The sequence below is a fragment of the Photobacterium sp. S4TG1 genome (genome assembly GCF_036040035.1).
Classification (GTDB): Bacteria; Pseudomonadota; Gammaproteobacteria; order Enterobacterales; family Vibrionaceae; genus Photobacterium.
Map to the genome: position 1 here is coordinate 57,132 of NZ_JAYXUH010000001.1, position 57,671 is coordinate 114,802.

Sequence of the window (57,671 nt, forward strand, 5' to 3'; positions counted from 1 at the left end):
CTTGAAAAACGTGGTATTGCCGCAGAAGCAATCCATAGTGGTCGTAGTCAAGGTGCCCGTGCGCAAGTATTAGAAGATTTTAAAGCAGGCAAAGTAAAATACTTAATCGCGACAGGCGTTGCTGCTCGTGGTCTTGATATTGATGAGCTAACCCGTGTTGTTAACTATGATCTTCCCTTTCCACCTGAAGAATATGTCCACCGTATCGGTCGTACAGGTCGTGCGGGCTCTAAAGGTGAAGCGATTTCATTTGTATCACGCGATAACTTCAAAAACTTATGCATGATTGAACGTCTGTTAGGGCACTTAATCGTACGTAAAGAAATTGAAGGCTTTGTACCAACTAAAGAAGTGCCTATTTCTATTTTAAACTTCAAGCCTAAATACCAAAAGCCTGAAAACGATAATAGCAACGGTGACAAGCCACGTCGCAATAGTAAACCGCGAAGCAATACACCAAGCACTGATAAACCAAAGGCAAAGAAGCCGAAAAACCGCAAGCCAATCACTGATCGTGATACGGGCATTCCACGTGGAACGCGTAAGCCTAAATCAGTGTAATTGATATAAATCGCCATAAGATCTGATACACAGTTTTATGGCGATATCACCCTCTTAAGCAGGACAGGCATATCTTTTCCAAATCCAAGCAATAACAATTCAACAAGATCACTTTGATATTGGACAGCCATAACTAAAATGGGACAGCCATATCTTTCTAACATCAAAACCACCACACACAGAGACAATAACAACCAAATACCATTTACTTCGGTTTTGAATGTAAAAAATCCAGTCTCACAACAATAAAATACCTCATTTCCTGTTTAACAAGATCACAAAATTCCACAATAAACGATTATTGCGGTGATAAGCTTCTTTATCAAAAATAGGGGTTCAATTAGGGTGTAATCTTTGACTCGCAACCTTACCTTTACACCAACGACCACCAAAATGCTGTTGAAACAAACACATTCGCGACCATTTACCACTCACATTGGTATAGTGCTCCATAAAGACATGGCTATTATCTAACCATGCATCTCCATTAACCCCCATTTGTTGTAATAATTTAGGTTGAGATGCTGAAACATTAATATTGGACAGCCATATCTTTCTATCAAGACCACCACACACAGAGACAATAACAACCAAATACCATTTACTTCGGTTTTGAATGTAAAAAATCCAGTCTCACAACAATAAAATACCTCATTTCCTGTTTAACAAGATCACAAAATTCCACAATAAACGATTATTGCGGCGACAATCTTCTTTATCAAAAATAGGTTTTAATTAGGGTGTAATCTTTGACTCGCAACCTTACCTTTACACCAACGACCACCAAAATGCTGTTGAAACAAACACATTCGCGACCATTTACCACTCACATTGGTATAGTGCTCCATAAAGACATGGCTATTATCTAACCATACATCTCCATTAACCCCCATTTGTTGTAATAATTTAGGTTGAGATGCTGAAATAAAGCCTTTTTTATCATCGCGAATACTACGTCCGGTCCAATCAATCAGCTCTAAATAATCTTTAAAATCAAATTGTATCCCTACCTGTTTAGCCTGATGATCAGCACCAACAAAAGGTAATAATTCAATTTTAGAGCGCTTGGATGATAAGACATTTAAAGGTGTATTTTTTGTCATATTTGTATGATTGTATTCAGTAATTCGCTGTTGAATTGAAGTAAAATCAGAATCTTGTAACGATGTTGTGAGCCCTGCTCGAATAGGATTTAAATCAACATACATCATGCAAGAGAGCAAGGCTTGTTCGTCAAGTAGTGCTTGAGATTTAAAACGTCCTTCCCAAAAAGCACCAGTACAATCATCTTCTTTGTTGGCTTTACGCGCGATTTCTTCATTTAAACACCGCATAAACCAGCTAATACTACCTAATCGCGACTGCCATTCTGCAACCAATATTGATAACGCTTGTTTCTTATCTGAACCGACATCACCATTATTAACAAAATCTACCGCAATCGGATGGCCATTAAATAACTGTAACCAACGCGAAATAACTTCTTGAGGTGATAATGCCTGTTGCCGCTGTGTATCAATTTTCAAGACTAAATGATAGTGATTATTCATGACTGCATAAGCGCAAACATCAATACAAAACACTTCGGACAATTGCTTGATTTTATTAACAATCCAACCACGTCGATGTTGATAATTCTTACCACTGTAAGGATCATCACCACACAAATAAGCCCGCCTAACACAACGATTAATAATATGATAATACGGAGTAATTTGAGGTTCGATCAATTTACGTCTTGAGACAGTCATTTGTTCCACCATAAGTAACTTGATGCTTAAGTGTAGTCGCTTATTGAGAGTCTGCAATGATTTGGCTGTCCTCGTTTTATTACGTTGTTCACTCTCTTTATAAGTTATGGCTGTCCCATGTTTTTTCTGTTGTGTGTTTACTTTTAGACCAACAATACTATAAGTGCTTTGTATTTTTGTGTATTTGAGTTGTTACTTTTACTTTCATATCTATAACTGACACGCAGTTTCATTGTGAATTTTATAAATGATTAATTAAATGCATGCTAACTCTTCATAATAACCATCAAATTATTGTCTATTTATAAAGGATGCAATATGACAACGTTTAAAATTCCAGAAACGATCCATTTTGGTGAGAATTCATTGGCAACATTAGCCTCACTTTCAGGAACAAAAGCGATTATCGTTACTGGTGGTAATTCCATGAAGAAGTTTGGATTTATTTCTCAGGTGCAGCAATTACTCAATGAAGCAAAAATAGATTCAATAGTATTTGATGGTGTAGAGCCAAATCCTTCGGTACAAACAGTGATAAAAGGAGCACAAGTTATGTGTGACTTTACACCAGACTGGATCATTGCTGTTGGCGGTGGCTCTGCTATCGATGCTGCTAAAATCATGTGGTGCTTCTATGAACATCCACATCTAAGCTTTGCAGATATTGTTCCAGTCGGATCTATGCCCGCATTACGCAATAAAGCCAAATTTATCGCTATTCCATCAACAAGTGGAACCGCATCTGAAATTACCGCTTTTTCCGTTATTACAGATCTTGAAAATCATATTAAATATCCAATCGTTTCAACGCATATAGTTCCAGATATCGCCATTATCGACCCTGCACTACCTGCCACAATGCCAGCTTACATTACAGCAAATACAGGAATGGATGTAATGGCTCATGCACTTGAAGCCTTTGTTTCTATTGCTGCTAATGATTATTCAGATCCATTGGCGATGCGCGCTATTAAACTAGTTTTTGAGAACATAGAAACAGCTTACCAACAAGGGGATGATCTACAAGCCCGTACAAATATGCATAATGCCTCGGCACTTGCAGGCATGGCCTTCTCTAATGTCTCTCTAGGGCTTGTTCATTCACTAGCACATAAAATAGGTGGAGAATTCGGTATAACCCATGGGCTCGCCAACGCAATTTTACTGCCATATATTATTAGTTATAATAAAAAATCGACAAATAAATATACTGAAATCGAACAATATCTCAATATTATTTCACTTGAAGATGAATTACGAATATTAAACCAAAAACTTAATATTCCCCTGACCTTTAATAAAATTGATGAAGTAAAAATCAGCGAAGATCAATTTATCGCAGTATTAGATCGAATGAGTGAAAACGCATTTAATGATCCATGCACACTTACTAATCCTGGCACACCCACAGCTTTGGATATTAAAGACATTTATCTACAATCATTTTTTGGTCAGAAGTAAAATAAAACTATAATACAACAAAGGTTATTACAGCCTTTGTTGTATTCATTTCGATATACTACCAACCTAATGTTCGACTGTATTAAAGGTATGCCTGTCCTTACTATTTTGCTATTTTGAGAGCGCTAACTGGACAGCTTCGAGCGCATGAATTTCAGTGGTGTCATATAACGGAATACCGGTATGTTGTTGCTGAATCAATAACGCTATTTCTGTGCATCCTAAAATCACAGCCTCAGCACCACTTTTATATAATTCATTGATAATATTTAAATATTTCTCTCTAGATGCAGCACTGATAATTCCTTTGCAGAGCTCATCGTAAATAACATTATGAACAATAGCTCGACTCTCAGCACTTGGAACAATAACATCAATTTCAAACTTATCCGTTAATCGACTTTTATAAAAATCTTGTTCCATTGTAAATCGAGTACCTAATAACCCAACTTTTTTAACGCCATCGTTTACTAGTTTTGTCGCCGTTGCATCTGCTATATGAAGGATAGGAATTGAGATTTCAGCTTCAATTTCTGCCGCGACTTTATGCATTGTATTAGTACAGATTATTAAAAAATCTGCACCTCCCGCCTCTACTGCTTTTGCCGCTTGCGTAAGAATAACAGCAGTATCACTCCACCGTCCTTGGTGCTGTAATTTTTCAATTTCCTCAAAATTCACACTGTATAAACAAATCTTTGCCGAATTAAGCCCACCGAGTTCAGCTTTAACGCCTTCATTAATCGCTTTATAGTAACTTGCCGTCGATTCCCAACTCATACCACCTAACATTCCGATTGTTTTCATGCTGCACTCCATGCTTTAAAAAATGATATAGAACTGTTATGGCTGTCCTACCTTTATGCCGACGTATACTCATATACATTGTTTTGAGAACCGTACAACGCCATTGTTCCTTTAAGCTCAAACCCTATTTTTTGTAATAACCGATTAGAGCCTGCATTATCAAGTAATGTAACCGCTAAGACTGTGTTTAAAGAGTGATCTTTCATTCCGATATTAAGCACAAAAGAAGCCGCCTCAGTTGCGTATCCTTTTTTACAAAACTCGGCCAAAAATGCATAGCCTAAGTCAGGATAATCTAGTTCTTCTCTTTTTAATAAACCACAGATCCCAATCGGCGTTGCTGTCTCTTTCAGTAACACTAAATTCAATCCAAATCCATAATCACGATAGCTGGCTAATGGTCCATTCGTTAAATAATTCACAGCATCAGCATGAGTTCTAACATTCTTATCTGCTATATAACGAATAAAGGCTTCTTCATTTAATAACTGTATAATAAATTCAGCATCATCTAGCGTTAATTGTCTTATTATTAGTTGTTCTGTTTCAGATATTAATTTCATAAAATGGGCACCTAAAATAGTAATAATGTATAAACAGCTTATTTACTCACTTGTTATTTTTTATTTAATTGTAATAAATCCCACTTCGTACCATATAAATCTTTAAACACCACAACTGTACCGTATTCTTCGACGCGAGGCTCTTCTGTGAATTCAACACCTTGCGCTTGCATAAACTCATAGTCACGCCAGAAATCATTCGTTTGCAGAAACAGAAATACACGGCCACCCGCTTGATGACCAACAGACTTTAATTGCTCATCATTACTTGCTTGTGCGAGAAGTAAATTAGTCCCAGTTGAATTAGGTGGTGAAATTTGAACCCAACGTTTACCACCACCTAAATCTGTATCTTCGATAAGCTCAAACTGAAGTTTTTTAGTATAAAAATCAATCGCATCATCATAGTTTTCAACGACTAATGCAATATTACCGATTTTTTGTTCAATAGGCTTATTCATAATACTCTCACTACTATCTAAAAATAGAATTTTACCTGATCTCAGCAGTAAACTCATTGTTGATCTAAAAATATGCGTAGCAATTAAAAAATAATATTATTAAGAGCAATATCACCCGCACTCAAACCTAGCACCTTCTAAAGCCAATAAAGCAAAATGCTATTCCAAAGAGAAATCCCCCTGCTTAGCATGTAGAAAATAACTACAGGTTTAATACAATGAAAAAAATCAGATACCCATTTGATTTACAGGGTAAAATATCAATAAATTTCAAAAAGCATATAAAGCCAATCTTTATCGATACTTATAAAAAAAATAGTGCTGAGATATCAATTGATGAGTTTGCAGTGCATTCATTTCACTATGATTCAGAGTCTCGACTATTAAGTGTATCATTACAAAAAGCTATTAATGCGATATCAAACAATGAAGACGATGAGTTAACAAATGGAGATGAATTAGATTACAATATAATAAAAGTGGATTTAATTTATTGTTTATATAATGCAGCAATAATAAGTTCTCACATATCTTATCCTTTAGATACTAATTCCTTCATTGATTCCATTTCTGTTTCTAAATATTTAACATTACATTTAAATTAATAGAAAAATAAGAAAAGATACTCGGCAAAAGAAATAATACCGAGTGTCATAAATTATAAAATAAACACCGTGCCTATAAAAATAACAACAATGGTTTTACCACTGAAGTCAGTTGGCGAACCCGTCGTTAATTTAAGCATCATCCATACTTAAGGATGTACTAATAACTCAGGGGACGGTGTTTTTTTATCTGTAAACACGAAGCTATATTGTGGATAATACTCTGGTTAATTAGCTCCTTACCTACCCATTGTCATTGGTAAGTAATCATGACACCAAGAGGAGCTAAAAAATACATAATCAACGTAATGCCGTCTATTTCAGAGAGCATTATTTGACTACTAGCAACGCTGTACTTAACAAATAAATCGATTCAATCACATCATGCATTAACTTAAATCTATCCTCAAATTAAATCAATACAACACCTATGGTTATCGATTACTTTAGTTTAAGCGTTTCAATTCAGCTTGAAGCTTATCCAATTTGATATTTTCTTCAGCAATTTTATTGTTATATTTTATGATCTTGTCAGGTTTATTTTCTAATTTCGCCTCTTTTAAATCATTTTCGTATTCAAGTATTTCTTCATTAACATCTGAAATATCTGATGCTAGTTCGTCTTTAAGCATTCCAACATCACAATGCGATTTCGACTCTCTTAATGCTATTTTTAACCCATCAACCTTGTCACTATTACCTTTGCTTTCAGCTATAGTAATTTGCTTTTCAATTTCACAAAACTTTCTTTGGCAGCCAGTATATTCTCCACATTCAAGAGTCGATGCTGAAGCTGTCTGAATATATCCAAGTAACACACTTGCAATGAATAAAGATGATATGTTAAATGTTTTTCCCATGTGAAATCTCCAATGTTTCATGTATAAAAGCAACATAGAAATAACATATTTCCCACCATTAAAAAACACTTAGTGCCGTATTAATATAAGAACTAAAGAAATCTGTAGTAATCAATAAGTTTATAACGCTAAAAACCAAAAATCGTCGTACTACTATTTTTAGTTATGACAGCAATACGTTAATACATTGGATCACATCTTGTGAGCTTCATCTGTTTTCTTTAACATACAACCTAAATAGAATGACACTCCATAACCATCGTATGGTGATAAATGAAACTTTTAGCGGATATAACAGGCGAGATATTTTTAGAGATTATTGAAGAATCTGGTGATGCCGTAGTGGTTCAATTCATCACTAATGAAGGTAAGCCTAAAGGAAAACCCTTTAAAGATTCGATGTACGGTTTATCCCTAACAGGCTGGAAAGAGCGTACTACATCAACAGCAATTGGATTGAAAAGCTTTAAACAAGGCAATATTCAAGACCCACAAGTGAGCTTTGCCTTACATCAGCTATACCCTTTAGGACGAAAAGTAAAATTACCCTCTGGTGATATTGCGACTATTGCAAGTTATGCCAATACTCATATTGACGGCTATTATATACACCTAAAACATCACGGAGAATTAAAGCGTTTTAAGATCACTCCAGAATGGGAACTGTTACCTTCTGAAAAGTTACTGGCACTCCCCTATTATCCTGCCCCAAAAACGCAAAAAGAGATCGCTAATATTGATGAATTTGATAAATGGGCTGCAGGATTTTAAAGCTAACTAATACTATATAATAGTTTTATCTACGTTATATACTCAGTCAATACTCAATCACAAATATAGGAATAATAATGTTTTCTATCGATTCTTTTGTTCTTTACGTTGAAAATATAAATCGCAGTATGGATTTTTATGCTAAAGCCTTTGATTGCGAACCAAAATTACTGTCACCTACATTTGCAGCTTTAGATTTTGCTACTAACGTAACTATTACCCTAAAACAAGCCAATACTCTGACGCCTAAAAGTGAGGTTAGGGGTGGTGGAACAGAACTTTCAATTCCAGTTTCAGACAAAACGGTATTTGATGAGCTTTATAATAACTGGAAAGAAAAAGGCATTCATTTTGAACAAGAACCAGAGCAATCTGTCTTTGGCTTTAATTTGGTCGTATTAGATCCCGATGGGCATCGTATCCGTATTTTTACGCATTAATCAAAACACCACCAATGTATCTAAGCATTGGTGGTTAACAATGGACCTAGCCAGCTCGACTGCCATTAGGCATTAAAACTTCTGGCATTGCCAAGCAAGGTGTTAACTTATCGGCATAACCAATATCAAACAACATCCCTTGTGAAATCTCACCTGCCATTTTCTGGTCAGGTAAATTAACAACAAATAAAGCCTGTTTACCTTCAATTTCAGATGGATTTTCACGTTCTTGTTTAATACCCGCAAGAATTGAACGCTCATGGTCACCAAAATCCACCGTTAATTTCATCAGTTTGTTAGATTTAGCAACCTCAGAAACAGCAATAATCGTCCCCACTCGAATGTCTAACTTTTCAAAATCATCGAATGTAATAAGTTCTTTAATTGGGGCATATTTCATATTAACTCTCTTTATTTTTGACTTTTATACCAAGCATCAAGTAATTCTTTACCGTATACGATTTCTATATTCATATGTAAAATCAATAATATTATACCTAATAAAGCACAAACAATACTAAACCAAATAGTAATTTTATTACGATGACTGGGCAGGTAAATAACAAAATTAATCGCAACCAATAAGAATGGGTAGATAAATATCAATAGAAGTAATAAACCAAGGTAATTTGATATGGCTAATGGAGCCATCATAACTACACCACTAATTAATGGAATATAATCTAAGCTAACATACACTATTGTTAACTTATAATTGTTATATTAATATTCGCATTTTCTTAGGATGATATCTCACTTTAACGACAATAAATCAGCTATTGGCATTGCCATATAATAGATTTAAAGAAATTTTAATCGCCTTTATTCTTAACGATAAACAACATGAAATCGTTCCAACACCAGTACCATATCTTCGCTTGGAACAATATTAAGCACTGAGCATTCACTCGTGAAATAGTGCCAATGCGCTTCACGCCACCATTTTAATGATCGATCACCTTCACCTTCTGCATAAGCAAACTCTGCTGATACTTCGTTATATTTACACGTTTCTACTGAATCAATTTCAATAATACAAATAGGCTCACCGTTCCAATCAACAACCACTTGTAAATGGCCATTAACTGGCATTAACTCTTTTTCTGACATATACCAATAATTAAGGCTACATGTTGCTGTCTTTTGCCCACTTCGAATTAATTCTGCGCACAAATTAGCATTATGCTCATCAGCACAAAAATAGTCTGAACTGAATGATTGGTATTTTTTACGCTCAATTTCAGACAGTGAATTGAGGTATTTATTTAAGTAGATTTGAGATTTTTCTTCCATGAGATTCTCTTCATTAATAAGAACGGAAATAAATGATAAACAAGGCTTATTGAAAAGTGAGGTTGTTATATATTTTCTATGTTTACTTTTAGGACTTTGAACTCAAAAGAATCCCACTCCCCATTCCTATAAACAAGCTACCTGATACCTTTGCCAATCTACTCTCGATTTTTTTTGTACTCAGCTTTTTTCCTAAACAGCAAGTTGCTAATGCGTAACTCAAATGAATGCTCAATACAATAATGCAAATTGATAGATACATTATGACAAATTGCGTTGTATGAGAATGAGTTGTATCTAAAAACTGAGGCAAAAATGCAGATAGAAAAATCATTGTTTTAGGATTGCTCGCTGAAACAAAGAATGACTCTCGAAAAAAGGATATAGCACTCCTTTTCGGTAGCTTAAAATCCAACGGCGCTAATTTAAAGCTTTCTTTTCTTACTTGTTTGAAGCTTCTAATTCCAACATAAATCAAATACAAACCACCCACAGATTTCATGATAAAAAACCATGCAGGTAAACGAACAAGAACTTCTCCAACCCCGATAGCAACCAAGCCAACAATAAGAAATTGACAAAACAAATTGCCAAAAACTGTAGCGAAAGCAGACCAAATACCGTATTGGATACTATTTTTAATAACTAACAATACATTAGGACCTGACGATAATGTAATAACCAAATATGCAAGAAAAAACATAATCCAAGTATCTAAATTCATCGAACACTCCTTTGTTCAAAAACATAAGACCTAATTAAAATATCACGCTTAAACATCATAAACACCAACTAAAAACAATCTACAGAGACTGAAAAACAAAATACGGCCAAACCATCGTTAATGTTAATAAAGCATTTATAATAAATAAGGGATAACAGTTTTTATTTAAGCATGTACTTCAACATAATTGGGAATAATAATTACCACCGCCAATAATTGCATTAGTTATTAGCTATTTTTTTGAAATGGAAAGTTATGAATGTTCTGTATCATAGTCACCCTAGCTTAAAATCATAGTGTATTCCATGTGCCCTGTGTGTTCGCACATTTGTTCACTGGCAATAGTAAAACCTTGAGATAAATAGAACTGATAACTCGCTACATTTTCAGTGTATACATTTAAAGTAAGTGATGGACATTGATCTTTTGCATGGGTAATTAGTTGTTTACCAATCCCCTTCCCTTGACACTCTGGTAATATAAAAATTGCAGCTAGCATATTTTCATACAAAGAATAGAAACCAACAACTTTTGATTCTAACTCAAACACATAAGTTTTAGATATCGGAATATAAATATCCCGCATATTATTAACTTGTGATTCCCAAAATTCAGCAGCCACAAAATCATGTGCTTTAATTGAAGATGTCAGCCAAATATTTAAAACTGCATTGATATCTTGCGAAGTATATTGTCGAATCATTTTACTCTCAGCTATTTGTTTAATTTGTTAATAAATCTAATGATGGTTTATTTAACAATAAGTGTATTGTAGATTTACGACAGGATTATACTTATTTTTTATAATAGCAAGAAAGAATAACGGAAATTAATTTAAACGTAACGACAGAGTATGATACTAATTATTATCCGCTTTTTAACATGGAAAGTTATGGGTGTCCTATGCTTTTCGTTTGATGCCAGATCGTCATCTCAAGCGTCATCAGTCCACGGCAGTAAACATTGACTACTACTCATCAATTAATTCCCGTACTGTTATTTTACCAGCCCGATATTGTTCAATCGAACGGTTTAGGTGTTCAGCATTGTATCTGCATCATTGACGATACCGTCCAAAACAGCTTTGAGGCTATTTCTAGCGTAAGTAAAAGATACGATTCTCATAATAACCTCCCTATGTACATTAAATGGAACAAGTATAGTCTTCACCAATCTACTTAAACACTAAATTGAATATATAATACAAATCTCAACAGATAAAAAACATTAGTGGTGGATCATCAGAATTGATCGAAATGGATTACGAAAGTTATAGGTATCCTATATCTGATAGCGTGCCAAAATGGCACAAAGCTTGTCGGTGTATAATAATTAAACTACAATTCACCTGTGCCACTTTGACACTGAATGGAGATTATTATGGCTACTACATTACCTCGTATTACAGCACGTGTAGATATTGATACACAAGAACTACTATCTCAAGCTGCGGCTATTGCCGGTATGTCTAGCATTAACTCATTTGTGCTTAGTGCAGCTGTAGAAAAAGCAAAAACTATTATGGAACGTGAACGTACCCTACAACTAAGCCAGCAAGATGCTATGACTTTAATGACTGCGTTAGACCAACCAGCTAAACCAAATAGCAAATTACAAAAAGCCGCTGCACGTTATATGGATAAAACTCAATAATGAATACTGTCCAATTAGAAAAAGCTAAACATGACCGAAATCGTTTTGATTGTGGTATTACCGCACTCAATAATTACTTAAAAGTTATGGCAAGCCAACAAGCTAAGAAAGACAATACTCGCACTTTTGTTCTTGAAGATAAGCAATGTCCTGAGCACATTATTGGTTATTACACATTAACAATGACACCGATTGATATTCAGGATTTACCTCCTAAATTACAGAAGAAACATCACAGTGTAACTTCTGGTGGTTTGATTGCCCGCTTAGCCGTTGACTATAGATATAAAGGCCAAGGTTTTGGTGAGTGGCTTTTGATTGATGCGCTTAGAAAGCTATTAATGGCAAGTGAAACGGTCGCCTTCCCTGTCGTCATTGTTGATGCAAAAGATGGTGCTGAGGATTTCTATGAAAAATACGGTTTTACCGCATTTAAAGACGCTGATAACAAACTGTTTATTACAATTGCAGACATTAGAGCTAGTATCGGTGAATTAATTTAAACCAAGAAGCAGTTAACGCCACCATAACACGTGCTGACGATCAACTTTCAAAACCAATTATACTTTAAACCAAAAACGCCGAATGTTATAAGTATCGTGTTAATAGTTTTGTTGAACGAAGCCGCTACGCGGCAGAATAAAGCAAACAGTAATTAAGCTACCTTTAATACTCCTTTTAATGAGGTATTAATGATGAATAACGAACAACAACAACGTTAACTTTTATTTATAAACAACATGTTACCCGCCTAACTTTACAAGGTAAACGTCCAACTACTATTGATGGTTATAGTCGTGCACTTCGTCACATTACTCACCATTTAGATAAATCGCCTGATACGTTAACCACTAATGATCTCAAGCGATACTTTGCTCAACTGATTAAAACCCATTCATGGAGCATCGTCAGAATTGATTGTAGTGGTTTACGAAAGTTGTGGTGTCCTATGTTATTCGCGTATAGCAGCAAAGAATTCACTGCCTATTATCCGTCATCTCGGAAGCGAAGCATGAGCTATCCGTGATCTATTAATAGCGTGATCGAGCCTAAAAGACACCAATGAAATAGTAATTCTACGACACGCTAATGGTAGATTCCCTATCGCCCTCACGGACATTCACTGTAGGGAATGACAGGTATTTTTCGACTCAGATAAACGTAAATAATAAATATAATGGCATTAACGCGTAATAATTAAAGAGGATCTAATTATAAATCAATGAATTAAATTGATTGGTTCACGCTAAGGATAACGCTCGACTTCTTTTCAGTATCACCTTTCATGACATTCCCAATATTTACTTATATAAAGCCGCTCGGGCTTGTCCAACACTTTGGATAGTGTCGGCTGCGCGACACATATCCTTATTTGTTATGTTCTTGACTAGATTTCACTATGAAACTAAGCCTTGGTTAACAGCAAACTGTTTGCCTTTTTCCTTCAGAGATACATACCCACTACTTAACCCAACCAAGCCTTCCTCGATCAATTTCTTTAAATGCATGTCGTATATTATTCGCGAGCATTTTAAATGTTGGGGAATAAGTATGCTTTCCGTGAGGTTTTCGCCTTTTTCATATTGAGAAACAATAATTTTAAAAATATCCATTGTTAAATCATTGTTTTTTTCAGGCGAGGTTTCCTCAATAGGCTTAAACGGGTTATTCCCTATTTCAGGTTTTTTGAACAAAGGAGCCCCATGAATCGATCTTACTAGATCGTCATAACTTAACTCATAGTCTTCTACTTTCGAGAAATCAATATAGAGCTTACTTTTTAAAAAAGTAGGAACCTCGTTTGAAGAATCCTGCTTTACCACTGGAATAACTTTATTGGAGTCAATTTTAGATAGAAGATCTGAGGTTATTATCATTTTTTCATAACCAACACCACCGGATCCTGAATTAGCCTTTTCAACATACCGACTTGTACAAATCATAAGCACTCTGTCTGCCGAAGCAAGGTGTGTCTCCATAAAATGTGGAAGGTCATCGCCTGGGCCCAGTTCCCACTGATCAATAATTGCATCAATACCAGAGTTTCTTAACCGAGTAGCAAGATCAAGAACCCACTTTTTGTGTTCCTGTGTGTCGTGAGAGTAAGAAATAAAAACTTTAGGTACCGTCATTAATGATTTTTCCTTTTTGTAGATCCTTGGTTGAACGCATTGTGAACATAACAACTTATTATATTAACAACTTGCCCGAATTTGTTCTTTGAACCTGCGCCCGTATTTCATTCGTCATTATACAAAAAACATTATAAATCAAAAACATTATTACATTGGTTGCCCGATAGAAGTCACAAAATCGGGCACCTGCCTTTTAGTTTCCACTTTTTTTACTAATACTAATTGCTGTATGTATTAACAGTATAAAAGGTGCGCAATGGCTTCTCTCTTTCTAACTTACATAAAAGAATACATGTATCAAAAAAACTACGCAAAACGTACTGTTGAAAGTTACTTATATTGGATAAAAAACTATATTTTATTCCATGATAAAAAACATCCTGATAAATTAGACAATGATGATGTTGAACAATTTCTGTCTTATTTAAATAACCAATCACCACATTAAAAAAATAATAATTAATAACACTACAACACGCTATAAGTAGATTCCCTATCGCGTTCGTAACCTCACTGTAGGGAATAACGAGGTGAGTTTTGTATTCATTATCAGAATTTTCAGTGAACGTTTAAAAATATCAAAATATAATAACACTACAACGCGCTGCAAATAGATTCCCTATCGCGTTCGTAACCTCACTGTAGGGAATGACGGGGTGGGTTTTATATTTATTCTTGGAATTTTCAGTGAGCGTTTAAAAATATCAAAAAATAATAACACTTCAACACGCTGTAAGTAGATTCCCTATCCCGTTCGTAACCTCACTGTAGGGAATGACGGGGTGGGTTTTATATTTATAATTGGATTTTTCAGTGAGCATTTAAAAATATCAAAAAATAATAACACTTCAACACGCTATAAATAGATTCCCTATCGCGTTCGTAACCTCACTGTAGGGAATGACGGGGTGGGTTTTATATTTATAATTGGAATTTTCAGTGAGCGTTTAAAAAATAATAACACTACAACACGCTATAAATAGATTCCCTATCGGCGTTCGTAACCTCACTGTAGGGAATGACGGATTGTTGTTTTGTGGCTTTAATATAACAACATGCGCTGTTCCTAAACCCTCGCCCCTAATAACCTATTTCCTATAACCTTTCTTCCACAAAAAAGCCGACAATTAAGTCGGCTTTAAATAAATAATCTATTCGCTATTAATTACGCGTTAGCTTGTGCCGCTTCAGCCGCAACTGAACCTTCTTCTGGGCGCTTTAAGAATGCGTACATCACGCCTGTTACTACCGTACCCGCTGCAATTGCGACTAAGTAAAGTAACGCTGGTGATATTGCGTTTGGAATTAACAGAACAAACAAGCCACCATGTGGAGCCATTAGTTTTGCACCAAACAACATTGATAATGCACCTGTTAACGCGCCACCAGCCATACAGCTTGGAATAACACGCATTGGATCGCGCGCTGCAAATGGAATTGCACCTTCAGAGATAAAGCACATACCTAATACAAACGAGGCTTTACCTGCTTCATTTTCACTGGCTGAGAACTTACGTTTTGCAAGGAATGTCGCTAACCCCATGCCCATTGCAGGTACCATACCCGCAGCCATTACCGCTGCCATTGGTGCGTAGGTTTGTGACGCTAACAAACCAACACCAAAGGTATAAGCGGCTTTGTTTACAGGGCCACCGAGGTCGAAACACATCATACAACCAAGGATAATACCCAGTAATACCGCGTTCGCTGAACCCATGTTATTTAAGAATGTGGTTAAACCTGCCATTGCTGCTGATACTGGACCACCAACAATGTAGATCATTACCAAGCCAGTAATTAAGCTGGCTAATAATGGCACAATCAAAATCGGTTTTAGCGCTTCCATTGATTGTGGCAATTTGATTTTTTCAACCAAGAATTTAGCACTGTAACCCGCAAGGAAACCGGCAACGATACCACCTAAGAAACCAGCACCCGTGGTACTGGCTAACATACCGCCAATTAAACCCGGCGCTAAACCTGGGCGATCCGCAATTGAGAATGCAATGAAACCTGCCAATACTGGTACCATTAACGCAAATGCTGAACCACCACCGATGGTCATTAAGGCTGCGGCTAATGTACCTTCTTGTTTAAAGGCTTCGATACCAAACACAAATGATAAGGCAATGGATAAACCACCAGCCACCACTAATGGCAACATGTAAGATACACCCGTCATTAGGTGCTTATACGGCCCTGCTTTTTCAGCTTTAGTGTCCGCCGCTTGCGCATTGGTATTGCCAGTGTGTTGATATACTGTAGCGGTTGCAAAGGCTTTTTCTAGCTCTGGTTTAGTTTTCTTAAGTGCTAAACCTGTGCTGGTTTTATACAGCTTTTTGCCATTAAATCGAGCTAAGTCTACTTCAATATCTGCGGCGATAATGACTAAATCTGCGGCTGCAATTTCAGCATCTGTTAATTGGTTTTTAGCACCCACTGAGCCACGGGTTTCAACTTTAATCTCATATCCCTGACGCTGCCCTTCTTCTGTCAACGCTTCTGCTGCCATAAAGGTGTGCGCAACACCTGTTGGACAAGCAGTAATAGCGACAATTTTCTTAACCACATTATCCGTTTCATCAGCGACAGATTGAGTGCTAGCTGCTGTTAATAGTTGTGCTTGCTCAACTGCCTCGGTTAACCATGCTTTAGGATCTTCAAAACAGGCTGTGATGTCGGCTTGATAAACTTTTTTACCCACAAAACGGGAGTTATCAATCGCTTTACCTGTTGCGATAATGACCACTTCAGCATCATCAATTTGCTGTTGGGTCAGTACGTTAGTTGGCTTAAACGCAGTTTGGCATTCAATATTTGCTTGCCATTGAAGCTCTGCCGCAGCTTTTTCTAATAAACCCGCTGCGATAATGGTGGTTGCGATGCCGCTAGGACAAGCTGTTACTAATGCTATTTTCATATTTACACCTTGGTCAATGTTGCTTCACATGTTCTTATTTTGTTGTTAAGCAATGATGTGATTAATGTAATTAAGCTATTGAGTTAAAATGACATGTTGAGCGATATCATTAACTTTATTAATATTATCAACACCGACACCGACTTGTGTCACTGCTACTGCTGATAATGCCGTCGCAAATTGTAATGACTGCGCTTTTGAGTGTTGATTAAGTTCACCCCAACATAAACCAGCGACTAAAGTATCGCCTGCGCCAACGGTACTCACGACGTCCATTTTAGGCGGTTGAGCATGTAGCCAGCCTTCATGGTTAAGCCACATCACCCCTTTTGCGCCAAGTGATACCACCACATTAGCAATACCTTTCGCGGCGATTTGTTCAGCAACGTCCATGCATTGCTGTTGAGTCTCTAATGCTTTCCCTGCCCATTCAGCCAGTTCTTCATCATTTGGTTTAACCAACCATGGATGGGCATCTAAGCCTGCGGCAAGGGCTGATTTACTGCTATCAAACAACACTTTTTTGCCTAATTGATGTAATTTTTCTAACCAATTAGCACACATATCAGGGGTGATCCCTTGTGGTAAGCTACCAGCAATAACAAACACATCATGAGTCGTTGCTAATTCAAATAATGTCTTTTCAAAGGCTAAAATATTGGCCGCAGTAACCGCAACACCAGGGAAGTTAATGTCACTTACCTGACCATTTTTCTCAACTAATTTAACGTTAATTCGGCTAGCACCCGCCACGCGGATAAACTTATCTGTTGCACCGATTTGCTCAAATAATTGACAGAAAGGCTCTTGGTTATCAGCCCCTAATAAACCGGTGACGGTTACATCAGCCCCCAGCTCGGCTAATACTTTAGCAACGTTCACGCCTTTACCTGCGGGATGAAGACTACCAGTATCAACCACATTGACACTGCCAAGGGAAATAGTTGCTAAACTTCCAGTAAGATCAAGTGCAGGATTGAGTGTTACCGCAACAACTTTAGGTTTAACAACATGGGGCATAGTTTGTGTCTCTGTCTGTAAGGTTGAAATTGTCATTGCTGCGATCCTTATAGTTTTTCGCCTAAGCCATCAGCAATAGCTTGACCTATGGCAGTTAATGCCGCTTCTGCATCACTGCCTTGCGCGGTAAATTGCAGTTCATTGCCGCATTTCACACCCAGACCGATCACTTTCATTAAACTTTTCGCATTCACTGGCTTACTATCGCTGGTGATATTAACCACTTGAATATCCGCATCGAATTTCTTAGTGGTATTAACTAACATTGCACCAGGGCGAGCATGTAAACCATGAGGATTACGAATCTTAAAGGTTGCTTGATTACCTTCTAAGGCAACTTGCGTCAGTGCGGTTACCATTTCTTGTGCTGATGATGCTAACCATTGCGCAATCTTGCCTTGATAAATTAATGACGCTAAGTACGCAAGATTGGCTTTATGGGCGGTGTTATTCGCTGCAACCATAATCATACCCGCAACCGGATGGCCTAATTCTTCAAAAGGCTCTTGAGGTGTAACAACAGCAATCGCAGTACGTTGTACTTGTTTATTACTTTTAACTAACCATAGCCCTTGACCTAAATATGTCGGACCTTGGTTAATGGCATCAGTCACCGTCGCGGTTTCTGCAAACCCTTGATATTTAATTAAGCCTGCTGCAACAGCAGTTAACTGTAATAAATCCTGTGCTGGAAATTGCTTTAAAATAAGCTCGGCATTACATTCTGCTTCTTGTTGCTCGTCACCATTAAGTAACGCAATCACTGCTTGCTCAGATTCACAATGGCGTAATTTGTCTTCGATGCCGTCAGCGGATAACACTTTGGTTAACAGCTTTAAAATGCCTAAATGCTCATCCGATTTAGCCGCAATTCCTATCGCAATATAAGCAGTATGATCATCACCCCATGGCACACCTTGTGGAAAGTGATGAATTTTGACCCCTGTATGGTTAACTAAATCACGGGTTTCAGTCGTACCATGTGGAATTGCAATGCCATTTCCTAAATAAGTCGAATTCTGTTGTTCACGGGCAAGCATGCCATTGACATACCCTGTCTGTACTAATCCTGTCGCTTCAAGATCAGCCGCCAACGCTTTAATCGCGTCTTGTTTGTTCGATGCTGTTTGTTGCATCGTAATATCATTTTTAGACAGTGATAACATGTAACTCTCCGATTCAATGCTCTGTGAGATCATCGCTATTTATAGTGCTGTTCATTAAGCTATTGATAAGCCCTATTCGCTTGATAACGAGCTATTCTTATCGATAGCTGAATCGTTTCAGCAAAAGAAAAAATAAAAATGTTCACAACAAACGCTTGTTACTAATCAAACTCTGCTGAAACCTTTCAGCTTGCATACTGAATCGTTTCAGCTAGAATTGCAAACGCTGATAAGTATGCATTAAGTGAATATATGATCAAGCGCACAAACTTATATTTAAAAAATAATAATGAGCACGATTTGATCGCGATGCTTTCCTGATATGAATTCACAACGGATAACGACTATGACATTGGATGAAATCGCAAAACTAGCGGGCGTGTCTCGAACTACGGCAAGTTATGTTATTAACGGTAAAGCAAAACAATATCGTATTAGTGAAAAAACTCAGCTCAAAGTAATGGCTGTTGTTGAAGAGCATAACTATCGCCCAGATCATGCTGCAACCTCACTTCGTATTGGCAACAGCCATTCACTTGGATTGATCATTCCTGATTTAGAAAACACCAGTTATGCCAAAATTGCCAAGTTATTAGAGCGCAATGCACGTAAAGCCGGTTATCAGATGATCATCTCTTGCTCTGATGATGATCCTGCAACCGAAATGAAAGTGGCCGATATGCTATTAAGCCGTCGAACTGACGCATTAATTGTCGCGAGTGCCCTTGCTTCTGACAACGCGTTTTATCGAAATATTCAAGCCAATGGTGTGCCTGTAATTGCCATTGACCGTGCCTTAGACGATGAGTTTTTCGCTTCTGTGATCAGCGAAGATTTAGAAGGTGCTTATCAGCTAACACAATCACTTTTAAGTAAGCCAATTAACAGTATTGGTCTTATTGGTGCCGTTGCTGACTTAGGGGTATCAAAAGAGCGTCAGCAGGGTTTTATTGCTGCGATTAACCGCCATTCACACCCAGTGACGACTATTATGAGTTATGGGGAACATTTTAGTCAGCAAAATGGGCAATCAATGGTTCAGCAATGGATTGATGATGGCTGTTTTCCTGATGCGATATTAGCAACATCCTATACCTTGTTTGAAGGGGTACTGGATTGCTTACTTAAAAATCCACCACTGATGAGTCGTACTTATCTCGCTACATTTGGTGATAACCGTTTGTTGGATTTTTTACCCAACAAAATACAGTCATTACCGCAGCAGTTTGAACTAATTGCCGAACATGCGCTTACATTGGCACTAAAAGCGATAAACGGAAGTTATGAGCCAAATGTTGAGGTTATTCCTCGCCAAGTCATTCATCGTTAATGAAATTGCTATTATTCCATTGCAGAATAATAGCAATAATGAAAAAATGTTCGATTACGCATTATTTTCTCTTTCTACTCGGTTGCTATAGGCTTCACCATGTATATACGTCTGAAAGCATTATTAATCTCGCATGCACAACTATCACATGCTTTACGGGTAACATTGGCGATTGCTTTTACGCTCACCTTTTATGCTGTTATCCATGTTCCACACTCAATGTGGGGGCCTGTTACCGTCGTCGTTGTTATGATGCAACCTTACGCGGGCGCCATTGTCTATAAGGGTTTTCAACGTATTGGCGGCACATTACTCGGTGCAATGTTAGGATTATTAACCGTCCTGTTCCCCGATAAACTTAATTATCTTATTCCGGTATGGATGTTGGCATGGGTCTTTTTGCTGTCATTGAAATCTTACGGTAAGAATATTTATTTCTACTTTTTAGCCGTGATGACACTCATCATTGTGGCTTATCAAGGGGACACCGCACTAGAGGTCAGCGTAGCATTATGGCGTGTGGCCAATATCTTAATTGGTAGTTTAATTGCCATTGCGTTTTCGTTGCTATTACCTATTCGCGCAATAACAAGTTGGAATACCCTATTTAATCAAAACTTACGCGCATTACGTCAGCTTTATCAAGCGCACGCTTCCGCCCACATGCTAAGTATTAAACAGCTTAATGCCATGAAACGTGAAGTATTAGAACGGCACATGAAGATGATCATTCTATTACCCAATGTGCAAAAAGAAAGGCACAAACTCGCAGGCCACTATCGAACAATCATTACCGTGCAACGTTCATTAATTAGTGTAACTGAACAATTAATTGAAACTCATTGGAGTTCAGATATTAGCCGTCGCCAATTACTGGCTCAGAATGATTTAAAAGTCTACCAGCAGCATATTATTACGATTCTAAGCCAGTTAGAGCAAGCATCAACGCCGCATGCGGATTTATCAAATATTGAACCATTACCTGATATTGATTTGTTGTCGACGATGGCTGAAGAAATTTCCCCGACGGATACAGCGAATGCGCTGGGTATTTACGGTTATTTTTGGCTAACACGTCAGTTTATTGGACGTCTAGAAGCGTTGATTATTCAATTACGTATTATTAATCAGAAGTAAATGATCAATAATAAAAAACCAGCGCTATTGCTATCAATAGTCGCTGGTTTATTTTTTATCAACTAGTCGATAGTTAACAAATAACGGTGTTAACTTCATGATCCATCAACCACCGCTGTAAACGCGGAGCTTGTGAAATGGCATCATAATAAATATCGCATTCTTTAGATGCACTACCCGCAACAGCTAACAACATTTTTAATAGCTGCATCACCGCATCATTTTGAGTATCAACTCGATAATGAAGGATAGCATTGGCAAAATCTTGTCCTAATGCCAATTGTGCTAATTGTGTAACATCTGCGACAAAACCATCAAAATAATGAATAAAAGTATCAGCTAGCAATGCATTTGCAGGTACTGAACAAAGCATATGGACTTTTAAGCCATTCGCTCCTCTGCATAAACCTTGTTCAGCCAACAAATCAATCATGGTTGCCGCTTCACTAAAAGTACGTACAAACGGTACTACCAGTTCAATAGTATTGCCACCCACTGCAGCACGGGCACGCTTAATAGCCTCGCATTGCAAAGCAAAACTGGTTTTATAATGAATATCGGTATAAAGACTCGCACCGCGTAAGCCTAATAATGGATTAACTTCTGTACTTTCAAGTTCAGCACCAAGAAGTTGGCGTCGACATCCTGCATTCGCTCCTGCTAATTGTACTTTTAATGGAGCCTTGCCTTGTTGTCTTGCAGCAGCGACTAATAACTCAGTTAACATCGCGACATAATATTCAGCCAATGCGACAGTTTGTTGCCCGTATTGATCGGCTATTTTTTGTTGTAATGCTTGTTGAGTCGTATCAGATAAAATATGTTGCTGGGTAAAAACTAATGGATGAATACCTATCTCGGTAGCAATAAGATCATCTAACGAAACTAACCCAATACCTTCATTGCTTAGCGTCGTTAATTGTTGGGCGTTATGTAATACCGCTGTTGTTGCCAGCATTAATTCGGTTTGTGTTGTCATACTCAACCTGTACCTCCCTGTTAAATAACCTAATGTCTATCCATTTACACCAATAAAATAGACGGTAACTGACCTTACTGTGTGTTTAATTTTCACGCAAGAATAAAACGTTCTTGTTTAACAATTATTCAACTTACCGATCATATGCCACCAAGTTTATGTTGATTAATAATTGCATGTAAAATCACCCTTTCTGTCAACAATATCCGCAATTACTCATTAAAAACCTATTTGTTATCACAAGTTTGGTTTATTCCAGTGATGATTTGGGCTATCTTAACGGGGTTATTACAGGAATACCAAGGTAGGCAAACTATTATGCCAATGAAAACAGATGAACTTCGCACAATAAGTCTCGGTTTAATGCCGACCCCAGCAGAAGTAGAAACAGCCTCACCAATGACAGATGCTATTGCGGTGCATGTTGATAGCGCGCGTAAACAAGTAGAGGCGATCTTATCAGGTAAAGATTCTCGTCTTTTGGTGATTGTAGGGCCATGTTCAATTCATGACACCGACGCTGCTATGGATTATGCGAAACGCCTTGTTGCTGTACAAGAAACATATAAAGACCAACTATTTATCGTTATGCGCACTTATTTTGAAAAGCCGCGTACTGTTGTTGGTTGGAAAGGTTTAATCTCAGACCCACATTTAGATGGCAGCCTTGATCTGGCTACAGGCTTGCATAAAGCGCGTAAACTATTAATTGATATTAATGCGCTAGGGCTACCCACTGCGACTGAGTTTTTAGATATGATCACCGGGCAATATATTGCTGATCTTATCACATGGGGAGCCATTGGTGCCCGCACCACTGAATCTCAAATCCATCGTGAAATGGCCTCAGCACTTTCTTGCCCCGTTGGCTTTAAAAATGGTACTGATGGCAATATTAAAATTGCGATTGATGCTATTCGTGCCACGCGCGCATCTCATTTGTTTTGCTCGCCCGATAAGAACGGTCAAATGACTATTTATCGTACTGCCGGCAATCCATATGGTCATATCATTCTTCGTGGTGGCAAAATGCCAAATTATCACCACCAAGATATTGCAACGGCTTGTGAAACATTGGCTGAATTTGAATTATCACCAAAGCTAATTGTCGACTTTAGTCATGGTAACTGCCAGAAACAACACAAACGCCAGCTTGATGTAACGGCTGATATTTGTGAGCAGATTCGTAACGGTAGCCAATCCATTGCGGGCATTATGGCAGAAAGCTTTATTCAAGAAGGTAATCAAGCCGTTATCTGCGGTAAAGAAAACGAGCTTGTTTATGGTCAATCGATAACAGATCCCTGTATTGATTGGAAAGATACATTAGTGATGCTTGATATGCTGGCCAGCGCAATTAAAGATGCCAACGCATAAGTTTGCTTTAAAATTTTAATACAATAAAAGGAGCATCAATATATTGTTGCTCCTTTCTTCGTAATAAATTAACAGTATAATGTACTCATTAATTCATAACGGGATAGATTTCCCACATTTAGGTTAGAGGCCAATAACATGCCATCTTTTGATATTATTTCTGAAGTAGATACCGTAGAAATTAAAAATGCGGTAGATAATTCAATCCGAGAAATTAGTACTCGTTTTGATTTTCGTGGTGTTGAAGCCAACGTAGAATTAAATAAAGAAATCGTCAAGATCACGTCAGAATCAGAATTCCAAGTTGATCAAATCGTTGCTATTTTACGTGGTAATCTAGCTAAACGTGGCGTTGATGCCAATGCCCTTGAGCGTAAAACAGTGACGTTTTCAGGTAAAACAGCATCACAAAATATTGAATTTAAGCAAGGCGTCGAAACAACTAATGCCAAGAAATTGGTTAAAGCAATCAAAGACGCAAAACTAAAAGTTCAAGTCTCTATTCAAGGTGAGAAACTACGCGTTACCGCTAAAAAACGTGATGATCTACAAGCAACAATGGCACTTGTTCGTGCTCAAGAACTAGGCCAACCATTCCAATTTGATAATTTCCGCGATTAATAGTCACAACAAATATTAAGAAGGAAGCGTCTGACGCTTCCTTTTTTTAAACTAAAATATTAAACTTTTTTTGAATAAATTTAAAAAAAGTAATAAGATTTAAACTGTGATTATTAATATTATACTTTACTGTTATTCGCAAATACGTCATACAAATATAAAATAACACACAATAAAAACATTTGGCTTTCAAAACCTCTCACTATAAAAACCAATAAATAACACCCGCAACATAAAAACCACACCATAGAATACTTTTTAAGCAAACAAATTTTTTTTAATTGCAAAAATTGTTGCGGAGCATGCTTATACCCTATAATTCACCCACTTCAATAATGGTTAATTATTTTTCATTCTCTACAACTAATATAAGTAGGTAATAACAACAATAACGATAACTAGCACGGAATGCTTATTACGATCACGGAACGCTCACCTCTTACAGCAATTATCCTTGCTGTATATCACTATCTATTTGCTTGTTTGTATCGCTTCACTTATCTCGGTATGCCGTGACTGAAAAGAAAATAAAGGAGATGTCCATAATGGGCACCGCACAACAGAAAACAACTGCAACAACCGAAAACACCCAAAAGCTCGGCTGGAGTAAAAGTGATACCGTATGGATGCTAGGTTTGTATGGCACAGCAGTTGGTGCTGGCACTTTATTTTTACCAATTAATGCTGGTGTTGGCGGTTTGATTCCTCTTATCGTAATGATGGTTCTAGCATTACCAATGACCTTTTTTGCTCACCGAGCAATGATGCGTTTTGTACTATCAAGCGCTAACCCTGGTGCTGATATTACAGAAGTAGTAGAAGAGCACTTTGGTAAAAATATGGGTAAGATTATCACTGTCTTATATTTCTTTGCCATCTACCCTATTTTGCTTGTTTATAGTGTGGCTTTAACCAATACCGTTGAAAGCTTTATGAAGTTTCAATTAGGTATTGAACCACCAGCACGGGCAATTTTAGCTTTAATCTTAATTCTTGTTTTAATGGCAATTGTTCGTCTAGGTGAGCAGCTGATCGTAAAAGCGATGAGTATTTTAGTATTCCCATTTGTTGCGGTTTTACTAATGCTTGCGTTATATCTTGTTCCACATTGGAATGATGCAATTTTCACAGATATTATTCCTCAAGGTGGCAACAGCAATACTGTGATCATGGCGGTATGGCTCATTTTGCCTGTAATGGTGTTTTCATTTAACCACTCACCGGTTATATCTTCATTCGCCGTTGCTAAAGAAAAAGAATATGGTGCTAATGCAGAGCGTCAAGGTTCTCGTATTTTATTACGTGCCCATATTATGATGGTTATTACGGTGATGTTTTTTGTGTGTAGTTGTGTATTAAGTTTAACGCCAGCTAACCTCATCGAAGCTAAAGCACAAAATGCCTCAATTTTGACTTATCTAGCAAATCATTTTGATACTCCTGTTATTGCTTATGCAGCACCGATTGTTGCTATTATTGCTATTACAAAATCATTCTTAGGTCACTATTTAGGCGCTAGTGAAGGTTTAAATGGCATTATTCATAAAGTCGCGCGTGATAATAACAAGACACTTTCAGACAAAACACTTAACCGCTTCACTGCTTTGTTTATGCTACTAACTACATGGGCTGTAGCAACACTTAACCCAAGCATTTTAGGTATGATCGAAAACTTGGGTGGTCCCGTTATTGCGATGTTGTTATTTATTATGCCAATGTATGCAATTAAGAAAGTGCCATCAATGAAAAAATACTCAGGCGCAATAAGTAATATTTTCGTAACAGTTATTGGTTTAATGTCTATCTCTGCTATTTTTTACTCATTAGCACAATAAGATCATAATATATCAATCAAAAAAACCGAGCCCTAAAAGCTCGGTTTTTTATTCTATCACATCAATGGCTTATGAATGATATAAGTTCGGCTCACCTTCAGGACGGGTTTTAAATCGTCGGTGTAACCACATATATTGACTTGGTGCAGCCATAATTGATCGCTCTACCGCTTTATTGATATACACCGCAGCAGCATGAGGGTCCTTATGTGGAAACTCAGTTAATGGCGGAAATATTTTTAACGTATATTTACCACTGTTACTATTACGAATCATCGCAAAAGCCAAAGGCACCGCACCTGAAGCATCAACCAACAAACTGGTTCCGGTTGTCGTACAAGCATCTTTTACTGCAAATAAAGGAGCAAATGTTGAGTTACGGCCATGACCATAATCTTGATCAGGCGCATACCATAATATCTCACCATTCTTTAAGCCCTTAAGCATGCCTTTCACATTTTTACGATCAAGCATATATTTATTAGAACGTACACGACCTTTAAACTGGAAGTAATCAAAACAGGGATTATTATTCGGTCTATATACGCCAACACCCGGAGTTTTCAAACCAAAAGCACGTGCACCTAATTCTAAATTCATAGAATGTACGGCTATTAGTAAAATACCCTTTCCTTGCTGCTGTAACTGTTCTACATGCTCTAATCCTTCGACCTCAACATGTCGTTCTACACGAATATCAGGCCAAAACCATGCCATTGCCGTTTCAAATAAGGCCAGCCCAGCGTTATCTATGTTCTGCTTCATTATGTGTTGAAGCTCTTGTTCTGACATGAAGGGAAAACACAGAGCGATATTTTGTTGAATGGTATCACGGCGACTAGACATCATTTTCATGATTAATCGACCAATACATTGTCCTAAACGAAACTGAATAAAATAGGGTAACCAACTTAGCAGGTACATTAGCCCTATTAATATTAAAACAGGCCAATAGCGCGGGTGTAAGAAAGCTTTACGAAATGCTGGCTCAGTAAATCTACTCATAATAAAATACAGGGTTCCTCTGCTCATATTTTAAGAATGTGTATTTAAACAAGATCTTAAAATATTCACATAACTAATCGTGTCATTATATTATGTAAAATATTTTATTGAATGCAAGTCAATGCAATATCGCAATAGTCGCTATACAGCAAATATTAAGTTTAGTTATTATTACGTTAATGACTCAACTTTAATTATTGGCAACAGATAGAATAAAAAAAGCCCACTTTAGAAGTGAGCTTTCGCAGTATTATTTATGGTACCAATTTAATTAATAAAGGCTTGGCTGTCCTTCTGGGCGGTTTTTGAATCGACGGTGTAGCCACATATATTGACTTGGAGCAGCCATGATTGATTGCTCAACAATCTTATTAATAAAACCGGCAGCAGCAGCAGGATCTTTATGTGGGAAACCTTCAACTGGCTGACATATCGTTAGAGTATAATGACCTGAATCACTATCACGCACCATAGTAAATGGCACCACCGCACAATCTGTTGCATCAACCAATAAACTTGTTCCTGTTGTGGTACATGCTTGATCAACCGCAAATAAAGGAGCAAATGTTGAACGTCGAAGCCCATAGTCATGATCAGGTGCATACCAAACACGCTCGCCCGACTTTAGCGCACGCAACATACCCTTAACATCTTTGCGATCGATTAATGTACGATTAGATCGTGAGCGACCTTGGTATTGAAAGTAATCAAAACACGGATTATTATTGGGACGATAAACCCCCATACCTGTCTTTTTAATACCAAAAGCACGCGCACCAAGTTCAAGGTTCATTGAATGTACCGCAACCATCAATGCACCTCTGCCCTCACGCTCAAGTTGATCCATATGCTCCATGCCATTAATCGTAACATGACGACAAACGCGTGCATCAGACCAAAACCATGCCATGCCCGTTTCAAAGAGTGCCAAACCCGTGTTATCAATATTTTCTTTAACGAGGTTTTCTCGCTCACTCTCACTCATCAAAGGAAAGCACAACTCTAAATTACGATAAATTGTATGGCGACGCTTTTTCATTAACTTAATCGCTAAACGACCAATATGCTTTCCTAGAAAATGTTGCACCGAATATGGCAATAAACTCAGCGAATACATTAATCCCACTAATGCTAATGTACCCCAGTAACGAGGGTGAAGTAATGATCGTGTAAATACAGGCTTATTTTTAAAACTCATGCGCTATTGTGACCTATTTTTTCGTTATTTTTTATCCTAAAAAATACAAAAAATATAATAATTAGATAGAAGCCTATAATAAGGCTTAACCATGATAGTAAAAAGTAAAACTCGACTATTTATACTGAAAATTGACGCAATACAAACTTTCCAATAAAAATATAAATAAATCTGTTTAATCCTCGAATGTTATGTATGAAAAATAACCACACCAACAGTTATCAATAGTTAAACCTTTTAATTATCAATCTGTTATTTATGAATAAAATCGATTTTTCCCTTTGATAACGCGCAATATGTAACAACCCGTAAAAGAGACTCGTCCAATACGCTTTTTTCCGTATAATTGCTTTATCTTTTTTTATTCTGTGGATAATGCATTGGAATTATTGGTTATCGATTTTTTAGGTAAGCCTCTTCGACTTGAAGGCTCAATGGCGGGATGGCAACAATTATTTTGGGATAATACATTAGTTTCTCAAATTGCAGCCGCACCAACCGATACAGATCAATTTACACACCAGTTTGAACTTTCAAATCATGAACAAACTATTCAATGTCAGCTTAACGGCAATTTGAGTTGGCAGCCGTTTCTAATTCAATATCACGCTACTGCCAATCAGCAAATAATTGCGCAGGGCGAACGTAATGTTAAAGATATTGAACGTCAACACCCTCAACAACCAATAAAGCCCGAGAAAAAATTCAGCCTTATAGGGTTAGTCTCGTTAGGCATGAAGGCCCTCAAGAGTGCTAAATTAATTAAAGTGGTACTTGCATCTGCAAGTCTTGCTGCTTATTCATGGTTATTCTCAATTCAATTTGCATTAGCGTTATTGGCCTGTTTGATGTTCCATGAGTATGGTCATATTCGTGCTATGAAATATTTTGGTATGAAAACCAAAGGCATTTACTTAATTCCTTTTCTTGGCGGTTTAGCATTAAGTGATGAAAAAATTAATACCCGTTGGCAAGACGTGGTGATTTCAATCATGGGGCCAGCTTTTGGTTTAATCATGTCATTAGCCAGTATGATCGCCTATTGGATCACTGGCGAAATGTTTTTTGCGGGCTTAGCCGTTTTTAATGCACTGTTAAATCTGTTTAATTTATTACCGATTCTACCTCTTGATGGTGGTCATGTTCTTAAAAGCATTAGTTTTTCGATGAACAGTAAAATAGGGATTATTGCTTGTGCATTAGCTGCGGTTGCGGGCATCATTTTAAGCTATCGCTTAGGACTGACTCTCTTTGGTTTTTTACTTATTATGGGCAGTTTAGAGATTATTGTTGAATGGCGACAACGCCATCAAAGTCATTTATTACCTTTAGATCGCTATGGTCAAATATTCTCAACCGTATGGTATGTAAGCCTTGTCGCCGCTTTTATCGGGATTATTGCTTACTTTGCGAGCTTAGGTGATAGTTTATTGAGCCTACCGCTACAAATATTAGGCACTTAATTAATTTGTCTTAATGACATCAAGTAGTGCTCAGTAAAGTAACAATAAAAAAGCCAGCATTTGAATATAATGCTGGCTTTCCTTTACTGTTATTATCAATAGCAGCATTCAATTTTGTAAGCGTATTAAATTATTTTTTCTTTTCCATCATCGCTTTAAGATCTGCAAATGGGTTAAATGTCGCAGCTTGGTGATCATCTTCACCCGCACGAATCACACTACCCTGACCATTATCAGCGTCGGTGTATTTCTCATGCTCGTGGTCATGACAAAATAAGCACAATAACTCCCAGTTGCTACCATCTTGAGGGTTATTCGTATGATCATGATCGACGTGATGAACGGTTAACTCACGTAGATTTGAATAAACAAATTCACGCGAACAACGACCACACACCCAAGGGTATATTTTTAATGCTTTTTCACGGTAACCCGCTTCTTGGCGAGCATAAGCGGCACTAGTACCAGTATAATCAGACGACATATCTTGACCTATTTTATAAAGAAATAAACCGCTAGTCTCTCTAGCCGTTTAGGCAACCCTCTGCCAATGGCCGTATTGAACCATCACCGAACAACAAATTTCAAGTAAAGTTTCAGCTCTTCTGTTATCTATCACAATTTAATCTAGGTTGATCTTTTAATACAACCAGTTAGCTTGAAATCGTTTTTAAGCGCCTCCATATATGAAGCAGGTAATCTTTTCTGTTAAAAATCACACAGAAATTGATTGTATTTAACTTAATATTTTGACTGTAATTTAAGCGAAGAGACCTTTTATTCGAGATTTTAGAAGATAAAACCTTGTATAGGTAACACGTTTTTAAAAGGTCTATGCTAAGATTCATTCAATTATTTGAAGCTGATTCTAACAGAACGTTTCACGAATCGACCTTTAACCGCTAAGAGTAAACAAATATGGCTTTTGATTTTTCCAATATGCTCACTGAATTATCAGCGATGCACGTAGATTTGTCGGCGATGCCAACGAGTATCGACATGGGGCATGCTATCTTAGGCGCATTAGCAGTGATCTTTTTGTTAATGTATCTAATGAAAAAAGGTAAACCTGTTGAGATCGAAAAAATTGTTGAAAAAGAGATTGAAGTAGAAAAAATCGTTGAGATTGAAAAACCCGTCGAGATCATCGTTGAGAAGATCGTCGAGAAACCTGTTGAAAAGATTGTTGAAGTAGAAAAAATTGTTGAGAAAATCGTTGAAGTAGAAGTTGAACCTAAACTAAAAACATCAACACCCGATTCAGCTCTCCAACTACTGTCACTTTTACAACAAGACGCGCGCTTTATTGATTTTATGCAAGAAGATCTTAAAGGCTTTGCTGATGCTGATATTGGTGCCGCTGCTCGTGTTATTCATGAGGGTGGCCAAAAAGTACTTAACGAATACTTTAGCTTCGCACCGGTTCGTGCTGAAGAGGAAGAATCACGTATTACCCTACCCCAAGGGTTTAATGCATCTGAAGTACGCCTAACGGGTAACGTGGTTGGTGAAGCACCATTTAATGGCACTTTAATCCATCGCGGTTGGAAAGTGACAAATGTTAAATTGCCTAAATTGGCAGAAGGCCATGATGTACATATCATCGCAGCCGCTGAGGTAGAACTATAATGCAAGAAACACAACAACATCGCTACAGCGTGGGTATTGACTTAGGCACAACACACTGTGTGCTATCTTATGTCGATCTTGAAAATGAAAACGCTGATGTCACAGTAATGGCTATTCCACAATTAACCACACCAGGTAATGTGGAAGAGAAAAACCAATTACCGTCATTTATGTACCAAGCCCATGAATCAGAATTAGCTGAAGGTGATACTGCACTTCCTTGGAATGCAAAACCTAATGCTATTGTTGGTGCAATGGCACGAAATTTAGGTAGTAAGACCCCTATCCGTCTTATTTCCAGTGCAAAAAGTTGGCTTTGCCACGGTGGTGTCAATCGTCGTGAAGCATTTTTGCCACTCAATAGCCCAGAAGAAGTCACTAAAGTATCGCCATTAGAGGCGACGCAAAAGTACCTTGAGCACATGGCTGATGCTTGGAATTTCCAACATCCTGAAACGCCTATTTGTGATCAAGACGTTACAATCACAGTACCTGCATCATTTGATCCTGCTGCACGCGAATTAACCGCAGAAGCTGCACGCAACGTTGGCTTTAAGCACTTAACCTTGCTTGAAGAGCCACAAGCGGCAGTTTATAGCTGGATCAAAAATAACGATGATAACTGGCGTGACCAAGTTGCTGTTGGCGATATCATTCTAGTGATCGATATCGGTGGTGGTACGACGGATTTATCGTTAGTTGCTGTTACTGAAGAAGATGGTAATTTAACCCTTAACCGTGTAGCTGTTGGCGATCACATCCTTTTGGGTGGCGACAACATGGATCTTGCTCTCGCATATCGCTTAAAGATGAAGCTTGCGCAAGAAGGTAAACAATTACAACCTTGGCAAGTTCTCGCCATTACTCATGCATGCCGTGACGCTAAAGAAGCACTACTGAATGATGCAGAATTACAATCAATGCCGATTGTTGTTCCTAGCCGTGGTTCTAAGCTATTGGGCGGTACGTTACAAACGGAACTGACCCAAGAAGAAGTACAACAAACGCTAGTTGAAGGTTTCTTCCCTCAAACAGCGATTGAAGAACTGCCAGTACAAACAGCACGTGGTGCACTGACTCAAATGGGTCTGCCTTATGCACAAGATGCTGCGGTATCACGCCATGTTGCAGGCTTTTTAAGCCGCCAAAGCCAAGCTGTTGAAGAGCTATTTGCACAATATGAACAACAGCATGAAGGCTTTATTCGCCCGACTGCTATTTTGTTTAACGGCGGTGTGCTTAAATCTTCATTACTATCAGATCGCTTGTTATCAACCATCAATAGCTGGCTTACAACGGCAGGTTCAACTGAAGCGAAATTACTTTCAGGTCTTGATCTTGATCTTGCTGTAGCAAGTGGCGCGTCATATTACGGTTCGGTACGTCGTGGTAAAGGTGTACGTATTCGTGGTGGTATCGCAAGTAGCTACTATGTTGGTATTGAAAGTGCTATGCCTGCTATTCCTGGCATGGAGCCGCCACTAGAAGCATTATGTGTGGCTCCTTTTGGTATGGAAGAAGGCAGTCAAGCTGATGTACCAAGCCAAGAGTTTGGTTTGATTATCGGCCAGCCAGTACAATTTAAGTTCTTTGGTTCAACTGTACGTCGTGATGATATTGCAGGTACGCACCTTGATTGGTGGCAACCAGAAGAAATGGAAGAATTACCGACAATTCAAATGACATTACCGGTCTCTGAAGGTCGTAGCGCTGGTGAGGTTATTCCTGTAAAACTAGCGTCGCATGTGACCGAATTAGGTATGCTATGCCTTGAAGCTATTGCGACTGATAATGGTCAAAAATGGCAAGTCGAATTTGACGTTCGCGAAGCTTAATTGTTCGCACCACGGCGCACTTTATAGTGCGCCGTTTATTTATCTAATCACTAGCCAATGAAGCATGTCAGGGGTACATTCTTATCTATTTCTTACCCGCAAAAAACTGACACATCAAACGTTTCTCATCTGGCTATGCTCTCATCTCAATTATTTTATGGAGCCAGCATGTCTTCATCTTCTCCACGTTATCTCGTTGGTATTGACCTTGGTACAACCCACACCGTTGTCGCTTATTGCGAAATCACGGACGCGTTAGAAACAAGCCCAATGCATATTTTTGACATCGACCAATTAATAGCCCCAGGCGAAGTTGCACGTAAGCCACTCCTGCCCTCATTTCGCTATCATCCTGCAGAAGGTGAAATGGACGCTACTCAATTGGTATTACCTTGGAATGCAGAGCCTGTAAACGGTGAAATTCCAAGTGTAATCATTGGAGAATTTGCGCGTGAGTTAGGTGCAAAAGTGGAAGGTCGCCAAGTTGTGAGTGCCAAAAGCTGGTTATCTCATCAACATGTTGATCGTAACGAAGCGATCTTACCTTGGTCATCAACGGCTTCAACATCCGACGTCAAGAAAGTTTCACCTATTATTGCCAGTGCAAGTTACCTTAACCATGTTCGTCAAGCGTGGGATTATCATCATAAAAATGACAAGCTCGCTCATCAAGAAGTCGTGATCACAGTGCCTGCTTCTTTTGATGAATCAGCACGTGCATTAACACTCGAAGCTGCAGAACTGGCTGGATTAAAAAAAGTATTACTACTTGAAGAGCCACAAGCGGTTTGTTATGACTGGTACGCCCAAAACCGTCAACACGCCGATGAGTTATTAAAAGACATTCCACTATTAATGGTGTGCGATGTCGGTGGTGGTACTACCGATTTAAGCTTAATTAAAGTCGGCACTAATGAAGGCAAATTAACCCTTGATCGTATCGGGGTTGGCGATCACTTAATGTTAGGGGGTGATAACCTCGACTTAGCACTTGCGCATGTGGCTGAGCAACGTTTGCATGGCGAATCTAAAAAACTTAGCCCTGCTGCGTTATCAAAACTGATTCAGCAAACACGTAAAGTAAAAGAAAAGCTACTTTCAGGTAATGCGCCAGATAACGCCAAAGTAACCATGCTTGGAAGTGGATCACGTTTGATTGGTGGCGCGAAAAGTATTGAGCTAAACCGTGAAGAAGTGCATAGCATTGCCCTTGATGGCTTTTTTCCAATAACGGCATTTACTGATCAACCAAACCAACGTCAAGCAGCGATGGTTGAGTTTGGACTTCCCTATGCGGCGGATCCTGCTATCAGTAAGCATGTAGCACAATTTATTGATCTGCATGACAATGTCTGTCGTGAAGCGTTTAATGATTTTAACCTGCATCACACCGATTCAATCATTATTAGTGATGAGCAACCGGCAATTCCTGTTGCTGTATTGCTTAATGGCGGTGTGTTTAATAGTCCCCTACTATCAGCGCGTACGCTAGATATTATTTCTCGTTGGCGCGGTGCTCCAGTTACTGAACTTAAAAACCAGCACCCTGATTTAGCTGTAGCCTTTGGTGCTGTTGCTTATGCCAAAGCTCGTCATGGCGCACAACTAAAAATCGGTGGTGGTTCTGCTCGCTCATTCTTTCTCACGATTGGTGAAAATAAAGGTACCAAACAAGGGATTTGTTTATTACCCAAAGGCATTGAAGAAGGTGTCGAAGTCACGCTAACTCATCGTAAATTTGCCTTAACATTAGGTGAGCCAGTACGATTTAACTTAGTTTCATCAACGAATGATAACCATCATGATGTTGGTGAATTAATTGAAATCGTTGGTGATGGTTATGTTAGCCTACCGCCGTTTATTGCAACCTTAGACAGTGATCGAGATCGTGACCAACTGGCTGCGAACCAAAAAGACCGTGAAGAAGTGACCCTAGCTTGCCAGCTAACCGAAGTAGGTACCCTGCAAATTGAAGCAGTTAGTCTTAATGATAATGGCAAACGTTGGAAAGTTGAATTTGCTATTCGTAAAGATTTAGCCCGATTAAATCGTACTAATAATGACAGTGATAGCACGCTTGCAGAAAGTGAACTTCCAGCACGTATGCCTGATGCCATTGATGCGATTAAAAAAGTCTTTGGTGGCACTAAAGCCGCAGACAATAAAGCAGTTAAAACATTACGCAATGATCTTGATAAAATCTTAGGCAAACGTGACGCATGGGAAACACCATGTTTACGTGAACTAGCAAATGCGTTACTTGATAGTAAGAAACGTCGTCGCCGCTCTGATCTTCATGAACGTAATTGGTTAAAACTTACTGGCTTTACTATGCGTCCAGGCTTTGGTTATCCGGCAGATGAGTACCGTATGGAGCAAATCTGGCAGCTATATCAACACGGGATTCAATTCGATACTAATACTCAAACTTGGTGTGATTGGTGGACTTTTTGGCGCCGTGTCGCTGGTGGCTTATCGCAAGAACAGCAACTTGTTATCTATAAAGACATCGCTAAATACATTACCCCTGGGGCCAGCCGTAACGCTAAGTTGAATAAAGAGCTCCAAGAGCGTAGCTACGAAGACATGGTACGCTTAGCGGCTTCTTTAGAGCACTTACCGTTTGATAAAAAACTACAGCTGATTGAGTGGTTATTTGGTCGTTTACAGAAAACCCAATATGCACAAGCACATTGGTGGGCTATTGGTCGCATTGCAACACGTTCACCGTTCTATGGCAGTGCTCATAACCTATTGTCAGCAGAGCATGTCTCTTACTGCTTACCAGAGCTAATGAATTATGATTGGCGTAAAGAGTCATACATTGGTTTTGCTGCAGTAATGATGACGCGTATGACAGGCGATCGTACATTAGATATTAATGATGACCTTCGCCAACAAGTCATTACTAAATTAAAACAAAGCAAAGCGCCCGAAAGTTGGATTGAAATGGTTTCCGAGGTCAAAATATTGACAGAAGCAGAAACCAAACGTGTGTTTGGTGATGCGTTACCTAATGGATTGCGCCTTATTGGTTGATTAATTTCAAAATAATGTAATAAAGGGAGGTTTAACCTCCCTTTAATTCACTACATATTTTCAATCTAATATTCCTTATTTAAAAATAAGCAGCAATTATCTGCTTTTTGATTAAAAACAGAAGCTTTTGATTTTATTTCCCCATTTTAAATTAAAAATTAAACCATAAAAATAATTCTATTAATCTTCTGTTAAGGTTCACATTGCTATTGTCTTGCTAACAGCATTTGTTTACTTGTTATATATCTAACAAGTCGACCATTTTTCAAGCATTGAGTGGACGAATTGGAAAGACCATTATCCCACTCTTAAAAATTCAAATAGGCAAGACTATGACAAATACACAATATGATTTAATCGCACAACGTATCTTTAAGTCAGAGAACCAGCGTGTTGCTGTTGCTGCAGTAGTGTTTGATGGGCTATCAAGCTACGAAGCTGAGAAGCGTTATGAGCTACCAAAAGGCACTCTATCTCGTAACGTTCGTAAATATAAAAATGAAGTACAATACATTGAGTCTGTTTCTGCAGCTTAATTGTTCAATATATTATTTATAACTGTTCCAATATACTTAGGTATATATGAAATAGAATAATCATCCTCAGTTATAAGTTAAATAAAAGAGAATGTAGCTCTACATTCTCTTTTAAATAACATTAGTATTAAGCAATTAAAATTAATCACCGCTTCGTAAATAAACGCTGATCTTAAATAACCCACCTGCAGCAATTAATAACCCAAATAATGTTATCGTTCCTATACTTACCAAGGTATGCCAAGGCTGATCACTGGTTAAAATATTAAACGCCAAATTACTGACACTGTTTAACCAAGTCCCTATCGCCATTGAGTCAAACAACATGTAACTGATGAACTTAACTAATGTTATCGCAACAAACAAAACTAATAATGGGTACTCAGTTAACTGAGAAGCACAAAAGATGATGCAAGCGATAGGCAATAACGCTAGACTCATTGCCGCCATCATTGAGATAAACTGACTCCAATGCAGCACAATAGCAACAAAAGAAAGTGAATTTTCAGCCAACATATCCGCTGGCATTACCCACATTGCAACAATCCAAACAGCAACATCCACAAACAATAAGAATAATGATGAAAGCAATGGAATAATAACCAGTGCTACCCATAACTTAATCGCTATTGCTTTGGTGTCACTTACGGGCATTGAATGCCAAAAAGCTAACGTGCCTTCTTTACGCTCTTTTGCAAGCGCTCTCGCTGAGTAAGTAAAGAAACTCAGTAACGAAACAATACCGGCAATGAAAAAAGAGACCGAGCCAACAACACCTGCAAATGATGACGCTATAATCGGTGGTTGCCAGCCATCAATATCATTCATCTGAATATTAAAAGAGAAATTATTAATATTGCTTAAGACCATTACCACTAATAACACTGCAAATAGCGCTAAAAACAGAGGTAACCGTATAATGATTTTATGCTCTAATAATTCATTTTTTACTAAGGTATAAGTCTGTTTCATTATGCAGTCTCCTGCTGTTTTGCTAAAAATATATCAGCAAGACTGGGTTGGCTTATATCACCTAATAATGCTAATTGAGCAGCATCAACACCTTCAAATAACAATCGATATTGACCTAATTGAGCATTAATTGTTAATGGGTTTAATTGTTTTGCCGCTGCAATATGTTCTTCATTTACCGACAAGATTGTAAACTCAGACGCCAATGAAGATAATGATGCTTGTAATACCGCTTGGCCATTTTTGAGTACTAAAACATCAGTCAATAAATGTGCAATCTCATTCACTTCATGGCTCGCGATAATTAAAGCTCGCTCCCCCTCAGTAAACCATGCCATCAAGGTTCGATAAAATGTTGAACGGTACATAAGATCAAGCCCAAGCGTAGGCTCGTCTAATATAAGGACATTAACATTCGTTGCCATCACTAATGCCAAATGTAGCTGCACTTTCATACCTTTTGATAAAGTTTTTATTTTACTGTTAAGGCTGATCTTCGTTTGTGCTAAATAGTGCTCCATTTTTTGTTGTTCAAACCGTGGGTGTACACCTGATGTATATGCCATTAATTGCCTTACTGTCATCCATTCTGGCAATGACGCGGCATCAGAAATATAAGCAAGATGTTCAACTATTTTTTCACGGCTTTTTTCAGGCGATAAATTAAAAATACTCAACGTGCCTGTACAAGTATGCATTCCTAGTAACGTTTTAATTAAGGTTGATTTACCTGCACCATTATGACCGAGTAAACCCATAACTTGCCCACTAGATAAACTAAAGCTAATGTTTTCTAATGCTTTTTTATCATGATAAGACTTAGTAATGTGTTGAGCTTTAATAAAAGGTTCATCACAGTTTATATTACTCACATAAAATCCTTAGTGACTGGTGAATCGAAATAATGCTTATTAATAACATAAACAAATTGCTTTATAAATTGACGGCTTACAAAATAGCCTCATTATAATAAAACAACGTTTAATTATAAGATACCGATAATCAACTGCTAATAATAAAATACACTATGCATAATAATATGAGTTAATAATGAAAAGTAAGGCGAGAGTATACAGAACTAATATAATTAGCTCTGTATACTAAATAAGTGATTAATATAAAAATGCAACTTACTATATAAAAATAAGAAGGCTGTAATCGAAATTACCAATAAATATAGTATTAAAACATCGGTAGTATAAACATAATTATATTGCAATAATTAACCGTTGAAATTTTGGTTTAATTATTGATTTATATCGTTATTCAGCTTCGTTAGATAGTTCTTCAATGACAAGATCATGTGGTGACACATCATCTTTTTCCATCATAGCTAGAATCTCGATCATACGAGAGTGGCGTGATTCTTGTTTAAACTCATGTAAAACGGCAATTAGATTATTTATTTTTTGAAGGGGAATACGCTTGATTACTGCTTTTTGGCGACCTGGTACTTCATCAGCAAAATCAATTAAAATTTGGCGATAGTCAACACGTGCTTCCTTTACCTCACCTGTTGCCTCTACGCTTTTTAACATCGCACTGAGCGCTTTTTCTGCAGCTGCGAAACTGTCCATTAATAACCTCGGATAATAATACAAATTTGCTTTGAACATGAAATTGCAAAGCATGCATTGATAAAATGAACAACCTTAATAAGTAAATTTAACATTGTTCTATATTTAGCTAAATGAAATTAATAACCTCAGATGAATAAATGAGATTGGTGTTTTACCCACCAACACACTTTAAAGTGATATCGTCACATTAAAGACTCTTTTATTATAATTGATCTTTTCATTTTCGTGTAACAGGGGACGCTACTTCTGTGAATATTACTCTGACTTCGCTTTATTGTGAACACTAATTTAAAAAAATCGTTAATTTATTCACTCTAAATTGAATATAAGCCCTTTTTGACTCGGTTTCTCGCACAACATCACACTATATTATCAAGTAGCTCATCTTATTCCCCTTAATAAAAGTGTAATAATCAACTATAGTTAGCACAAATTTATCATTCCTTAATAGGCAGATTGTGCGCTCTTATCCTCTTTTAGTTACCATTATTGTTGGTAATATCGTTTCTTTATCTAGCTTTGCTGCAAACGCATCAATTCAATCATCAGGTAGCTTTACCTCAAATGGTAGTTGTGAGGCATACCAGTCTTTTCGTAAGCAAACCAATCCAGATAACACTCAACTTGTTAACAATAAACAGTATGCAATAAAAGCCATTAATAAAGAAGAATTTGATTGGGTACAGATACTTATCCCAAATGCATCTCCTGCTATGCGCTGGGTTAACAAATCATGCGGAACAACGCAGTTAACAAATAAGATTGCCACTCCATCTTCAGCATCAACATCTACGTCATTTAATTCATCATCAAAAAGCTGCAATACTCGCAATGAATTTGATTCATATGTTCTCGCATTAACTTGGCAGCCGGGCTTTTGTGAGCATTTTAGCTATAAAGGTAACAAACCAGAATGTACAGCTATTAATGATGGCAAATTAAAGATAACCAATTTAACGCTGCATGGATTATGGCCTAACAAAGCAAGTTGCGGTACAAAATATGGTTATTGTGATCGTTATGCTCGTCTCGATCTTTCAGCATCAACCATTAAAGAAATTGCACCATGGATGCCAAATTTTTACTACCAAACAAAATTTGGCGAATATGAATGGAAAAAGCACGGTGTTTGTCAAAATCTTGATGCTAATGACTATTTTTTAACTGCAACTAAGCTCGTTGAAAAAGTCGATGCATCAGCAATCGGTCAATTTATCAAAGCCAATATTGGCAATAACGTCTCAACTGCTAGCTTTAAGAAAAACCTGATCTCTCATTTCGGTGCTGATGCCGTCGATCGTATCAGTTTATCTTGTAGCCAAGGTAAGTATCTAAATGAAGTGAGATTAAACATTGGTAAATCATTTAATGTTAACAATAGTGTTCAATCGCTACTTGAATCAGGACCTAAAGGCCGTCCCTTCTATGGTAATTGCCATAAGAAAATACATATTGAAGCCGCTGGTAAGTAAGTATTCTCATATTTAATTTTTCACTATAAAGAGAGAGTCATTTTCAATTTTGTTCTCTCTTTTCTTTAATGCCTCTTTTTCTATATTGAACGCCTTAATTACGACAATCTAAGCATCTAATCCAATATTGATATAATAAATATCCCCCTAATGGAAAATATGAATAGTATTTTTTTTAATGGCAAAATCTCAACATACGATAATGCACGCCGTACAATAGCTTTTATATAACTCCATTCACAAACTTTTACAACGCATTGATTACAAAGAATAAAAAGACGAGCACCCATTAACAATGTAACGCGTTACATAGTAATAATTCTTTTTTTGTGATATAAGTCTCCTTGGATTTCTGATTTTTTGTGCTACCTTGCATCGCCTTAGATGGCAATGAAATCGGTTACATGTTTAATAATTGTAATAAATAATAACTATGTATATTACAAATTATGAGCAATAAAAAACCTATTATAGAAACCGATAGCAAGAGCACTCACAAGTAATGAATGTTCCTCTTCACTAAGTAGCCCCTCAAGGCTGCATAGTTTTATTAACAGGAAAAAATATGACTTCTACGAATGGAAACATACTGAGCTCAATCAATGATACCTTAATGGCAATCATTGGTTCAGTAAACGGCGTTTTATGGGGCCAACTTCTCGTTTATTTATTAGTTGGTGTAGGAATTTATTTCAGTGTCCGTCTTGGTTTTATCCAAATACGTCAATTCCGTCATTCAATCGATGTATTAAAAAGCGGCCGTGAAATAGAAAATGGCATTAGCTCTTATCAAGTTTTTTGTACATCAATGGCTGCTCGTGTCGGCACCGGTAACATGGCTGGCGTTGCAGTTGCATTAACCATTGGTGGCCCTGGTGCGATTTTTTGGATGTGGTTAATTGCGATCTTTGGTATGGCAACCGCTTTTATTGAATCAACCTTAGCACAAGTATACAAAGTAAAAGACGTTGACGGTCAATACCGTGGCGGCCCCGCTTATTATATGGAGCAAGGTCTTGGTAAGCGCTGGATGGGTACTCTTTTTTCAATTTGTCTTATTATTGCTTTTGGCTTTGTCTTCAATGCCGTTCAAGCAAATACCATCACAGACGCGCTACACCACTCTTTTGGTTGGAATGAAACAACACAAGGTATCGTTATTGTTATCTTTACTGCCTTCTTTATTATGGGTGGTTTACGCCGTGTTGCGACAGCATCAACAAAAATTGTTCCTATCATGGCGGTTGGTTATCTGGCCATTGCATTAGTTATTGTTGCAATGAACATTACTGAACTACCAGCCGTACTTGCTCTTATTGTGAAAAGTGCCTTTGGTTGGCATGAAGCTGTTGCCGGTGGTGTAGCATTCACTGCCTCACAAGCAATGCAAAGTGGTATTGCTCGTGGCTTATTTTCAAATGAAGCCGGTATGGGTTCTGCAGCAAACGTAGCTGCGAGTGCAACACCAAACCCTAACCACCCTGCCTCACAAGGCTTTGTGCAAATGCTAGGCGTATTTGTAGATACTATTGTTATCTGTACTGCATCAGCTGCAATGATCATGCTTTCTGGTGTTATGAACACCCCAGATGCTGCGACTGGTATTGGTCTACTTCAACAAGCATTGAGCAATCAATTAGGGGATTGGACGACCTATTTCATTACTTCGGCTATTTTACTGTTTTGTTTCTCATCGATTATTGCAAACTATACCTATGCAGAAACAAACATTATGTTCTTAAACGGTAATACTAAGAAAGGCTTATTCTTGTTCCGTCTTGCTGTATTAGGCATGGTAATGTTTGGTGCTGTAGCTTCACTTCCTGTTGTTTGGAGCCTAGCAGACGTTTCTATGGGCTTAATGGCACTGGTTAATATTGTTGCCTTAATCTTCCTTTCAGGATTAGCAATTAAAGTCATTAAAGATTATGAAGAACAACTTAAAGCAGGTAAAACACCAGAATTTGATCGCTCTAAGTTTAAAGAACTGAAAGATATTGAAGGTGCATGGCACCCAGATACTATTGCAGAAGCACGTGAAGCCAATGGCAATACATTTGATAAATAATTAGATAGACAGTATCTATATATTAAAACCAGTCAGTAATGGCTGGTTTTTTTTATCTTTATTTTAAGTATTAATACTTATGAAATAAAAACAAAAAAAGGCTAAAGAAAAATATTCTTTAGCCTTAGGCATATTTAAACATTATAGATAACCATGTTGGATTTTCCAGCTTTCACTCATTTGTGCTAGAACACACGCAGGAAGTGGACGATGGGCTTTTGCAGGCTGAGTCGCGATTTTTCGATAACCACTTGCTTGCAGTCTTAAATCAAAGGCTTTATCAATTGGCTTGCCAGCTCGTGCCAAATCCCAACGGAAGACACGCAGTGCTGTATATTCATGCTGTTCTATTTCACCACCATAAGGATACATTAGCACTTTAGCATATGCTTGTTTTGCCAATTCGAAGTTCACATTTATCATGAGTTTCTCCTTAGCTCCTATTTGGCTATTACTACTGCCAAGGGCTAAGTTTAACGTAAAACGTTACAGTGTCTCATGCAAGCCATTTCTCAAAGATCTTGATGTAAAATGATATATATAACTAAATTATGTGATACCCACCTCAATATCGTACAGTTAAACAGCATTTTCTGCGGTAAAAATAGCCAACTATTATTTAATTCACTCGATGATATCACTTTCTAAAAATTGCACTTTAAACCCGTTATAAGCTGCATTACTATGCTAGATATAACCACTTCAAGGACAATATAATGCAACCAATACAAGTGCAACCGAACCCACAACTTGCCGTTATTTTTAAAACATGGTCTACGGAGTGGGCTAAAGATGTTGAAGCAGGAAAAAAAGACACTGCGAACCAATTTCATACGGTGTATAGCATTGCTGCTAATTTGTTCGCAAAAGGTGGTGAAATAGATATTTCTGTTATTTCTGCATTATTTAACGACTGTAAACAAAAAACAGAAATGGCAGAGCAGTTAGTTAAGAAGATAAGCATCAGTTTAAAAGATGATGACGAACGTGCACAGCAATTAATTGCCAAAGTAAATACCGCAGCACAAGATGCCGCTTTTGCTATGAATTATCTTGGTCAACTATTAATACAATCAGCATAAATTTATAAATAAGTAGTGTTTCACATGATGCACTGCTTATTTTTTATCAATACCATTCTGTAACATTACCAATAATGTCTTACTTGTATTGCATTATTTATCGTATTTCTACGCCTCTTTTAGCTTGATTTAATCGCTATATTTTGACGTATCACACGCTTTATTATTAACAAGCCGCCATCATGAAAATAACAACGTTAACGACGATGTTTAGCCGCTGGTTTTCCAATGCAGCAGACATTCCCGATTCAATTCGTATAACTGTTCCAATGTTAGTTAGCTTAGGCGTATTCTATAGTTTAGGTTTTACTAGTGCGGGTATCTCAGGCTTAATTACAGCATGGTTACTTGGTGTCCAAGCGCGTAACCTCCCCTATTTAAAGCGACTACAAATACTGTCTATTTCCATAATAGTTACTGTTGTTGCAACCTATTTAGCATTTTTAGTATTCAGTTACATGTGGTTAAGTGCTATTACATTATGCACAATCGCCATTCTTTATGGTTTGATGTCTAATCAGCGCCCCCACATTCGTTTATTTGGTTATAACTTTGGTTTTATCTACATCATGGCAATTCATTTTGCTTCAGTCGGTGATAATTTAACTATTGTTCTGATGGCAAATATTTTCGCAGGTTTTTGTGTGATGCTGTCATCTCTCATGCTATGGCCCTTTTTTAAAGGACGTATTTTGCATCAACATACCGTCACAGTGCACAATGCTTTAGCTGATTGGCTTGATGAATTACGGTTACCAAATAATGACGCACAGCTAGCTGCAAGAAGACAGTTCTTTTATCAAAGTGCTCACAATTTAGCGTATTATAGCAATTCTGTTTCATCGAGTAAGCGCGCCCAACACATAAAAATAGAGCTACAGCGTTTATTAGAAATGTCTGAATATATTATTTGTTTAGAGCAAGTGCTTAGCTTTGATATTCATACAACAACACGTGTTAAATTGTTTGAATGGGTAGAAAAATCCGCTAAACAATTAAGAAATAAACAACAAATCACAGCTACATTTGCAACAAATGAATACAAAAACACCACGTATATTATTGATATAATAGAAAATTTTAAACGCTGTTATAACTTTGATACTTTTTCATCACCCGATAATAGTAAAAATATATATTTATTTACTAATGACAGTGAAGCATTTATTAGTGACTTTCGCCTTGCTCTCAAGTTTAATTCTAAAGAGTGGCGTCATGCTGGAAAAATTGCAGTAACATTAGCAGTGACTCAATTTTTAACTGAATTTTATCACTTACCGCAAGGTTATTGGATCTCACTAACGGCATTTATTGTATTGTTAACATCATCGATGGCAATCACTAATCACCGCATTTGGAATCGTTTTTCTGGCACTGCCTTAGGTGGAATTTATTGCTTTATCTGCTTATATTTTGTGCCGCCACAATACCTTTTATTGTTAACCAGTATTTCGGTCTTTTTTTCTTTTACGTCTTATCACAAAGAACGTTATGACATCCATGTATTTTGGCTAACATCAATGATTGTATTCGCAATCAGCTTGTTATCCCCTGATAATACTTATGTGTCATTTTATCGAATTATCGACACATTATTTGGCGTAACTATCGCATTTTCGGTGAACTACTTCATTGCACCAAGTTGGACCATGACATGGTTAGATCGCCACACAGCGAGCATGATAAAGTCTCAAATATTGTATGTTGCGGTATTAAACAAACCGCAGTGGGAACAAAAAATTAACTTATACCAAAGCCAACAACGTTATTATGCACTGAACGGCGAGGTTATGAATTTACTGAAAGAGCCTAACTTAAGCCCACGTACATCAAAAGACTGGTTGAGTTTATTAGTATTAATTCAGCACTTAAATGATGCACTATTATTAGCAACAAAATTAGGCATTCAATCAGATAAACCGCAATCAACAATACGTTGGATTAATCAATTGCAATGGATTAAACAGACATTTCCTGATCGTTGTCAGCATGGCGAAATGCCTCCGTTTTATACAGAAACAACACCGCTACCTGAAGATATGCTATGTGCATTAATAGAAAAAGATATTCAACAGCTTACTGCATGGATGCTTTATCAACGGGCATTTGTTGTCAGTTAGATTTCGCCCTTTATTACTGACAAATAAAAACCGCGAATCATACCAATTCGCGGTTTTATTTTTACAGTAATTTTTTACACCATATACAAGATTTAATTCATTTGACGTACTGTTACTGAGTTAATTTGTAATGGATCGTATTTTGGTGCATTAAGCTGCAATGCTTTAACTGCCGCATAACCTGCAGGTGTAATGCCCCCTTCATAAGATGGTGCTGTAGCGCCTGGCACCATATAAGCTTTTGAACCAGGAACCCAAGCACTAAAGAAACCACTTAAGTCCGTTTGTGCCGCGTAAGATGCACATACCATTAATTGATCACCTTTACTCAAGTTTTGACTTGGCAAGCATGCATTTGGCATTGGTAATTGCATATTACTTTCTAATCCACCTCGCGTTAAACGGTGCATTAGTTTAAATAAATTCCACCCCCTCATACCATAGACATCAGTAATATAATAACTTGGTAACGGACCTTTAACCGCTTTAGTAATATCAAACTCAAGTTCAGCCCACTCTTTTAATTGAGCAAACATCACTAATCGTTCACCATTACCACCAGCAGCCCAAGCATGATCTAATTGAGCAAAAGCAGGTGCCATACGAATGTCTTGCTCAACACGCGTCATTTTACCTAGATGTTTATCCTGCATATAAAGAGCAAGAATATTATTTACAACCTCAGTAGAACCTTCAACATTAAATGATGCTTCAGCAGCGTTATGACCAACCTCATGCCATAATAACCAACTGCTTAACGGCGACATTTTTATATCACTACTATTGGTATCAAAGCTGATATTCATAACAGGATAACCAGAGTGTGCAGCACCAATAGAAATAGCAACATCATTAACCACATGATGCTTATTATTCGGTAATGTCGTGTCAGTTACTTTTTTATGACGTCCTGTACCTTCACCATTAATTTCATCACGCGCATAAAAATCATTTAAATCTTCGGCAAAAACATCTAACTCTTGCGCGAATTGCTGCGGTTTACCACCATAATTACTCGCTTGAAGATTTTTTGATGCCGCAGTATAGATAAAGCTATCAGATTCAATTTCACCAATCGGAGCCACTGAATCAATATTATTTACCCATGCATTATTTTTGTACCATGGCGCATCAACCGTACCATTTAAGCTAACACTAACCTTCCCTGTTTCATTGCCTGATACATAAACCAAACCACCGTATGGTGCAGTAAATGTTTCACTACCACCAGCAGGCAATATGAATGACTTAGAAACACGCGGTGGACGCAATAAACCCAACTCATGTTTTTCACGCCCAGTTAGATCGTCAGCTAAAGCGACAGTGACTGTAACTGGATTACTATTTCCTTGTATTGAAATAGTAAATGGCTGATGTGCGACGGCCCATTGGCCTGTTGACTGACGATTACCCGCATACCATGCAACGGTATTATTCGATAAATCAACATCCACTTGGGCTGATGATGAACCTTTAGCTTCACCCGGATATTGGCGAATATCGGCTTTAATATCTAAGTCAAAATATGAACGACCCAGCATTAATCGCATTAAAGGTTTTTCCATATAGTTAAGAGGATAACTTGGGTTCATCCAACCTTGGTATAGTGCATTAACGTCGCTATTCGCACCATAAACCATGTCGTTATCAACAAGGCTTTGACCCAATTCAATACTACAAGCTGTTTGACTTGGCGCTTTATCACCATAACAATTTAGAAATTCGGTGAAACGCTTAAAGCCCAATTCATCATTATTAACGCCCGACTCATAACGGTAATCAAGGTCATTCCACAACCATACGGTCATATTTTGATAAATGCGATTTAGATCAACACTGCTTAAACGCTCACCTTGATGACCTTTAGTGCGAAAGTACAATTCATGCAGATATAAACGTTCAATATTAGTACCAAGATCAGCAGCTTTCACCATCGCTTTTGCTGTAGCTTCATTAAGATCTAATTCTTGATAACGCGGAGTATGCATACCACCATCAGTCGCAATACCGCTTCCTGGTCGATACTCTAAACAATTCACTTCATAGTGATAATCGTTAAGCTGGCATTCTTGATAACCAAACTCAACCAATAACTGCTGTTTTGCAATATCAATTTGTTCTGGCTTTTTATTAAATGTATCAATAAATGCAACAACAGTTTCGTTTTTGCCTTCATCGTTAGTAATGACTTTCTTAGCAACTTCTAATTTTGGCTTATCATCAGGTTTATTATTGGTAATGAAATCCCAAATAACGATGCCATCTTTAATCGTATATGGTGCTTTTATCTCGCCACTAACTTCATCTTTTGCTGACTCATAACGTTCAATAACCCAAAAACCATGTTCACGTTGTGCGCGCACACGATCGGGATAACCAAAACTTGGGCCATTAGCGATAACTGAATGTCCATTTAATGCTAAACCAGCGCCATCTAATAAACGGGAAAATTCATCTTTTGGTTGCGAAGCAATACTTTCCATTATTAGAATATTACCGCCACGTTCAACATAACTCAGTAACCCAGAAACATCGTGTTCCGTTAGTTTAGGCTTATTAATGTCCGCAACGGTTGGTACAGTATAACTACCAGTAACAGTAGAGAACTCATAACCATTTAAAATCATTAATGGCATCGTCTCAGGATCAACTGAACTAAAATCGGTAATTTGCTCTATGTTTAGATTAAAGCGTTTATCTGCTTTAAACTCTGCCGAACGGCCGATCTGTTGATGCCCTGCTTGACGAAAATAGACCTGTGGTATGTTGGTGCCAACCGTAATCGGTGCAGTGGTATCAATATAAGCATCACCTAATAAATAACGGAAAGTATTTACAAAGAAGTTCCCCATATCTTCGCTATCATTCGCACGATCTTTACGCTGCCAACATACACCATTGTTATCAACACCGTCATTCCAACTATAGCTATCAGGACATACTAGAATACTGTTATAACGGTTATTACCAATCATCATAACTTTACCTGCACCTAATTCACCAATACTAATAAATGGTAAGTTAAAGGTTGCAGTATTGGCCGTCACATTATCAGGAATGACCGTAGATGGCGCTTCAGTAATATAAGCTAAGCTTTTTTCATCCCATGCTTTTTTATCACCAAATTTAATCCAATAATTATTATCATTACGTGCCATTAAAATAGGAAAAGCACGATTGGAAATATTAATTGCACTTTGGCCACGAGCATTGCCCGAACTACCATAGAACCACGTTTCATCGGTAAACACGTGGAATTTAGTGACAGGCTTCCAACCATTCTTCACCGCGTCAGAACTCGCACCCCAAAGCTTATTAATATCGAGTTGAATATCCTTATCTACCACTGCGGCAGTGCGCGGAAATGACAACGGTGAAAACATCACATTTGTTTGGCAAGTATTGCCACAAATTGCCATATCAATCTGCTGCGCTAAACCTGACTCAAACTGTTTATCAAATTCACCAGCAACAGATGTTAGCTGTCCAGTACCATTGTCTAACAGAACAGATTCAGAAAGCTCAATATTTAATGCCTCATTAATCACATTTGGATATTGAGCAAACACGTTATGCACCAGCTCAGTGATCTTAAGCTGATCAAGAGAATTAGGATCAGAATAGCGTTGTAATAAACGTATAATATTACGCCCAGCATGTCCTTCAGCTAAATCAGCTACCGTAAATTGGGTTTTATTAGCTTTCAGCTCACCTAGTTCAAAAGTATCAATACCAAAGGCAACACTTTCGCCCCAACTAAAGCTAAATTTACCATCCGTATCAGTTTTCCCACGCCCTGATGGGCTATAATAATCAACACCAACAATAGGTTGACCATCTAAGTCGCGTAAAAAGCCATCTGTTAAGATAAATTTAGTTGGTTGATAAGTTAAATTTTGCTCAGCGTTTGCACTCACAAAATGACTGTTTAAATCATTACTTGTTCCTGGTGTAACAACAGGTTGAGATTCAGGCTCATGAGTCGAAGGTTTGCTGTCAGTTTCTGTACTTTCATCAAGTTTATCGCTAATTAACACATTAAATTCAGCAGTTGGCAGTAGTAAATCATCAGTATTATAGAAATTATTAAATCGTACTTGATCAATCGCCGACAACTTAAAATCAATCACTTTACCGCTTACGACTGCCATTTTATTCAATAGTGCTTGTGTATTAGCAACTGCATTTTGACGTTGGAGATCATCAGCAAAAGCAACAAAGCGATCCGATTGAGCGAGTGTCAATAACTTGATTTTTTCTTTAGAGCTGGACTTCGTTGTTTGCAATTGAACATCAGTAAAAGTCGCTAATTCGATATTCTCAAATGAACATATAATAGTATCGCCATGCTTAATGACAAACTCTGTCGCAGGAGAATTATTACAAATAACACTAGTGCCAAAATTCATGTCGCCATTAAGAGAGAAAATACCGGTTGCAGAAGGAATAATCTCTGGTATTTCAGGATCGACGACAGGCGGTGGAATAACCTCAGGTACTTCAGGATCAACCACTGGCGGTGGAATAATTTCAGGTTTTTCTGGGTCAACGATGGGTGGCGGCGGAACAGGTTCACTTGAATCACTGCCGCCATTACACCCCATCAAAAAGGCTGATGATATAGCCAATGCAATCAACTTTTTATTTACCACAATACACTTCCAATAAGTTATTTTTATTATAAATATTAGCTGTATATATATATTGTGTTATCGCTATAAGCAATAGTCACATAAGGTAAATAAGCAAATCTAAAAAGAAATCCTTAAGATTATAACTCATTTAAAATCAACATATTACACCGTTACCATTTGTAACAAGTAGACACAAATTTTGCATTGTAATTACAGGAAACATTATTATTAAACAATAAGCTTAAGGGTACGGCATTACAGTTTTATCATCAGTATTAACGGCTAAATAATAATTTTTATCTGACTCTTCATAACGATTGAAGCTAAATAAAAAACATTGTTGGCAATCAAAAATAGGTTGTGAATAATTGAGAGCTAAATTACTACCACCATCACGATAATATTGGCTATCTAATGCTAACCCCACCGCCACTAATGCCTGTTGGCGATTAGTAAACTCAGTCGCTTTACTGATATCAGTAATATAATGACCAGCGTTATATTCAAGCCGGTACATTTTATTATCATCAGCAACTAAAATATCACGCCAACCGTTATGTGATTCATCAGCAACCAGAATGGGCTGATAAATATTTTGCCATTGTGCTAATTTTTTCTGAGAATGACTAAATAAAAAACCCTGGCAGCCTTTATCAGTACAATACTCCTCGGTTTGCATAAGAATAAAAATTTCGTCACGGCCGTTATTATTTAAATCACTATACCCATAAAGATATGGAAATATGCCATCTTCGGCAGTTGGTAAGGATTGATCTGGCTTTAATATATACTTATGTACAATTTTAGAAACAAATTCAGCCCGTTCTTTATCATTATCTAGATGCACTGAGTCTTTGGTCTGCATCAATAAATGATTATTATGAATTCGGTCTACTATTAGTACAGCACCAACAAACACAACCGCAAATAATAAATACAACACCCCATATTTAATCATGCCGATACCTTTATTCACCTACCCTCTTTTAGTGTACTAACTGTGATAGTGTTTTGCAGGTTCGGTTGTAATAAAAACAGAAAAAGACCAAAACAATCTTGATAGTTAGATTACCCATTTAGGTTCTTTTTCCTTCCTCCTTTAGGCTCATTAAGAACACGACGATGCCAAATTGAATAATGGCGTAATCCCGCTGGTCCATGAGCAATAAAGACTGAAAGTAATAATACTGAAATATAAATATTGGGTTGTTGTTGAGGCATCAGAGCAATTGAAGCTAATAAAGCTAATTTAACAAACGTTAGTACACCTTTGAGTTGAATTAGCCATAACTTTGAGCGGTAGATTTCTTGTGCCATCATCAAAAGGCCACTAAACATTGCTAATAGCCACCAATTAAGCCATAACGCTTTATCAAGATTGAAAATAAACCCGCCGCTCGATATCGCAACACCTAAGATATGTAATGCGCGAATAGATGTTTTACTTAAGCGTTGAATCCAAAAGCGGGGTTCAGAGAGTTGATGTTGAGTGTCGTTGCGAGATGAAGCTTTAGTCATAATGACATCACTGATAAGTAAAAAAACATCATTAGCATAACGTATTTATGTAAAGGGCTAAACCTTAGGATTTAAACGCTATAAATTCACTGATCACGCCATCTCTAACTCGATAACAATCCATACCTGCAGCATATGCAGCTTGGCAGCCTAATTTAGTATCTTCAAACACCACACATTGTGCTGTTGGTATACCAAGCACACGCGCGGCTTCAATAAAAGTATCAGGTAATGGTTTATGACGTTGAACATCATTTGCAGTGATCACTGCATCTAATAGCGGAAGAATCTCTAAGGTCTTTAATATATCTAAAGCGTGATGGCGATAACATCCAGTTCCGACAGCAATACGTTTGTTCGCCTTTTTTTGTTGTTGCAATACAGAAAATGTCGCAGGAATAATGTCGCCTTTATGCTGGATCTCATCAAAATGACGTAATTTACTCACAACAAGTAACTGAGGATCGGCATCAATTTCGTATTTACTTAAAAATGCAACCGCAGTATTTACTGTTGGCGACCCACCCATTGAATAAAACCAATCATATTCAAATGGTAATCCAAAATCATGACATGTTTGTTGCCATGCTTTAATATGCGCGGGCATCGAATCAACTAATGTGCCGTCCATATCAAAAATAATCCCGTTGTATATTGATAAGTCCATTAACCACCTCTGATATTGACGCTGTTTATAGTGCAACCGTATTTTTAATAATAGCCACGATGTTTAAAAAGGCACACTATTACTGCATACCGAAGCTAATGCTACTGCACTTGATTGATAGCCATTATTACTAAAAATATTATTATTAATAACAAGACTCTTACTATTTAACCATTGTTGTTCAGTTGAACCATTGCCATAAGGTATTCTGTAAACAGAAAATTGGCGATCATTAGCACTAAAAATTAAATTAGCAGGTACATGCGCTGTATTATATGAACGATTGGAATAATAACTAAACCTTCCCTGACAATCTTTTACTATATAAGAGCCGTTAATACTACGCACCGCAATATATGGTTGTCGAGTGCCTTCGTAGTAACGTTGCTGCCATAATCCAATAGTATGCATTATCATTATTCTGGCTGCACTATTCATCGAATCAGCATAATCAACGGTTGCAGGCTGAGTCGCAATAACATTATTGACTTGAACAGTCGCAGGTATCGATGTTAAATCTACAGCTAAGGCAGGTTGATCCTGTTCTGTTTGATAATAAAAAAGCCCGCCGATCACTGCAATAATAATGGCTGAGACAATAAATAACATAACAAAACAATATTTTTTATTCGGACTTTTTGGTGTAGAAGCCGTATTCTTCTTATCTTCTATCTGACGACGTAATAATACCAGTTGCTTATTAAGCTTATCATTTGTTGCTTGTAATAATATTAATGTTTGTCTTGTACTCTTTTCTCCAGCAGAAAATGCATAATCAACATCTTGCTTATGCTGCTCAACTAATACTTGAAGTTTTTCTTTTTCTTTAACCAACTCTTGTATTTTTCTTTTAAAATCAATATTTTGGTCATTACTTTCTTCCTGCTCAATTATAACGTCAGAGCATTTTTTATTACCACAACCTTTAATTACTTGTTGATAAGCCATACTCAACATTTGCATTAATGCTTGAGAACCTCCTTTATCAGGATGTAGCCTAATTGATAATTGACGATATTTTTTCTTTATTTCTGCTATCGAACAGCTATCATCAGTACCAAGTAATTCATGAAATGTTGTCATTAATCAAATCATCAAAAGAAGTATAATATAATTATAAACAACTCTTCTATAACCTGTAAATGATCATCAACGACTATGAATCCTTATAATTATTTGATCGAAACTTTCCTGGTGAACAACCAATGTGCTTTTTAAATACTCGAGAAAAATAAGAAACATCTTTAAAGCCTGCAGAAGTCGCCACTGATGCGATTTTTTCATGGTCAGAACTTAGCAACCCACAGGCTAAGTCTAATCTTTTCTGAATAATATATTGCTTTAATGTTACTCCCATTGTTGTATGGAATAATCGAGAAAAATAAGTTGCCGAAAAATCACATGCTTTCGCTAACTCTTCTTCGCGCAACGGCGCGCTAATATCATTATCAATGATAGATAATGCAGGTAATATAGAACGCTCACGTTGGGATATATTATCATCAATAATAGTATCTTCTTTATGAGTGTGTAACCGACTTAAACAACTATCGATTTTTTGTCTATTTGCACCAGCGACTAAAATATCCTCCGCGCCAGCACGTAATGCAACAATGGCTAATTCAGAGTCTAAATCGTGATAAACAATCACAATTTTCACAACCGGATAATGTTGTTTTATAATTCTTAATAATTTGAAACCATTAGATTGTGAGTTTTCAATCTCAATAAAAATCAACTCATATCCAGTCATCGTTAATAATAGTTCATAAGGTGATACCTCTAAAACATTATGATATTTAACGAGATTATTTTTAACACTGGTATATTTTTCTTTATGGCAACAATTAACCCAGATCATATTACCCCCAAACATCACAACTAACACACGTAGTTATCCAACCTTATGTCCTTAATATAAGACTCATTTATACCTTTAAATAAGAAAATAATCACATACCATTAATAAAATAATTTAATATTATTGATTCTGCTGTTCCAAATATTAGATTTCAGCATGATTACATCAATATACTAATGAAAAATAAAATGATACTCAAAAATCGAACACTAAATCAGAATCAGGTTTACCATCAGGATTCACCTTGTTTTGTGATGTATATCAAATAATAATAACAAACGGTTATCTGGCTTTTATCAATATAGTCAATAATATAAATCGCCCTTATATTTTGATTAAAACGTAAATGACTTCTTTTTTAGCGACACTTCGTCCCCTTTCACTATACTCACTGCTTGCCTCTGGCTTATTATTCCCAATAAATATAACTCATGCTGCGGAACATGAACGTCCTTATGTCGTTGCCGCTTATTACCCTGATTGGAAAGTTTACACACCTAATAACCCCTATTCTGCAAGCATGATCCCTGCGGATAAACTGACTCATTTAATCTATGCTTTTTTGGCAGCCTGCGGCCCGGTCGATTCATCACCAGATAACATCAAAAAAATAATTAAAACCCAATGTAAAGATAAACCTATTGGTACTGCTATTATTTTAGATGAATATGCAGCATTACAAATAAAACTGACGGGTGAAACGGCCTCAAATGTCAGTTATAAAGGTAATTTTGGCCAATTAAAGCAACTGTCAGAAACGTACCCTCATTTAAGTATTCTTCCAAGTTTTGGCGGTTGGACTCTATCAGAGCCCTTTCATACAATCGCTATTAATCCTATTTATCGACAAACATTTATAAACACTGCAACAGATTTAATCACGAAATATGATTTTTTTGATGGTATTCAAATTGACTGGGAATATCCTGGTGGGTACGGGTTATCGGGTAAAGGAAAAGATAAAGTATCTCAAGAACGAGAAGCCTACAGCCTTTTAATCGAGGAATTACGATATAAATTAGATAGTTTAGGTAGTAAGAATAACCGTCATTACCAACTCTCAGCGGCAATCAATGCCGACAAGAAAACCTTACCAGGCATCAATTGGGCACATATTGCTAATCATTTAGATCAACTCTATTTAATGAGTTTTGATTTCTTAGGCAACTGGAGTAACGTCGTTGGTCATCACAGCAATCTATACAGTACGGCCAATACACCCAATAATAATTCAGTTGATAATCTAGTGAGAACCCTGATAGCAAAACAGGTTGATGCACATAAGATCATTATTGGGAGTGCTTTTTATGGCAGAGGATGGCAAGGTGTTGATCTTATCTCCCCCGACAAACTTGAAAATTTACAGAGCCAAGGTGGATTACTTAAAGGATCTGACATTAAAGATCCTGGGTATTTTACTTACAGTGATCTCAGTAAATATTTTATTAACAATCCTAAATTAGGCTACCGTTATTACTATGACCAGCATGCTGAGGCTGCTGTGCTCTATAATCAAAAAAATAAAGAATATATTAGTTTTGATGATAAACGTTCGCTCAAAGCTAAAGCTGATTATGCAAAACAACATAAACTTGGCGGAGTATTTGCTTGGGAAATCACGTCTGACGCTAATAATGAACTGATCACCATACTCGATAATAATTTAAATCCTTAGTTATCAAGTATAACTTACTATTAATATCAATTGCGCTAGCATAACTGATGGCTATTTCACTGGTTTATTTTTATACGGAATATTCCTTTTATTGTCATCTGGCGCTTATTTTATTTCGCTAGCGCTTTTTTTTTTATTTTTTTGCTGACAATCACATTTTTATCCCCTAACATTGCGGGCGAAATGAGTTCCGATGAAGATAGCAGGAGAGCGGCCATTGACGAATACCATGATGGTATAACACGTCGGCCCGCCGAAGAAGTAAGCGAAAAACAGCATGATCCCATCAGGTTGTCGTTCGTAAATCTTTCAGGCACCAGGTTGCATTAATGCAATAGGTATGGACTGTTATTGGAGGAGCCTCTGGAGAGACTCGTTAAATCGAGCGCCGAAGGAGCAAACCGTTGCAATATAACGGTGAAACTCTCAGGCAAAAGGACAGAGGAGATAAGAGCAGCAACCAGAAGCCATTCTGTAACTAACATTTACCTGTTGTTCTGTATCTCTTCCTTTGTACGTTGAAGGAGGAATAATGAATCCACTACATGACACAATTTTTAATTTTCTACGCACGTTAGATAGCTTTGTTTGGGGACCTCCCCTATTAATTTTATTAGTAGGTACAGGTTTATACCTCACAATTCGACTTGGTTTTATCCAGATCCGTTACCTACCACTGGCATTACAATATGTTTTTGGTGGTAAAAAAGATCCAGATAGCCGTGGCGAAGGTGATGTTTCAAGCTTTGCTGCTTTGTGTACTGCTTTATCTGCAACAATTGGTACAGGTAATATTGTTGGTGTTGCAACCGCAATTAAACTCGGTGGTCCCGGTGCACTATTTTGG

54 protein-coding genes and 1 riboswitch (2 of these 55 cut by a window edge) are annotated in these 57,671 nt (G+C 37.3%); of the genes, 25 read left to right on the forward strand and 29 right to left on the reverse strand.

Annotated features, from left to right (window positions below):
• On the forward strand, nt 1–561 hold the 3' end of the coding sequence (locus VXS03_RS00335; protein ID WP_327761335.1) for a DEAD/DEAH box helicase. The gene continues 786 nt to the left of window position 1, outside the view; only the last 561 of its 1,347 coding nucleotides appear in the window; its start codon lies off the left edge, out of view; it ends in the stop codon at nt 559–561.
• A 336-nt stretch (nt 562–897) separates the two neighbouring features.
• Here VXS03_RS00335 and VXS03_RS00340 read toward each other — a convergent pair whose 3' ends face one another.
• Both VXS03_RS00340 and VXS03_RS00345 read right to left on the reverse strand, forming a co-directional pair.
• Complete coding sequence (locus VXS03_RS00340; protein ID WP_327761337.1) at nt 898–1,155, reverse strand: hypothetical protein; 258 nt, start codon at nt 1,153–1,155, stop codon at nt 898–900.
• A gap of 137 nt (nt 1,156–1,292) precedes the next feature.
• Nucleotides 1,293–2,312 (reverse strand): transposase, encoded by a 1,020-nt coding sequence (locus tag VXS03_RS00345; protein ID WP_327761338.1) that lies wholly within the window; start codon nt 2,310–2,312, stop codon nt 1,293–1,295.
• Nucleotides 2,313–2,630: 318 nt separating this feature from the next.
• Here VXS03_RS00345 and VXS03_RS00350 point away from each other — a divergent pair, with 318 nt between their 5' ends.
• Nucleotides 2,631–3,773, forward strand: a complete 1,143-nt coding sequence (locus VXS03_RS00350) for an iron-containing alcohol dehydrogenase (protein ID WP_327761339.1) — start codon at nt 2,631–2,633, stop codon at nt 3,771–3,773.
• A 111-nt stretch (nt 3,774–3,884) separates the two neighbouring features.
• Here VXS03_RS00350 and VXS03_RS00355 read toward each other — a convergent pair whose 3' ends face one another.
• The 3 genes from VXS03_RS00355 to VXS03_RS00365 are packed head-to-tail and all read right to left on the reverse strand — an operon-like array spanning nt 3,885 to nt 5,604.
• Nucleotides 3,885–4,580, reverse strand: coding sequence for an aspartate/glutamate racemase family protein (locus VXS03_RS00355; RefSeq protein WP_327761340.1), 696 nt, complete (start codon nt 4,578–4,580; stop codon nt 3,885–3,887).
• A 53-nt stretch (nt 4,581–4,633) separates the two neighbouring features.
• Nucleotides 4,634–5,143: a GNAT family N-acetyltransferase gene (locus tag VXS03_RS00360; protein WP_327761341.1), complete on the reverse strand. Its 510-nt coding sequence runs from the start codon at nt 5,141–5,143 to the stop codon at nt 4,634–4,636.
• A gap of 53 nt (nt 5,144–5,196) precedes the next feature.
• Nucleotides 5,197–5,604 (reverse strand): VOC family protein, encoded by a 408-nt coding sequence (locus VXS03_RS00365; protein WP_327761342.1) that lies wholly within the window; start codon nt 5,602–5,604, stop codon nt 5,197–5,199.
• Nucleotides 5,605–5,822: 218 nt separating this feature from the next.
• Here VXS03_RS00365 and VXS03_RS00370 point away from each other — a divergent pair, with 218 nt between their 5' ends.
• The gene (locus tag VXS03_RS00370; RefSeq protein ID WP_327761343.1) at nt 5,823–6,209 is read left to right on the forward strand and encodes a hypothetical protein; all 387 of its coding nucleotides are present in this window, start codon (nt 5,823–5,825) and stop codon (nt 6,207–6,209) included.
• A gap of 446 nt (nt 6,210–6,655) precedes the next feature.
• On the opposite strand, the gene VXS03_RS00375 is transcribed toward VXS03_RS00370, so the two are convergent.
• Complete coding sequence (locus VXS03_RS00375; RefSeq protein ID WP_327761344.1) at nt 6,656–7,069, reverse strand: DUF1090 domain-containing protein; 414 nt, start codon at nt 7,067–7,069, stop codon at nt 6,656–6,658.
• Nucleotides 7,070–7,342: 273 nt separating this feature from the next.
• Here VXS03_RS00375 and VXS03_RS00380 point away from each other — a divergent pair, with 273 nt between their 5' ends.
• Together VXS03_RS00380 and VXS03_RS00385 are read left to right on the forward strand one after the other, a co-directional pair.
• Entirely contained in the window at nt 7,343–7,840 is a 498-nt protein-coding gene (locus VXS03_RS00380; protein WP_327761345.1) for a hypothetical protein, read from the forward strand.
• 77 nt (nt 7,841–7,917) lie between these two features.
• A complete protein-coding gene (locus tag VXS03_RS00385) occupies nt 7,918–8,280 on the forward strand; it encodes a VOC family protein (protein WP_327761346.1) in 363 nt (120 codons plus the stop codon).
• Nucleotides 8,281–8,326: 46 nt separating this feature from the next.
• On the opposite strand, the gene VXS03_RS00390 is transcribed toward VXS03_RS00385, so the two are convergent.
• The 5 genes from VXS03_RS00390 to VXS03_RS00410 all read right to left on the reverse strand — a co-directional run bounded on the left by VXS03_RS00390 (nt 8,327) and on the right by VXS03_RS00410 (nt 11,000).
• A complete protein-coding gene (locus VXS03_RS00390; protein WP_327761347.1) occupies nt 8,327–8,680 on the reverse strand; it encodes a tRNA-binding protein in 354 nt (117 codons plus the stop codon).
• A gap of 11 nt (nt 8,681–8,691) precedes the next feature.
• On the reverse strand, nt 8,692–8,934 hold the full coding sequence (locus tag VXS03_RS00395) for a hypothetical protein (protein ID WP_327761348.1): 243 nt from the start codon (nt 8,932–8,934) through the stop codon (nt 8,692–8,694).
• A 174-nt stretch (nt 8,935–9,108) separates the two neighbouring features.
• Nucleotides 9,109–9,573, reverse strand: coding sequence for an ASCH domain-containing protein (locus VXS03_RS00400; RefSeq protein ID WP_327761350.1), 465 nt, complete (start codon nt 9,571–9,573; stop codon nt 9,109–9,111).
• Nucleotides 9,574–9,661: 88 nt separating this feature from the next.
• On the reverse strand, nt 9,662–10,297 hold the full coding sequence (locus VXS03_RS00405; protein WP_327761352.1) for a LysE family translocator: 636 nt from the start codon (nt 10,295–10,297) through the stop codon (nt 9,662–9,664).
• Between the two features lie 280 nt (nt 10,298–10,577).
• Nucleotides 10,578–11,000, reverse strand: coding sequence for an N-acetyltransferase (locus VXS03_RS00410; RefSeq protein WP_327761353.1), 423 nt, complete (start codon nt 10,998–11,000; stop codon nt 10,578–10,580).
• Nucleotides 11,001–11,677: 677 nt separating this feature from the next.
• On the opposite strand from VXS03_RS00410, the gene VXS03_RS00415 reads away from it, so the two are divergent.
• From VXS03_RS00415 to VXS03_RS20240, 3 genes are all read left to right on the forward strand, one after another.
• Nucleotides 11,678–11,950 carry a type II toxin-antitoxin system TacA family antitoxin gene (locus VXS03_RS00415; protein ID WP_327761354.1) on the forward strand — a complete coding sequence of 91 codons (273 nt, stop codon included), beginning with the start codon at nt 11,678–11,680 and terminating at the stop codon, nt 11,948–11,950.
• Nucleotides 11,947–12,453, forward strand: a complete 507-nt coding sequence (locus VXS03_RS00420) for a GNAT family N-acetyltransferase (protein ID WP_327762014.1) — start codon at nt 11,947–11,949, stop codon at nt 12,451–12,453. Before VXS03_RS00415 ends, VXS03_RS00420 begins: the two co-directional genes overlap by 4 nt.
• Nucleotides 12,454–12,731: 278 nt before the next feature.
• Nucleotides 12,732–12,977: a hypothetical protein gene (locus VXS03_RS20240; protein WP_442957412.1), complete on the forward strand. Its 246-nt coding sequence runs from the start codon at nt 12,732–12,734 to the stop codon at nt 12,975–12,977.
• Between the two features lie 370 nt (nt 12,978–13,347).
• Here VXS03_RS20240 and VXS03_RS00430 read toward each other — a convergent pair whose 3' ends face one another.
• Complete coding sequence (locus VXS03_RS00430) at nt 13,348–14,082, reverse strand: toll/interleukin-1 receptor domain-containing protein (RefSeq protein ID WP_327761355.1); 735 nt, start codon at nt 14,080–14,082, stop codon at nt 13,348–13,350.
• A gap of 259 nt (nt 14,083–14,341) precedes the next feature.
• Here VXS03_RS00430 and VXS03_RS20245 point away from each other — a divergent pair, with 259 nt between their 5' ends.
• Complete coding sequence (locus VXS03_RS20245; RefSeq protein WP_442957404.1) at nt 14,342–14,533, forward strand: site-specific integrase; 192 nt, start codon at nt 14,342–14,344, stop codon at nt 14,531–14,533.
• A gap of 717 nt (nt 14,534–15,250) precedes the next feature.
• Here VXS03_RS20245 and fruA read toward each other — a convergent pair.
• The 3 genes from fruA to fruB all read right to left on the reverse strand — a co-directional run bounded on the left by fruA (nt 15,251) and on the right by fruB (nt 19,191).
• Nucleotides 15,251–17,005, reverse strand: a complete 1,755-nt coding sequence (fruA, locus tag VXS03_RS00435) for a PTS fructose transporter subunit IIBC (RefSeq protein WP_327761356.1) — start codon at nt 17,003–17,005, stop codon at nt 15,251–15,253.
• Nucleotides 17,006–17,080: 75 nt separating this feature from the next.
• Entirely contained in the window at nt 17,081–18,025 is a 945-nt protein-coding gene (gene pfkB, locus VXS03_RS00440; RefSeq protein ID WP_327762015.1) for a 1-phosphofructokinase, read from the reverse strand.
• Between the two features lie 47 nt (nt 18,026–18,072).
• Nucleotides 18,073–19,191 (reverse strand): fused PTS fructose transporter subunit IIA/HPr protein, encoded by a 1,119-nt coding sequence (fruB, locus tag VXS03_RS00445; protein ID WP_327761357.1) that lies wholly within the window; start codon nt 19,189–19,191, stop codon nt 18,073–18,075.
• Nucleotides 19,192–19,537: 346 nt separating this feature from the next.
• Between fruB and cra the strand changes: the two genes are divergently transcribed.
• Nucleotides 19,538–20,521 (forward strand): catabolite repressor/activator, encoded by a 984-nt coding sequence (cra, locus tag VXS03_RS00450; RefSeq protein WP_327761358.1) that lies wholly within the window; start codon nt 19,538–19,540, stop codon nt 20,519–20,521.
• A 99-nt stretch (nt 20,522–20,620) separates the two neighbouring features.
• Nucleotides 20,621–21,658: an FUSC family protein gene (locus tag VXS03_RS00455; RefSeq protein ID WP_327761359.1), complete on the forward strand. Its 1,038-nt coding sequence runs from the start codon at nt 20,621–20,623 to the stop codon at nt 21,656–21,658.
• A 73-nt stretch (nt 21,659–21,731) separates the two neighbouring features.
• Here VXS03_RS00455 and VXS03_RS00460 read toward each other — a convergent pair whose 3' ends face one another.
• On the reverse strand, nt 21,732–22,637 hold the full coding sequence (locus tag VXS03_RS00460) for a putative PEP-binding protein (RefSeq protein ID WP_327761360.1): 906 nt from the start codon (nt 22,635–22,637) through the stop codon (nt 21,732–21,734).
• A 318-nt stretch (nt 22,638–22,955) separates the two neighbouring features.
• Here VXS03_RS00460 and VXS03_RS00465 point away from each other — a divergent pair, with 318 nt between their 5' ends.
• From VXS03_RS00465 to VXS03_RS00475, 3 genes are all read left to right on the forward strand, one after another.
• Complete coding sequence (locus VXS03_RS00465) at nt 22,956–24,014, forward strand: 3-deoxy-7-phosphoheptulonate synthase (RefSeq protein ID WP_327761361.1); 1,059 nt, start codon at nt 22,956–22,958, stop codon at nt 24,012–24,014.
• Nucleotides 24,015–24,152: 138 nt separating this feature from the next.
• Nucleotides 24,153–24,635 carry a YajQ family cyclic di-GMP-binding protein gene (locus VXS03_RS00470; protein ID WP_327761362.1) on the forward strand — a complete coding sequence of 161 codons (483 nt, stop codon included), beginning with the start codon at nt 24,153–24,155 and terminating at the stop codon, nt 24,633–24,635.
• Between the two features lie 545 nt (nt 24,636–25,180).
• Complete coding sequence (locus tag VXS03_RS00475; RefSeq protein WP_327761363.1) at nt 25,181–26,470, forward strand: serine/threonine transporter; 1,290 nt, start codon at nt 25,181–25,183, stop codon at nt 26,468–26,470.
• A 69-nt stretch (nt 26,471–26,539) separates the two neighbouring features.
• On the opposite strand, the gene lpxL is transcribed toward VXS03_RS00475, so the two are convergent.
• Nucleotides 26,540–27,475, reverse strand: a complete 936-nt coding sequence (gene lpxL / locus VXS03_RS00480) for an LpxL/LpxP family Kdo(2)-lipid IV(A) lauroyl/palmitoleoyl acyltransferase (protein ID WP_327761364.1) — start codon at nt 27,473–27,475, stop codon at nt 26,540–26,542.
• A 271-nt stretch (nt 27,476–27,746) separates the two neighbouring features.
• Nucleotides 27,747–28,673 (reverse strand): LpxL/LpxP family Kdo(2)-lipid IV(A) lauroyl/palmitoleoyl acyltransferase, encoded by a 927-nt coding sequence (locus tag VXS03_RS00485; RefSeq protein WP_327761365.1) that lies wholly within the window; start codon nt 28,671–28,673, stop codon nt 27,747–27,749.
• A gap of 380 nt (nt 28,674–29,053) precedes the next feature.
• Between VXS03_RS00485 and VXS03_RS00490 the strand changes: the two genes are divergently transcribed.
• Entirely contained in the window at nt 29,054–30,136 is a 1,083-nt protein-coding gene (locus VXS03_RS00490) for a site-2 protease family protein (protein ID WP_327761366.1), read from the forward strand.
• Nucleotides 30,137–30,266: 130 nt separating this feature from the next.
• Here the strand turns inward: VXS03_RS00490 and VXS03_RS00495 are convergent, their stop codons facing one another.
• Entirely contained in the window at nt 30,267–30,620 is a 354-nt protein-coding gene (locus VXS03_RS00495; protein WP_045036123.1) for a YajD family HNH nuclease, read from the reverse strand.
• Between the two features lie 476 nt (nt 30,621–31,096).
• On the opposite strand from VXS03_RS00495, the gene VXS03_RS00500 reads away from it, so the two are divergent.
• The 4 genes from VXS03_RS00500 (at nt 31,097) to VXS03_RS00515 (ending at nt 37,175) form a co-directional block, all read left to right on the forward strand.
• Complete coding sequence (locus tag VXS03_RS00500; protein WP_327762016.1) at nt 31,097–31,765, forward strand: DUF2760 domain-containing protein; 669 nt, start codon at nt 31,097–31,099, stop codon at nt 31,763–31,765.
• Nucleotides 31,765–33,600, forward strand: coding sequence for an Hsp70 family protein (locus VXS03_RS00505; protein WP_327761369.1), 1,836 nt, complete (start codon nt 31,765–31,767; stop codon nt 33,598–33,600). Before VXS03_RS00500 ends, VXS03_RS00505 begins: the two co-directional genes overlap by 1 nt.
• 168 nt (nt 33,601–33,768) lie before the next feature.
• The gene (locus tag VXS03_RS00510) at nt 33,769–36,639 is read left to right on the forward strand and encodes an Hsp70 family protein (RefSeq protein ID WP_327761370.1); all 2,871 of its coding nucleotides are present in this window, start codon (nt 33,769–33,771) and stop codon (nt 36,637–36,639) included.
• A gap of 332 nt (nt 36,640–36,971) precedes the next feature.
• The gene (locus VXS03_RS00515; protein WP_036795050.1) at nt 36,972–37,175 is read left to right on the forward strand and encodes a hypothetical protein; all 204 of its coding nucleotides are present in this window, start codon (nt 36,972–36,974) and stop codon (nt 37,173–37,175) included.
• Between the two features lie 141 nt (nt 37,176–37,316).
• Here the strand turns inward: VXS03_RS00515 and VXS03_RS00520 are convergent, their stop codons facing one another.
• The 3 genes from VXS03_RS00520 to VXS03_RS00530 all read right to left on the reverse strand — a co-directional run bounded on the left by VXS03_RS00520 (nt 37,317) and on the right by VXS03_RS00530 (nt 39,724).
• A complete protein-coding gene (locus VXS03_RS00520; RefSeq protein WP_327761371.1) occupies nt 37,317–38,147 on the reverse strand; it encodes an ABC transporter in 831 nt (276 codons plus the stop codon).
• Nucleotides 38,147–39,019: an ABC transporter ATP-binding protein gene (locus VXS03_RS00525; protein WP_442957405.1), complete on the reverse strand. Its 873-nt coding sequence runs from the start codon at nt 39,017–39,019 to the stop codon at nt 38,147–38,149. Before VXS03_RS00525 ends, VXS03_RS00520 begins: the two co-directional genes overlap by 1 nt.
• 390 nt (nt 39,020–39,409) lie before the next feature.
• A complete protein-coding gene (locus tag VXS03_RS00530) occupies nt 39,410–39,724 on the reverse strand; it encodes a hypothetical protein (protein ID WP_327761372.1) in 315 nt (104 codons plus the stop codon).
• Nucleotides 39,725–40,185: 461 nt separating this feature from the next.
• Between VXS03_RS00530 and VXS03_RS00535 the strand changes: the two genes are divergently transcribed.
• Nucleotides 40,186–41,199 (forward strand): ribonuclease T2, encoded by a 1,014-nt coding sequence (locus VXS03_RS00535; RefSeq protein WP_327761373.1) that lies wholly within the window; start codon nt 40,186–40,188, stop codon nt 41,197–41,199.
• Between the two features lie 565 nt (nt 41,200–41,764).
• Nucleotides 41,765–43,267 carry an alanine/glycine:cation symporter family protein gene (locus VXS03_RS00540; protein WP_327761374.1) on the forward strand — a complete coding sequence of 501 codons (1,503 nt, stop codon included), beginning with the start codon at nt 41,765–41,767 and terminating at the stop codon, nt 43,265–43,267.
• 141 nt (nt 43,268–43,408) lie between these two features.
• Here VXS03_RS00540 and VXS03_RS00545 read toward each other — a convergent pair whose 3' ends face one another.
• On the reverse strand, nt 43,409–43,690 hold the full coding sequence (locus VXS03_RS00545; RefSeq protein ID WP_327761375.1) for a hypothetical protein: 282 nt from the start codon (nt 43,688–43,690) through the stop codon (nt 43,409–43,411).
• Between the two features lie 293 nt (nt 43,691–43,983).
• On the opposite strand from VXS03_RS00545, the gene VXS03_RS00550 reads away from it, so the two are divergent.
• The gene (locus VXS03_RS00550) at nt 43,984–44,349 is read left to right on the forward strand and encodes a hypothetical protein (protein ID WP_327761376.1); all 366 of its coding nucleotides are present in this window, start codon (nt 43,984–43,986) and stop codon (nt 44,347–44,349) included.
• Between the two features lie 182 nt (nt 44,350–44,531).
• Nucleotides 44,532–46,469, forward strand: coding sequence for an FUSC family protein (locus VXS03_RS00555; RefSeq protein ID WP_327761378.1), 1,938 nt, complete (start codon nt 44,532–44,534; stop codon nt 46,467–46,469).
• 92 nt (nt 46,470–46,561) lie between these two features.
• Here VXS03_RS00555 and VXS03_RS00560 read toward each other — a convergent pair whose 3' ends face one another.
• From VXS03_RS00560 to VXS03_RS00585, 6 genes are all read right to left on the reverse strand, one after another.
• The gene (locus tag VXS03_RS00560; RefSeq protein WP_327761379.1) at nt 46,562–51,121 is read right to left on the reverse strand and encodes an SslE/AcfD family lipoprotein zinc metalloprotease; all 4,560 of its coding nucleotides are present in this window, start codon (nt 51,119–51,121) and stop codon (nt 46,562–46,564) included.
• 223 nt (nt 51,122–51,344) lie between these two features.
• Nucleotides 51,345–52,079 (reverse strand): hypothetical protein, encoded by a 735-nt coding sequence (locus VXS03_RS00565; protein ID WP_327761381.1) that lies wholly within the window; start codon nt 52,077–52,079, stop codon nt 51,345–51,347.
• A gap of 92 nt (nt 52,080–52,171) precedes the next feature.
• Nucleotides 52,172–52,621, reverse strand: a complete 450-nt coding sequence (locus tag VXS03_RS00570) for a hypothetical protein (RefSeq protein ID WP_327761382.1) — start codon at nt 52,619–52,621, stop codon at nt 52,172–52,174.
• 64 nt (nt 52,622–52,685) lie between these two features.
• Nucleotides 52,686–53,288, reverse strand: a complete 603-nt coding sequence (locus VXS03_RS00575) for an HAD family hydrolase (protein ID WP_327761384.1) — start codon at nt 53,286–53,288, stop codon at nt 52,686–52,688.
• A gap of 63 nt (nt 53,289–53,351) precedes the next feature.
• Nucleotides 53,352–54,371, reverse strand: coding sequence for a DnaJ domain-containing protein (locus VXS03_RS00580; RefSeq protein WP_327761385.1), 1,020 nt, complete (start codon nt 54,369–54,371; stop codon nt 53,352–53,354).
• Nucleotides 54,372–54,444: 73 nt separating this feature from the next.
• Complete coding sequence (locus VXS03_RS00585; protein ID WP_327761387.1) at nt 54,445–55,149, reverse strand: helix-turn-helix domain-containing protein; 705 nt, start codon at nt 55,147–55,149, stop codon at nt 54,445–54,447.
• A 346-nt stretch (nt 55,150–55,495) separates the two neighbouring features.
• Between VXS03_RS00585 and VXS03_RS00590 the strand changes: the two genes are divergently transcribed.
• Entirely contained in the window at nt 55,496–56,824 is a 1,329-nt protein-coding gene (locus VXS03_RS00590; RefSeq protein WP_327761389.1) for a glycoside hydrolase family 18 protein, read from the forward strand.
• 353 nt (nt 56,825–57,177) lie between these two features.
• Nucleotides 57,178–57,276: riboswitch (glycine riboswitch) on the forward strand.
• A gap of 80 nt (nt 57,277–57,356) precedes the next feature.
• On the forward strand, nt 57,357–57,671 hold the beginning of the coding sequence (locus tag VXS03_RS00595) for an alanine/glycine:cation symporter family protein (RefSeq protein WP_327761390.1). 1,086 nt of this gene lie beyond the right edge of the window; 315 of the gene's 1,401 nt are visible here — the first part of the coding sequence; the start codon lies at nt 57,357–57,359; its stop codon lies off the right edge, out of view.

Bases quoted from the DNA above. Each gene is read 5' to 3' on its own strand.
- VXS03_RS00385 (WP_327761346.1), top strand. From the start codon at position 7,918: ATGTTTTCTATCGATTCTTTTGTTCTTTACGTTGAAAATATAAATCGC.
- VXS03_RS00505 (WP_327761369.1), top strand. From the start codon at position 31,765: ATGCAAGAAACACAACAACATCGCTACAGCGTGGGTATTGACTTAGGC.
- VXS03_RS00400 (WP_327761350.1), bottom strand. From the start codon at position 9,573: ATGGAAGAAAAATCTCAAATCTACTTAAATAAATACCTCAATTCACTG.
- VXS03_RS00415 (WP_327761354.1), top strand. From the start codon at position 11,678: ATGGCTACTACATTACCTCGTATTACAGCACGTGTAGATATTGATACA.
- VXS03_RS00545 (WP_327761375.1), bottom strand. From the start codon at position 43,690: ATGATAAATGTGAACTTCGAATTGGCAAAACAAGCATATGCTAAAGTG.
- VXS03_RS00515 (WP_036795050.1), top strand. From the start codon at position 36,972: ATGACAAATACACAATATGATTTAATCGCACAACGTATCTTTAAGTCA.
- pfkB (WP_327762015.1), bottom strand. From the start codon at position 18,025: ATGCCCCATGTTGTTAAACCTAAAGTTGTTGCGGTAACACTCAATCCT.
- VXS03_RS00345 (WP_327761338.1), bottom strand. From the start codon at position 2,312: ATGACTGTCTCAAGACGTAAATTGATCGAACCTCAAATTACTCCGTAT.
- VXS03_RS00585 (WP_327761387.1), bottom strand. From the start codon at position 55,149: ATGATCTGGGTTAATTGTTGCCATAAAGAAAAATATACCAGTGTTAAA.
- VXS03_RS00455 (WP_327761359.1), top strand. From the start codon at position 20,621: ATGTATATACGTCTGAAAGCATTATTAATCTCGCATGCACAACTATCA.
- VXS03_RS00510 (WP_327761370.1), top strand. From the start codon at position 33,769: ATGTCTTCATCTTCTCCACGTTATCTCGTTGGTATTGACCTTGGTACA.
- VXS03_RS00570 (WP_327761382.1), bottom strand. From the start codon at position 52,621: ATGACTAAAGCTTCATCTCGCAACGACACTCAACATCAACTCTCTGAA.
- VXS03_RS00465 (WP_327761361.1), top strand. From the start codon at position 22,956: ATGCCAATGAAAACAGATGAACTTCGCACAATAAGTCTCGGTTTAATG.
- VXS03_RS00520 (WP_327761371.1), bottom strand. From the start codon at position 38,147: ATGAAACAGACTTATACCTTAGTAAAAAATGAATTATTAGAGCATAAA.
- VXS03_RS20245 (WP_442957404.1), top strand. From the start codon at position 14,342: ATGGCTTCTCTCTTTCTAACTTACATAAAAGAATACATGTATCAAAAA.
- VXS03_RS00460 (WP_327761360.1), bottom strand. From the start codon at position 22,637: ATGACAACACAAACCGAATTAATGCTGGCAACAACAGCGGTATTACAT.
- VXS03_RS00365 (WP_327761342.1), bottom strand. From the start codon at position 5,604: ATGAATAAGCCTATTGAACAAAAAATCGGTAATATTGCATTAGTCGTT.
- VXS03_RS00475 (WP_327761363.1), top strand. From the start codon at position 25,181: ATGGGCACCGCACAACAGAAAACAACTGCAACAACCGAAAACACCCAA.
- VXS03_RS00575 (WP_327761384.1), bottom strand. From the start codon at position 53,288: ATGGACTTATCAATATACAACGGGATTATTTTTGATATGGACGGCACA.
- VXS03_RS00485 (WP_327761365.1), bottom strand. From the start codon at position 28,673: ATGAGTTTTAAAAATAAGCCTGTATTTACACGATCATTACTTCACCCT.
- VXS03_RS00410 (WP_327761353.1), bottom strand. From the start codon at position 11,000: ATGATTCGACAATATACTTCGCAAGATATCAATGCAGTTTTAAATATT.
- VXS03_RS00550 (WP_327761376.1), top strand. From the start codon at position 43,984: ATGCAACCAATACAAGTGCAACCGAACCCACAACTTGCCGTTATTTTT.
- VXS03_RS00580 (WP_327761385.1), bottom strand. From the start codon at position 54,371: ATGACAACATTTCATGAATTACTTGGTACTGATGATAGCTGTTCGATA.
- VXS03_RS00555 (WP_327761378.1), top strand. From the start codon at position 44,532: ATGAAAATAACAACGTTAACGACGATGTTTAGCCGCTGGTTTTCCAAT.
- VXS03_RS00355 (WP_327761340.1), bottom strand. From the start codon at position 4,580: ATGAAAACAATCGGAATGTTAGGTGGTATGAGTTGGGAATCGACGGCA.
- VXS03_RS00495 (WP_045036123.1), bottom strand. From the start codon at position 30,620: ATGTCGTCTGATTATACTGGTACTAGTGCCGCTTATGCTCGCCAAGAA.
- VXS03_RS00370 (WP_327761343.1), top strand. From the start codon at position 5,823: ATGAAAAAAATCAGATACCCATTTGATTTACAGGGTAAAATATCAATA.
- lpxL (WP_327761364.1), bottom strand. From the start codon at position 27,475: ATGAGTAGATTTACTGAGCCAGCATTTCGTAAAGCTTTCTTACACCCG.
- VXS03_RS00590 (WP_327761389.1), top strand. From the start codon at position 55,496: ATGACTTCTTTTTTAGCGACACTTCGTCCCCTTTCACTATACTCACTG.
- VXS03_RS00380 (WP_327761345.1), top strand. From the start codon at position 7,343: ATGAAACTTTTAGCGGATATAACAGGCGAGATATTTTTAGAGATTATT.
- VXS03_RS00375 (WP_327761344.1), bottom strand. From the start codon at position 7,069: ATGGGAAAAACATTTAACATATCATCTTTATTCATTGCAAGTGTGTTA.
- VXS03_RS00470 (WP_327761362.1), top strand. From the start codon at position 24,153: ATGCCATCTTTTGATATTATTTCTGAAGTAGATACCGTAGAAATTAAA.
- VXS03_RS00390 (WP_327761347.1), bottom strand. From the start codon at position 8,680: ATGAAATATGCCCCAATTAAAGAACTTATTACATTCGATGATTTTGAA.
- VXS03_RS00360 (WP_327761341.1), bottom strand. From the start codon at position 5,143: ATGAAATTAATATCTGAAACAGAACAACTAATAATAAGACAATTAACG.
- VXS03_RS00500 (WP_327762016.1), top strand. From the start codon at position 31,097: ATGCACGTAGATTTGTCGGCGATGCCAACGAGTATCGACATGGGGCAT.
- fruB (WP_327761357.1), bottom strand. From the start codon at position 19,191: ATGTTATCACTGTCTAAAAATGATATTACGATGCAACAAACAGCATCG.
- fruA (WP_327761356.1), bottom strand. From the start codon at position 17,005: ATGAAAATAGCATTAGTAACAGCTTGTCCTAGCGGCATCGCAACCACC.
- VXS03_RS00350 (WP_327761339.1), top strand. From the start codon at position 2,631: ATGACAACGTTTAAAATTCCAGAAACGATCCATTTTGGTGAGAATTCA.
- cra (WP_327761358.1), top strand. From the start codon at position 19,538: ATGACATTGGATGAAATCGCAAAACTAGCGGGCGTGTCTCGAACTACG.
- VXS03_RS00530 (WP_327761372.1), bottom strand. From the start codon at position 39,724: ATGGACAGTTTCGCAGCTGCAGAAAAAGCGCTCAGTGCGATGTTAAAA.
- VXS03_RS00430 (WP_327761355.1), bottom strand. From the start codon at position 14,082: ATGACGGTACCTAAAGTTTTTATTTCTTACTCTCACGACACACAGGAA.
- VXS03_RS00405 (WP_327761352.1), bottom strand. From the start codon at position 10,297: ATGAATTTAGATACTTGGATTATGTTTTTTCTTGCATATTTGGTTATT.
- VXS03_RS00395 (WP_327761348.1), bottom strand. From the start codon at position 8,934: ATGATGGCTCCATTAGCCATATCAAATTACCTTGGTTTATTACTTCTA.
- VXS03_RS00540 (WP_327761374.1), top strand. From the start codon at position 41,765: ATGACTTCTACGAATGGAAACATACTGAGCTCAATCAATGATACCTTA.